The following is a 56,071-nucleotide window of genomic DNA, read 5'->3' on the forward strand; positions in this document are numbered from 1 at the left end:
GAGCCGGTCTATGCCCTGGCCAGCCGCGCCTGGCGGCGGCTTGGGCAGGGCCTGGAGCTGATTCCCGTGCAGGACGACGGCACTTGTCAGGTGGAGCTATGGCGCTATCCGCCGGAAGCGAGTGCGCGCGAGGGATGTGTGGACCCGCTCTCGCTGGATCTGAGCCTGCGTGACCGCACCGACGAGCGTGTAGAGCAGGCGGTCGAGGAAATGCTGGAAGCCTTGCCATGGTGAGAGGGCTGGAATGGTTCGCCAAGCGCTTTGCCGGCTTCGAAGATTGCTACGTGCTGATCGGCGGGGCAGCGGCTTATCTGGTGCAGGAGGAAGCCGGCCTGGATCCACGCGCTACCCGGGATCTCGACATCGTGCTGTGCGTGGAGTCGTTGACTGCCGAGTTCGGACAGCGCATGTGGGATTTCATCGAAGAAGGGGGCTACGAGGTGCGCCAGGCGGGAGAGGCGCCGCGCATGTTCTATCGCTTCAGCAAGCCGAGCGATCCGAATTTCCCGACGATGCTCGAATTTTTCGCCCGCGAGCCGGGGCACCTTCCGCTCGTCGAGGACAGCCACCTGACGCCGGTGCCGATTGACGAGGCGGTGGTCAGCCTTTCGGCCATCCTTCTGGACTCTGACTATTACACACTCATCCACGCCCAAAAGCGCATGCTTCGGGGCGTACCGGTGATCACCGAGTACGCACTGATCCCGCTGAAGGCGCGCGCCTGGCTGGACTTGAGCAAGCGCAAGGCCGAGGGTGAGCCCATCGATTCCAGGGACGTGAAGAAGCACCGTAGCGATATCCTCCGGCTGTACCGCATGCTCGTGCCGGGCCAGACGGTTGAACTGCCCGAGACCGCGCGGCGTGATCTGCACGAGTTTCTGGATGCGCAGCGAGGGCAACTGGATGCGGGTTACCTCAAATCCCTTGAGATCACCGATGAGAGCGGTGACGAGATCCTCGATCGACTGGGGCAGATGTTCGGAGTGCAGGTATGAGTGAGCAGCAGGCCGGCCAACAGTCGCAGACGGTGGCGGAAGCGCTGGTGGCTGCCGTGCGGCGCAGCGCCCGCTATAACCCGGATGTGGAGAGCGCGCCGCATTGCATCCTCTGGACGGATCGCGAGCAGCAATGGCAAAGCGTGATCCCGGCACTGCAGGGCGATATGCCGGAGTTGCTGGTCCTCGGTGAGTACGTTCCCGTTGGTCCGGGGCCTTTCGGTCGGATCAGGCGATGCTCGATCCCGTGGTCGGCACATAGCCGGTCGAACGGGTGGCGCCCGGTCGGCTCGCGTTCCTCCGTGGCTGCAAAGCGGTCCGTGAACTCCTTGCCGTTGTCGGTGACCACGTGCGTGACATGGAACGGCGCCCGTTCGATCAGCTTCTTCAGAAAACCGCGGGCGGCCTCGGCCGTCTTCGAGCGCCGCACCTCCAGATAAACCCAGCGCGAGGCGCGGTCGCTGGCCACGGACAGGTAACCGCGCGAGAACTCGTCGGCCATCCGGGGCAGGTACTTCACGTCCACCGTAAGACCACGTACGGCCGGGCCAGGATCCGTACCGATGGCCCGGCCCGCAACCCGTGGGATCCGGCGCTTTCGCCGGGCGGTTCCAGCGGAGGCGCGGCAGCGAACGGCCCTGGAGCTCGTGCTGCGGTCGAGGACGCTCCCGCTGTTGCGGGCCTCCGGGCTGATCGAGCGCCTGGTTCGTGACGAGCTGGGACGGGTCCCGTTCACCCAGCTGGCCAATCTGACCGGCGCGCCGGCGATGTCGGTACCCCTGCACTGGACCCCGCACAACCTGCCCGTGGGCGTGCAGTTCGTCGCCCCGGTGACCGGCGAGGCAAGGCTGTTCAGCCTTGCCGGTCAGCTCGAGACCGCGTCTCCCTGGTTCGACCGCGTGCCGTCCTTGCCCTGACCGTGCGGGTCGAACCCGCGGCGGCGCAGGATGGTTTTCTCGATCTCGACCAGCACGAACAGGATTACGCCGAAGGCGAGGATGCGCAGCCATTCCTCGAGGCCGATGGCCGCGGTGCCGAACAGGAACTGCAGCGGCGGGGCATAGGTGAACAGGCCCTGCAGCAGGATCAGCACGGCCACCGCGATCAGCACCGCGCGGCTGCCCAGCAGCCCGGCGCGGTTGAACACCGGCTCGAGGATGTAGCGGCTGTTGAACAGGAAGAACAGCTGCCCCATGACCAGGGTGTTGATTGCCACCGTGCGGGCGAAGTCGTCGGGGACGCCCTGATGCTCCAGCCACAGGAAGTGGCCGAAGGTACCGGCGACCAGCAGCACGGAGACGAAGGCCACCCGCCACAGCAGGAACCCGGACAGCAATGGCGTGCCCGGCGGTCGTGGCCGGCGCTGCATGACCCCCGGCTCGGTGGGCTCGAAGGCCAGCGCGAGGGCGAGGGTCACCGCGGTGACCATGTTGACCCACAGCACCTGCACCGGGGTCAGGGGTAGAGTCAGTCCGAGCAGGATGGCGGCGACGATGGTGAAGGCCTGGCCGCCGTTGGTGGGCAGCAGGAACAGGATGGCCTTCTTCAGGTTGTCGTAGACCGTGCGGCCTTCCTCCACCGCGTTGGCGATGGAGGCGAAGTTGTCGTCCGCCAGCACCATCTCGGAGGCCTCGCGCGAGGCCTCGGTGCCCTTGATCCCCATGGCCACGCCGACGTCGGCGCGCTTGAGCGCCGGGGCGTCGTTCACGCCGTCGCCGGTCATCGCGACCACCTGACCGTTGGCCTGGATGGCGGTGACCAGGCGCAGCTTGTGTTCGGGGGTGGCGCGCGAGAACACGTCCACGTCGCGCACCTGCCGGCGCAGTTCCTCGTCGGACGCGGCCTGGATCTGCTGCCCTTCCATCGCGCCGCCACGGGCACGGATGCCCAGCTCGGCGGCGATGGCCTTCGCCGTCACCGCGTGATCGCCGGTGATCATCTTGACCCGGATGCCGGCTTCACGGCACTTGCGCACCGCCTCGATCGCCTCGTCGCGGGGCGGGTCAATGATGCCGAAGATCCCCACCAGGGTCAGCCGCTGGTCTTCCAGATCCGAGTCCTGCAGTGCGGTCTGGCTGGCGTCGGTGGAACGGATCGCCACCGCCAGCAGGCGCTGTCCGCCGCGCGCGATGGCGTCGATGCGTTCCCGCCAGGCGCGTTCATCCAGCGGGCGTTCACCCTCCGGCCCCAGCTCCTTGCCGCACATGGTCAGCAGCCTTTCCGGGGCACCCTTGACGAAGATGCAGCCGTTGCCATGGTGATCATGGTGCAGGCTGGCCATGTACTTGTAGGCGGAGTCGAAGGGGATGACGTCGGCACGGGGGTGTTCGGCGCGATGGGACGCCGGGTCCAGTCCGGCCTTGGCCGCCAGGGTCACCAGCGCGCCCTCGGTGGGCGCTCCCTCCATGAACCACTCGCCGTCGCGCTGGTGCAGTTCGGCGTCATTGCACAGGAGCCCGGCATGGATCGCGCGCGACAGCACCGCATCCTCCTGCGGGTCGATCTCGGCTTCGTCGCGCGAGAACCCCCCGTCCGGGGCGTATCCGGTGCCGGAGACCGAGGTCACGCTGGTGGTGGTCACGATGGTGCGCACCGTCATCTCGTTGCGCGTGAGGGTCCCGGTCTTGTCCGAGCAGATGGTGGTGACCGATCCCAGGGTCTCCACCGCGGGCAGGCGGCGGATGATGGCGTTGCGCATGGCCATGCGCTGCACGCCGATGGCCAGGGTGATGGTCATGATCGCCGGCAGGCCTTCGGGGATCGCGGCCACCGCCAGGCTGACCGCCGCCAGGAAGGTCTCCACCAGGGCGTAGTCCCGCACCCAGTAGCCGAAGGCGAAGGTGGCCCCCGCCAGACCCACGATGCCGACCGACAGCCAGCGGCCGAACTGCGCGATCTGGGCCAGCAGCGGCGTGGTCAGCTTCTCGACCTCGCCCAGCATGGTGGTGATATGCCCGATCTCGGTGCGTTCGGCGGTGGCCACCACCACGCCGCGGCCCTGCCCGTAGGCGACCATCGTCCCGGAGAAGGCCATGTTGCGGCGATCGCCGAGGTCCGAGTTTTCCGGGCCGGGCTTGGTCTCCTTGTCTGCCGGCAGGGACTCGCCGGTCAGCACGGCCTCGTCGACGCGCAGGTTGTGCACGGAGAACAGGCGGAGGTCCGCCGGCACGCGATCGCCCGCGTTCAGCAGCACGATATCGCCCGGGACCAGCTCCTCGGCGGGGATGGTACGCCGCTGGCCGTCGCGCAGGACCACCGCCTGGGGCGAGAGCATGTCGCGGATGGCATCCAGCGCCTTTTCCGCCTTGCCCTCCTGCACGAAGCCGATGATGGCGTTGATCAGGACCACCCCGAGGATCACCCAGGTGTCCAGCCAGTGATCCAGCAGCGCAGTGCCCACGGCCGCCGCGATCAGGATATAGATCAGGACGTTGTGGAACTGGAGGAGTAAGCGCTTGAGCGGTCCGGTCTGCTCCGCTTCGGGCAGGCGATTGGGACCGTGGTCCTGCAGCCGCTCGCCGGCCTGATCCTGCGACAGCCCGTGGTCCGGGTGGCTCTTCAGCTCATCCGCGACGTCCCGCGCTTCGCGGGCATGCCAGTTCGAGGGCGACTGCTCCGGCTGGTCTTCCAATGCACTTCCCCTGTATGGCCCGTATCTGACCCGGCTCTCATCCTGCCGCGACGCGGGCGGGATGTCACCCGTGCCGGGCCGGCCGCGTCAGCGGAAGTGACGCACCAGTTCAAGCCCGAGGTAACCCCCGGAATCGCCACCGTCGCGAATCTGCTTGTGTCCGGTCTTCACGACCATGTCGAGGCCGGGGCGGACCTCACGCATCTGCAGGGCCAGTCCGCGATGGACGGCGTCGTAGTCGCGGTCCCCGTGGAACAGTACCTCCGGCCCGAGGTAGTAGCGGCTGTCGCCCAGCCGTCGCATCGCCCGGCCGCGGCTCCAGTAGGCACGGTCGGCCGGGGTGACGCTGACCCCGCCGGTCAGGATCCAGCGTTCGTCGATGATGCGCCCGGCATCCATGTCCAGGACCGCGCGCAGCCGTCCGCCGACCACGTCGCTGTCATCGGGCTCGGGGTCCAGTCGGGTGTGGTACCAGGCCGCCCCGACATAGGTACTGAGCCAGCCATCCTGTACCGGGAACTGGTAGCCCAGTGCCGCCGAGGCCCCGGTGGCCCGGCCTTTCACGGTGGTGTCGTTGTCGGGGTATTCGTACTGCGAATAGTCGACGCGGTAGCGCTGGGCCCAGCCGTGTCCGAGTTCGCCGTCGTTGGGGATGATGGCCGTGGTATAGGCGTAGCCGCCGTCGAACAGGCCCTCGACCCCGGCCAGACCCAGCCAGTCGGCATGGACCGGCACGGCCAGGGCGAGCAGCGGCACGCTCAGGGCAGCCGCCCGGATCAGGCCGAGGCGGCGATGGTGTCGGCGGGTTGCGGACATGATGTCGCTTCCTTTTGCAGGTGAAGTCGATAGAGGTGGACGGGGCCATCGGCGGTGGCCAGCAGACGGGAATCGCCGACGCTGGCGTGCAGTACACGGGTTCCCGACTGGTAGGGGCGTGTATGGATCTCGACATGGCCCCCCGCGATCAACGGCCGGTTGACCAGCAGGTAAGGCGGGATGTCTTCCGGGGTTTCCACGGTCACCACGCCATAGAAGATCTCGTCATCGTATTGCACCGGAAAGCGGCATTCACAGGCGCTCCAGTAGCGGATGGAAGCCAGATGCCGGCCGAAGGCGACGGCGGGCGAGATCTCGGCGTCCGGGTGTTCCTTGCCGCATTCGGCCAGTCGCATCAGGGGGGTGCGTGACTGTTCGCTGTAGCCCCGGACGTGCCACTGCAGGTCGTTGCCGTGCAGGAAGGTTTCCAGACGTTCTTCCACCGGGGACTCGAGTTCGGCGAACTGCAGTCCGTGAATCCGGCTGTAGTGTTCCCCGTCGGGCGCCGTCTCGTTGTGCGAAAAGCGGACGGTCGCGCGGATCGGGAGGGGGCCTCCGGGCAGATGCAGGGAGCATTCCAGGGGTGATTCGGGATCGCTGCCCGAAGGCAGTGCCCCGTAGGCGCGGCATCCGGTCGGGGACAGGTCGTCCACCGTCAGCAGGCGTGGCGCCTCTCCGGGTAGCGTCACGCTCATGGCCACCGGCACGGGAAAGCGGTATTCGGCGCGGCGGTAGCTTGCATTGCGCGCGGTGTAGCGGAACAGCGAGATCGCGATGGCGATCAGCAGCCCCGCCCACAGCACGTTGGCGATCAGGGCATCCCGCGGCAGATGCTCGTACTGGAAAAACAGCGCGATGCCGGCCGGGATCGCCAGGGCATTGAAGGCCAGAAGGAACCACTGCACCCGCAGGGGTTGCGGCCGTCCATCCTGTTCCGGGAGACGGCTCTTGTGGGTCACCCGGAAGGTGAGATGGCGCCGGAACAGACCCAGTGTGGCGCGGGCGAAGATCGCGAAGCGGGCAAAGTTGTACTGCTCGATGATGGTGGTGCGACCGTACCCGCGGGTCAGTTCCTCGAAGGCCCAGAAACTCAGCAACATGTACGGGATGAAGATGATCAGGAATTCGGTGACGGACACGCTGATCGGCAGGATCCCGGTTACCAGGACGACCGCGGGTATGGCGTAGAAGATCGCCCGTTGCCAGCCGTCGAAGTAGGTGAGCATGCTGGCGAAGTAGTTCAGGCGCTGAATCCAGGTCAGGCCCGGGTTGGTCAGTACCCGTTCCCGACGCCACACCTGCATCGCGCCCTGACCCCAGCGCAGGCGCTGCTTGAGAAAGCCTTCCGGGTCGATGGCGGCGATGCCGAAGGCCAGCGGTTCCGCGTGGTACACGGAACGATAGCCACGTTCATGCAGGCGGATGGAGGTATGCAGGTCCTCGGTCACCGTGCCGGTGGCGAAACCGCCGATGTCGTCCAGACAGCTGCGCCGGCTGATGGCGCAGCTGCCGCAGAAAAAGGCCGCGTTCCAGTGGTCCTTGCCACGCAGGATCACGCGGAAGAACAGCGACTGTTCGGTCCACAGCTGCTTGCGATCCGGGTCCAGCCGGTGCTGGTAGGAATCCAGGTTGTAGAAGTCCTGCGGAGTCTGGACGAAGGCGAGTTCGGGATCTTTGAAGTAGCCCAGGGTGTTGGTGAGGAAGTGGCGATGCGGTGCGTGGTCAGCGTCGAAGATCGCGACAAAGTCGCCCTGCGCGTGGGCCAGGGCGTTGTTCAGGTTGCCGGCCTTGGCATCCTCGCCATTCTCGCGCGCCAGGTAGTGACAGCCCAGGCGATCGGCCAGGGCCTTCATCGCCGGCCGGTTGCCGTCGTCCAGCAGCCAGGTCTCGTGGGGATAATCCATGCGCACGCAGGCCAGCAGCGTCCGCCGCACAACCGACTCGGGTTCGTTGTAGGTGGGGACGAACACGTCCACCCCGAGCCCTTCCGGCGCGGGTGGTGGCGTGCGCACGCTCAGGCGCCAGTTCATGATCACGTGCATGACCATGGTCAGTACGCCATAGATCTCGGCGCCGTAGACCAGCCAGGAGAAGGCCAGGGCTTCGGGGTTCAGGGTGGTGAAGCGCCAGACCAGGTAAAAGGCGGCAACCGCCAGGTAGAACAGGATCAGGCCCCGCTGAGGGAAGGTCAGCGGTTCAAAGTCCGGAGTTCGATGCACGATGTGTCTCGATGCTGTCGGAAGGCGTGCGATCGTTGACAGCGAACGACCACCCTGGTCGTTCGCGCAACCGGCGCCGGATGTCCAACAGCCCTGCATCGGCGCCGATTTCGCGGGAATATCCCGGGGGAACTCCTTTCTGGAGTATGTAAGTTTTTTCGACGGCGTCAATGTCCCGCGGGCGAAAACCCGAGGAATATTCGCGGCCCCCTCGGGGTCTCTCAAGAGAACGCCCCCGAACCGATTCCACCGCTGGAGAATGCCCTCATGCGCATTGCACCCCTGACCCTGACGGCCGTGGCCCTCGCTGCCAGCTTCAGCCTTTCCGCTGCGGCAGCCGAACGCATCACCCTGGAACACGATGGCGTCAACATGGTGGGCCATCTCGCCGAAGGCAGCGGTGCCGCCCCGGAAGACGGCGTGGTGCTGATGCTCCACGGCACCCTGGCGCACGGGCGTATGGAGGTGATGTCGGCCGTGCAGGATCTGCTGGCCGAGCAGCACGGCCTGAACACCCTGTCGGTGAACCTGAGCTTCGGGATCGACGAACGCGAGGGGATGTTCGACTGCGATGCCCCGGTGACCCACGGCCCCGAGGAACACCTGGACGAGCTGGCCGCCTGGCAGGGCTGGCTGGAAGACCAGGGCTACGGCCCGGTGACCCTGATGGGGCATTCCCGTGGCGGTAACCAGATCGCGCGCTATCTGACCGAACGCGAGCCGGACAACGTGGCCGGTCTCGCGCTGCTGGCGCCGGCCACCTTTGACGCGGAAGCAAACGCTGCCGAATTCTACGAACAGACGGGCACCTCGCTGGACGAGGCCCTGACGGCAGCGCGCGAACGGGCCGAAGCCGATGAAGGCATGCTGGAGGACCACCGCTTCCTCTACTGCGAGGCCCTGGAGGTCGCGCCGCAGGCATTCCTCGGGTATTACGAGCCGGGATTGCGGCACGACACCCCCAGCGTGCTCGACGGCATCATCACGCCCACCCAGGTGATCATTGGCGAGGCCGACGAGACGGTACCCGACCTGCCCGAGCGCATGGCGGCGCTGGAGGACGACAGCCATATCCGCGTGGATACCGTGCCCGGGGCCGGGCACTTCTTCCGCGACTTCTTCGCCGACGACGCGGCGGACTTGATCGCGGAATTCGTCCGCCGCTGATGCGTTCGCCATCCCGGGTGGTTCGGGTCAGGGCGTGAACGCCATGGCCGCGTACAGGCCCAGTAACGACAGGCCGAACAGAAACGCCAGACGTCCCCAGCGGGTCATGCGTCGTTCGGCCCATTCCAGCTCGTGCCGGGTGATCCTTTGCGCCCGGCGCAACCGGGCCCGCAGGCGCGGGTGCAGGCGGATCTCGCGCAATGGACTGACCCGGGCATGCAGGCCCTGCGCTGCATGGATCAGCGCATTCGCCAGGATCGCCACGTCCCCTTCCGGGACGTGACGGGCCATCCATTCGCGCAGAACGATGCCCCCCAGTGCGCCCAGGGCCAGCCCGGCCAGGACGGGCCAGAGCAGGGAAACAGTCGCGAGCTCGGGGAGCGGTACCTCGGGCGAGGCCAGGGCCGTCAATGCGGCCACTGCGGGGAGGATCAGGGACATTGCCGCAAGCAGCGACCAGGGCAGCCAGCGCCCCGTTGGCAGCGGGCGTGCCGTCAGCGCCAGATCCTGGCGCAGGCGCCACAGGAAACGCAGCACCAGCAGGGTAGTCCCGATGGCCGCCAGGGTCAGCAGGGTGTAGACCAGCCCTGTGCCGTTTGCGGCCAGCGGCGCTTTCAGCAGGTCCTTCGCCAGTGCCCCGCTGGTGAACGGCAGCCCGGCCAGGGAGAAGCCCGGCAGGGCGATCAGGCCGAGCACCGCGTAGCGGTACCGCTTCGAGCGGGGGAGCTGTCCGGCGATATCCACCGCGAGAAACAGCGAGCCCTTGGCCAGGCCGTGATGCAGGGCGTAGATAGCCACGGCGAACAGCAGCGGTTCGCGCATCGCGGGCAGCAGCAGCGCGAGCCCGACCCCGGTGGTCATCAGGCCCATCTGGCTGATCGACGAATAGGCCAGGATGGTCTTGGGCCGCGCCTGGAGCAGCCCCGCCAGTGCGCCCAGGAACGCCGCCGCCAGCCCCAGGGCGACCAGCACCTCGCCGAGCACGGCGTGGCCCGTGGCATCCAGCGGCAGCAGGCGCATCCAGCCCAGCAGCCCGGCCTTGATCATGGCTCCTGAAAGCACCGCGCTGGCGGGTATCGGTGCGGCAGGATGGGCCAGTGGCAGCCAGAAGTGCACCCCGAGCATGCCGGCCTTGATGCCCAGTCCCAGCACCAGCAGCACCATCGCCGCGCCCTCGGGCCGTGCCGCAGCGATGGCCGCCAGCGTGGTCTCGCCGCCCGCCTGGTGGATGGCGAGCATAAGACCGGCGAACAGTGCGACCTCGCCGAACACCGACAGCACCAGATACAGCCGCGCGGCCATCCACGCCTCGGCACTGCGCTTGTGCACCACCAGACCCCAGGCCGACAGGCTCATCAGCGAGAAGAACAGGTAGAACGACGCGGCGTCCTGCGCCAGGATCAGCCCCAGGTTGCCCGCCATCGACAGCAGGAAGAACACGAAGAATCGCCGCCGGGCGGGATCGTCCGCGCGTTCGTGCAGCGCGTGCAGCCCGGCGGCCAGCCACAGGCCGGCGGTCAGGACGAGGAAGATCCGGCCGAGCGGGTCCAGCCCGAGCTCGACTCCGGTCATCAGCCATGGCAGCGAGGCCTGCTTGCCCTCCGGGCCCAGCGCGGCCAGCAGCAGGGCAGGCAGCGCCGCCCAGGGCACCAGACGCAGCGGCGCGTGTCCCGGCCGCAGTGACAGCGCCGCGGCCAGCAGCAGCGGGAGCAGCGGAACACCGAGCAGGATGAACGCGTTCATGGGGCTACCCCCGTGCCGTTCTCCATGTCACTGCCCGGCACCAGGACATATCCGCGTTCGACGATCCGTTCCACCCAGCCCAGCGGGCTCAGTTCCAGCCCGGCCAGCAGGCCCGGCAGCAGCGCCAGCACGGCCACGAACAGGGTCGGGAACAGCAACATCCAGTGGCTCTCGAAGCGCGTCTTGTGCGCTGGTGGCCGGGTCACCTCCGGTTCGGCCATCCATCCGGCGATGATGGGCGGCAGGAAATACGCCGCGTTGAGGAGGCTGCTCAGCGCCAGCACGCCCAGGATCCAGACCGCATCCCCCTCCAGCGCGCCCAGCCCCAGGTACCACTTGGAGATGAACCCGGCCAGCGGCGGCAGCCCGATCATGCCCAGCCCGCCCACGGTGAACGCCGCCATGGTCAGCGGCATGCGCCGGCCGACCCCGCGCATCTCGCGGATCTCGTGGATGCCCAGGGTTTCGGCGAAGTTGCCGGCACAGAAGAACAGAGTGATCTTGGTCAGGCCCTGGTGCACCAGATGCACCAGTCCGCCGACCACCCCGAGTGGCCCGGCCAGTGCCAGGCCCAGGGCGATGTAAGACACCTGGCTGACGGTGGAGAAGGCCAGGCGCTGCTTGATGTCGTGGGCACGCAGGGCCTGGATGGAGCCGTAGAGGATAGTCAGCGCGGCCAGCACCAGCAGCACGTCGGTCAGATGCAGGGTCGCGGCCAGCTCCAGGCCGAACACGTCGTTGAACGTGCGCACGAGACCGAAGGCCCCGGCCTTGACCACCGCCACCGCGTGCAGCAGGGCGCTGACCGGGGCCGGCGCGACCATCGCCCGCGGCAGCCAGGAATGCAGCGGGATCAGCGCGGCCTTCACCGCAAAGCCGGCCATCAGGGCCAGACCGATGACCTGCAGAAGGCCATGCGTGTCCGGCGACAGATGCCGGAGGTACCCTCCCGACTCGAATGGCTGCGAACCCGCCAGCAGGTTCAGCGCGATCACCGCGACCAGCAGCACCAGCCCGCTGGTGATGGTGTAGGCGAGATACAGCCGTCCCGCGCGCAGCGCCTCCGGTGTGCCGCGGTGGACCACCAGTGGCCAGGTGGCCAGGGTCAGGATCTCGTAGAAGATCACGAAGGTGATCAGGTTGCCCGACAGGGCGATGCCGACCGTCGCGCTCACGCACAGCGAGAAAAAACCGAAGAAGCGGCTGCGCCGCGGCGACCCCTCCAGATAGCCGATCGCATACAGAGTGGTCACGAACCACAGGATCGAGGACAGGGTCGCGAACAGCAGTGACAGGGCATCGGCGGCGAGCACGAAGTCCACGCCCGGCAGCAGCGTCAGGCCGAACTCGAAGGTCTCGCCCCGCTGCACCCCGAGGAGCAGCACCCCCACCAGTACGAGCTTGATCCCCGCCGCGCTCAGGTTCAGCAGGGTGCGCAGCCCGTGGCGTTCTTCCGGCAGGAAGAAGATCAGCAGTCCCGGCACCAGCGAGCTGGCGAGGATCGCGAGCAGTAGCAGGCCGCCGTCGGCGTTCATGACACCCCCGCCGTGTGCTCCAGCAGGTGCATCAGCGGTGCCCCGGCCAGGCCCATGGCCGCCGCGCCCGCGGCCAGTGCCAGCGGCATCCATTCCATGCCGGCGGAGACCGGGACGCCGGGATCACGCTCACCGCGGGCGAAAGCCGGTGCCACCATGCGCAGGATGTACGCAGTGGCCAGCAGGGAACCCAGCGCGACCATGACCACCCACAGCGACGTCCAGGCCTGCATGGCCGGCGGGGCATCCGCCGCGCCCTGCATCCCCGCCTCCAGCAGCAGATATTTGGCCAGAAAGCCGCCGGTCAGTGGCAGTCCCATGAGCGAGATGCCGCCCAGGCCCAGGGCGAACACCGTGCGTCCGCGCGCCCGCAGCACCGGTCCCAGGGCATTCATGCGGTCGTGTCCCGCAGCCTTCTGGAGCGTGCCGGCGCCCATCAGCACCGCGGCCTTGGCCAGGCCGTGGGCGAAGGCGAAGAACACCACCACCGGCCAGGCCGCCGGCTGCAGGATCAGGATGGGGAAGGCCAGCGCGATGTAGCCCATCTGCGCCACCGTGGAGTAGGCCGCGACGATCTTGAGCCGGGGCGCGCGCAGCGCCTGGAGCGAGCCCCAGACGAGGGCCGCGCTGCCCAGCAGCCCCAGCAGCACGGCCAGCGCGGGGGTGCCCAGCGGCGCGAAGATCAGCAGCCACAGCCGCAGGATCAGGTAGAACATCGCCGCCACCACCATGCCCGACAGCATGCCGCTGACCGGCGCCGGCGCGCTGGCATGCGCGGTGGCCAGCCATACGTGCAGCGGGAATACTGCCGCCTTCATCAGCAGTCCGCCCAGCATCAGCGCGGCGGCCATGCGTTCGGTGGGGCCGTCGCCGGCCAGCTCGCCCAGCAGGGTCAGGTCCAGCACGCCGAACTCCCCGTACAGCAGCGCGGCACCCAGCAGGAACGACAGCGACCCGAGCAGGTTGATCAGCAGATAGCGCATCGCGCCGGTGACCGCGTCGGTATCGCCGGTGAGGGCCACCAGCGCCACCGCGGACAGGCTGGCGATCTCCAGGGTGATGTACAGGTTGAAGGCATCGCCCGATAGCACCAGCAGGTTGAGCCCGCCCCACAGCCACAGCCACAGCGGCCAGAACTGTCGCTGTTCGGCGCTCCCGCGGATATAGCCGCGGGCGTACAGGCTGCCCGCCAGCGCCACCAGCGCATTGAGCAGCAGCATCGCCAGTGTCAGGCCGTCGAGATGCAGGGTGACTCCCAGCGGTGCCTCCCAGCCACCCAGCCCCACCCGCACCGCGGGTGCGTCCATCCCCGGCGCGGCATCGAGGAACAGCCCGATGGTCGCCAGCAGCCCGAGGATCGACAGCGACAGGCCCAGCAGGCCGATGCGCCGGGCCTGCCACGGCCAGGCGGAAGCCAGCAGCGGCAGCCCCAGCGACACCGCGGCCAGGGCCCCGGTCGCGAACACCAGGGACTCGGGGATGGTGGCGCTCACGGGTCTTCGGGGCGATTGCCGCGGTGGGTTCTCAGCGGCCCGGGCAGCAGCACTGCATGGCCGGTCAGGCGTGCCAGATGCACCGTCAGCGCGAGGGCGAACGCGGTGGCGCTCACCGCCACCACGATGCCGGTCAGGGTCAGGGCCTGGGCTACCGGATCCGGCGGGGCATCGCCACGCGCGGCGATGCCCAGGAACACCATGAACACCCCGGAGCCCATTATGTTCACTGCCAGGATGCGCAGGATCAGGTGACGCCGGCGGATCAGTCCGTGCAGGCCCAGCGAGAACAGCGCGGCGCCGCCGAAGGGATACAGGGTTCCGGGATCCAGGGATTCGATCATGCATCCTCCCGCGGGGAGCGTCCGCCAACGAACAGGGCGACGAGCGTGAGGGCTATGGACAGCGTCGCGCCGGTCTCGATGATCAGGATCAGGGGGTAGGCCAGATTGCGCGGCCAGGTCAGCAGCGCAGGACCGGCGAACAGCCCCCACAAGCCGAGGGCGAGGAACAGCAGCGCCCCGGCCGTCACGCCGATGCGCAGCAGCCGCGGGTCCGGGTCGGGCAGCGAGTGCGGACGCGCGAGGCTCATCAGTATCCCCGCCGCGCCCAGCACCGCGCCGGCCTGAAAGGCGCCGCCCGGGGCATGGCTCCCGGCCCACAGCAGATATACCCCCGTGACGATGGCCACCGGCAGCAGCAGGCGTACCGCCCCCGGCAGGACCGGGCCCGGCGCCGGGCGGGCGGGCAGCGCGTCATGGCGCCCCAGCGACCAGGCCCCCAGCCCGGCCAGCAGGACCATGGCCAGTTCCAGCAGGGTGTCCCAGGCGCGGAAATTCAGCAGCACCGCAGTGATGCCGTGGTCCACCCCGGAGACGTCCATGTGTGCGGCCACCGCGGGCTGCAGGCCGGGGCCGTGGTCCTGCGTGGCCAGCGTTGCCATCAGCAGCAGGGCCAGTCCGCCACTCACCGCGACCGCGCTCCAGCGTCCGCGTGCCGGGGTCGGGGCACAGCTCAGCGCGACATTGCCGGCACCCGGGTCGCGGGCGTCGCGGGCCTCCGCATCCGCGTTGCCCGTGTCGGATGCCACCGGATCCGGGGGCGGGCTCGGGCCCGCGTCCCCGCGGTGCGGGTTCATGATGTGCTTCAGGCGTTCCAGCGTGACCAGCAGCAGCGCCCCGGTGATGCCGGCCCCGATGGCCGCCTCCGCCAGCGCGATGTCCGGGGCCTCGAGCCGGACCCAGGCGATGGCCAGCAGCAGGCCGAAGGTGATGAACAGAACCACCGCGCGGAACAGATCGGTGCTGGCCAGACAGCGCCAGGCCACCCCCAGCAGTCCGGCCAGCAGGACGACGTCGAAGGCCAGCAGCGCTGCGTTCATTCGCGCCGCTCGAACTCGCCGTGGGTCCAGGTCCGCTGGGCGACCATGTGCGCGGCCGTGGCCCCGGCGGCGAGCACCAGCACCCAGATCAGCGCCAGCTTGAGGATCATTGCCGGCCCGTCGGCCTGCAGCATCAGCCCCAGCACCACCAGGCCCAGGCCGAGGTTGTCGGCCTTGGTCAGTGCGTGCAGGCGGGTATAGACATCGGGAAAGCGCAGCAGCCCCAGGGTGCCGGCGGCGAAGAACACGAGCCCCGCGAGGACCAGCACGGCGGTCAGCAGATCAGCGATCATGCGTCTTCTCCGGCGGGTTATGCCCCGGGTCGTGCGGGTCTTCTTCTACCGGGTTTTCGTGCATCGGCGTGCCCGCCGGCTCCGGCAGCCCGTGCTGGCGCACGAACGCGACGGCCGCCACCACCGCCAGCAGGGCGAACACCAGCGCCACGTCCACCAGCGCCGGCTGGTCCAGGGCAAAGCCGAGCAGCAGCAGGATGCCGACCCCCGAGGTGCCGAACAGCTGGGCAGTGAGCATCCGATCACCTGAGCCCGGGCCACGCAGCACGCGGATCAGCCCGAACAGGATGGTCAGCAGCAGGAACCCGGCGGCGGTGACCAGCAGCAGGTTCATCGAGCGCTCCCCGGAGGGTCAGGGTCGAGCCCGTAGAGCCGTGCGATGCGCCGCTCGAGTTCCATCAGCGTGGCTGCATTGTCGCTGCGGCCGTCCAGCACGTGCAGGGTCATGCGGCGGCCCTCCAGGCGGACCGCCAGGGTGCCCGGCAGCAGGCTGAGCATGGCCATGAACAGGGTCAGCGGGGGTCCGTGCGGCAATTGCACGAAATATGCCTCGAAGCCCGGTTGCAGCGGCAGGCGCGGGTGTACCGCCCGCCAGGCGACATCGACCCCGCCCTGCACCGAGGTGCGCAGGAAGAAACCGAGCAGGCCGGGCAGGGCGGCCGGTGTCAGGCGCAGCGCGCGCCCCGCGGGCAGCGCGAGCACGGCACCCCCGGTCAGGGCGATGGCCAGCCAGGCGAACGGATGCGCCAGCGCCGTGCCCCCGGCCAGCACCGCCCACAGTGCGGCCGCGGCCAGCATCGCCAGCAGCGCACGCAGCCACCCGGGCCGGCGGGCGCGCCGTACGGGCGGGTTCGAACTGGACTGGCGCGTGTCGTTCACGCCGTCATTGTAACGGCGCAGGGCGGCACCGCCAGAAGGTCGTCTCAGAGCCGATTACTGGCCGCAGTGAAGCCCATCAGGGAGACGTCAAAGACCAGCACCTGTTCCGACTGCAGCGGGCGGAAGCCCACGTTGAGTTCGCGGCCTCCGCGCAGTTCACCCAGCATCTCGTCGGTCAGCTCGGTGGCCGCCACGCAGCCCTGCTGGATGCAGGTGACGAAGCCGGCATTGCGTTCTTCGCCCTCGTCGACCTGCATGACGATGCCCGGACGCAGATCCACGCCCAGCGGCAGCAGCAGTTCCATCACGTGTCGGTCACCTTCGCTCCGTACCGTGGTCTGCAGATAGGGCCCCTGCTGGCCCTGGTTTTCCACCTGGAGGGTCTGCTGCATCTGGCAGAACTCGCTGCCGTCATCCAGCTCCCAGCAAAGGCTTTCCCAGTCCTGGTGGGTCGTCACCTCCGGTTCCTGCTGTACCGGCTGCGGCGCCTGGGCCGGTGCCTGGCCCGGCGCCGGGGCCGGCTGCTGGGCCTGCTGCCCCGAGGCGATGGTCGGCGCCAGTGCTACCAGCGCGCCGAGCATCACCGCAGGGCGAAGAACGGCGAAGAACGAAGGAAGCGATGGATGGTTCATGCAGTGCTCCTGGTCCGTGTCGGTCGGCAACCCCATAGCATAGCGCCCCGACGCCCCGATCGCAGGTGGTTGCGTGAGTTCACCGTCAGATGCCGGCCCCGGATGCCCCTGACCGTCGGCAAAGGAAACGCGCGAGGGTGAACCAGATGATGGCCCCCGGCAGAAGGGCGAGCAGCACCCAGACGGCGGCGATGGGTCCGAACAGGTTGGGAGCCTGCATCATCATCGACATCAGGGAATCTTCGTAATAGAAAAACCAGGGGTTGTCGGCCGGGAATATCACCTCGTGCAGCCCGTAGAACACCCGCACCGGGCCGATCAGAAGGATCACCGCGGTGCCGGTGACGAGAACGCCCCCGGTGACGGCGGCGATGCGGATTCCGGAGGGCGGTCGGGCATGTCGCCACCCCGCATGGGCTGCCAGTAGCAGGAAAGTGACGGTGCCGGCCACCCCGGCGATATTCAGGGCGTTGACCAGCCGCGCGACGTCCTCCAGGTGGATGATCTCGGGGGGTGTCAGAAGAGGGGCAACGGTGCGGCCGTCGGGGAGGTGGTAGGTCAGTTCTTCAAGTCCCGCGCCATTGCGATGGATGGCATCGACGATGGCGCCGAACAGGCGCTCCCGTTCGGCGCGGTCGGTGTGGTGAAAGCCGGGCCTGTGGTGGTTCTCGGGTCCGTAAGTCGCGATGGTCTCGTCGATCTCGAGTACGTCGTACCAGACGCCGTAGCCAAAATCGACGGACGCGAGCGCGTGCCAGGACAAAAACAGCGCGGCGACCGCGAGGCCGACGAGCATGGCGGCCCATCGCAGCGCCTCGATGACGCCGGTGAGCCGGCCGGACCAGCGCCGGCTGGCGGGGGCCGGATCGTGCGGCTCTCGGGGGCGCTCCGGGCTCATTCCACGGCGAGGGTCATGGAGCCGGCCAGCACCAGGGCGACGAGCTCGGCCTGGCGATGGGTGTCGGTCTTCTGGAACAGGTTGCGCAGGTGGAAGGTGACGGTGGTATTCGACACGTCCATGCGCCGGGCGATGTCGGCGGTGCGCCAGCCGTCGGCCAGGGCCAGGGCGATGCGGGCCTCGGTGGGGGTCAGGTCGAACAGGCGGGCCAGGACGTCTTCCGGCAGGCGGGCGCGCCGTTCGGGGTCGGACAGGAGGATCACGGCCGCGGGTTCCTCCTCCCCGGCCTCCCACCCGGCCTGATCGCCGCTCCCGGGCAGGGGATAGATCATGGCCAGGAGCTCGCGCCGGTAGCCGTCGCGCGGCAGGCGCATGCACTCAATGGCGTCATCGGCGGCCGGTTCTTCGGCGAGGACCCGGCGCAGGGCCTCGCGCAGGCGCCGGTCGTCCTCGGAGTGTACCGGCTCCGGCGGGCGTCCTTCCTGCAAAGTCAGCGCGTCGCCGGCCATGCGCCGCGCCGCGCGATTGGCCAGCAGCACACGGTTGCCGCGGTCGAGCAGGACGACCCCGGGAGCGACCGGATCCAGGGCGCGCGCCGCGAACTCCAGGCTGCGGCGTCCCTGATCCCGGCTCTGGCCGAGTCCACCGAGGGTACGGCGCAGTTCGGCGAACTCGTCCTCTTTCTTCTGGCGCATGCGCCGCACCTGGCGCAGGCGGGCCTCCACGGTCGCCAGCAGGAGGTCGAAATCCACCGGCTTGACCAGATAGTCGTCGGCGCCCGCGCGCTTGCCATCGACCACCTCGCGCGGGTCGGACAGCGCGGTGAGGAACACGAACGGGGTGTCCGCCAGTTCCGGGCCGCGTTCGCGCACCGCGGCCAGCAGTTCGTAGCCGTTCATGCCCGGCATGTTGATGTCGCACAGGATCAGATCGGGGTGTACGGCGTCGATCTGCTCCAGGGCCTCGTCGCCGTGCGCCGCCTCGATGGCGACATGACCCGCCTCGCTCAGTTCTTCGCAGATGTCCCGGCGCAGCAGGGCTTCATCCTCGGCGCAGAGGATGCGTGCGCCCGGGACGGCGGCATCATTCGGTGTGCTGTGGTTCATCCGGATCCTGTCCTCGCGGGAGTTCCAGCGTGAATGTAGACCCTTCCCCTTCGCGGGAACGGACGGTCAGGTCGCCGCCTTGGGTGCGCGCGAGCTGGCGGGCGATGCCCAGGCCCAGACCGATGCCGGTATGGCGGGCGGCATTGCGGGCACGGAAGAAGCGGTCGAACAGCCGCGCCTGGTCTTCCTCGGGGATGCCGATCCCGTGGTCCGTGACGTGGCAGGTGATCTTCTCCGGTTCGGCGCGCAGCTCAACCTCGATGGACGCGGTCTCGGGCGAGTATTTTCCCGCATTCGACAGCAGGTTGGCGAGGATCTGCTCGACCAGCGCGCGATCACAGCGCGCCATCACCGGTCCATCCGGGGTGACGTTCAGATGTACCGGATTGTCCGGGGTGATCTGCCGCTGGGTTTCGATCGCCTGCTCCGCCAGCGGGCGCAGGTCGCAGGGCGTGGTTGTGGCGGCGACATGACCGCCCTCCAGACGCGCGGAGGTGAGGGCGTTCTCGATCAGCCGGGTCATGTGGGCGACAGTGTCGCGCAGCTGACGGTAGCGCGCCTCGCGGGTTTCGCGGTCCATGGACTCCCCGCGCCTCAGCAGGCGCTGCAGGCCCGAATCGATGATCGCCAGCGGGGTGCGGAACTGGTGCGAGGCCATCGCCGCAAAGCTGCGGTAGAACTCGCTGACGCCGCGTTCGCGCTCCAGCGAATGCTCGAGGCTGCGCGCGGCGTCCTTGTAGCTGGTGATGTCGGCCAGACGCAGCACCTGGCCACCGTCATCGGTGCGGCGCAGGGTCATCTGGACCCAGCCGCGACCGGGGACTTCCAGGTCGTACTGCGCACCGTCGTCCGCGGTGATGTCGGCCGGGTCGCCGTGTTCGGTGTCCGGCCGGGTGACGGCGCGGATGCTCTCGAGCAGGGTGTCCAGTGTCTGCCCCTCGTCCAGGGCCCCGTCCGGCAGCGGCAGCAGGCTGGCGAACTGCGGGTTGACCAGGATCAGGCGGTCATCGGGGTCGAACGCGGCAAAGCCGTCCGGCGCGGTGTCGATGGCGTCCACCACCCGGCGGCGTTCGGCCTCCAGGTCGCGGGTGCGGTTGCGCACCTCGATCTCCAGCCGGTCGCGGTGTGCGGCCAGCGCCTCCTGTGCATGGCGCCGCTGCCGCAGGGCGTTCATCAGGAGGGCGGTCAGCAGGATCCCGGTGACCAGGATGCCGATCATCATCACGATGGCCTGGATCAGGCTGGCGCGGTGTTGATCCAGGCGTTCCCCCGTGCTCTCCCATTCCTCGATCATCACCGCGTTGGCGATGCGGTTGAGTGCCGACATCAGGGGCTTGAGTTCGGCATGGATCGCGTGGGCCGCCTCGACGTTGTCGGGGGCGACGTCGTCGATCATCGGCTCGATGCGCTCCAGACGCTCAAAGGTACCGTCCAGTGTTTCTTCCAGCCCGATGTCCTTGACGTAGCGCCGCTGTGGCCCGGCATCCAGCAGGACCAGGCGGCTGGTGAGGACGTCGTAACGCAGGCCGGGGCGGGCATCCGCGTCCCCCAGGGTCCGTCGGTGGACTTCCTCGTCCAGACGGTGACTGGCGACCTGCGCCTGGGCGGTGACCCACAGCATGTTCTCGTCCACGTTGCTGCGCATGTCCTGCTCCACGTCGTGCAGGCGCATCAGCGACACCGTCAGGAAGATCGCGAAGGTAAGGACCGCGAGCACCGGCAGGACATACGTCGAGACACGGCGCAGGCTGGGGACGGCCGAGGGATCCGGGGCATGGCCCCGATCGGGTGCGGGCTCGCGGGCCGGGCGCGCGATCATCGCACCTCCAGGTGCTCCAGCTGCCAGACCCAGCGGTAGTCGTAGCGGATGTCGTCCAGCTCCGCGTGATCGTCGCGCGGGTAGACGATCCACAGCGGACCCTTGTCGCGCGGGGTCAGGGCCTCGCCATCCCGGGTATGCGCGACGATCACGTCATAATCGTGAAAGTCGTCCATGGGGATGTCGACGATGTAGTCGTTCAGGGCCGTGGCCACCACCTCGTCACCCTCCGCACCGAGAGCCTCCAGCAGGTCGCGCATCAAAAAGCCCTCGAAGTGGTTGACCCCGTCGGTGACCACCGTGGAGGTCTCCAGCTCCACATGCGGAAGACGGTCCAGCATCGTCCGGTCCAGCAGGGCCCGGTCTCCGTCGTTCGCATGTTCGATGGCCCCATCGACCCGCAGGATGACCTCGCCCTCGGGTTCGGCTCCCGGATCGAACCCTGGAGCGGAGTCCCCGCGATCCGCAGCAGTCGCACTGAAGGGCAGGGTCAGCAGCATGGCCACCAGGGCTGCAAGAAGGCCGGGCGCATGCGCGCCGGGCGGATGAATTCGGACGACGGACATGACAAACCTCCGGACGGATGGCAACCACCAGTTCGAAGGCAGTGTCGCGCGAAATCCTGCCCTATGGAAGAAGGGGGAAATCGCGCGCTGAAAACAGTGTGCCGGAACGTGATTCGGGACACCCCCTCCGGATGGAGGGGGGTGTCCGGGCCTGCATCGGACGGCCCAACGTCAGTAATCCGCGGTCTCGGCGTAACGCTCGCGGAAGGCGCAGCGGCCGTCGGGGAGCCAGGCGGGGATGTCGTAGTAGCGTTCGAGGGTCGGGCGCAGGACGTCCTCGTGGTAGGCGGCGTAGTCGAAGCCGTGGCCTTCGGCGACCTGCCAGGGGATGCCGCCGGCCTCGCCGGTGCGGATCTCGACGCGGTCGAAGAACGGTTCCAGGTCTTCGCGGTCGACCTCGCCACGGCGCGGGATGAACACGAAGTCCTCGCCGTCGAGGGCGCGGAAATCGGTGATCAGGTCGTCCTGGCGGCCGTAGTGCGAGCCTTCGCCGAAGACCCCGAAGTAGTGCCCGGAGTAATGGCTCAGCATGGCCGAACGCGAGTAACTTCGGGTGAAGAAATGCCAGTCCTCGTCGGCCCGATCCGCGTCGGAGTAGGGCTCGGTCAGCGCGGCGACTTCCTCGGGGGCGAGGTAGAACACGGCGCTGGCGTGGTCGCCGTGGCCGCGCAGCCAGTCCACCGGCAGAGTGGCGATGGCCAGCAGCAACAGGGCGTGCAGCAGGGCCAGCAGGCCGGAGAGCCAGACCGAGATCCGCAGGGCGCGGGTGGTGAGGAACAGCGCGGGCACCAGCAGCAGCGGGGCGAACACCGCCAGCCAGTGCAGCCCGATCCCGGTGAACGGCGACAGCAGGGCGAACAGGCCCAGCGGGATCAGCCCGGCGGAGACGAACACCCCGAGGCGGTGTTCGCGCACGCCCTGCACCACGGCCCGGCGCTGGCGCGCGAGGAACCACAGCAGCCAGGGCGTGAACAGGTACACCAGCAGGGCGGCATAGGTCAGGGTGCCGCCGGGGTCGAAGCCGTCGCCGCCGTGGCGGTTCACCACGTTGAACATCACGTTGTACCAGCAGTTGTCCCAGTTCCAGTACAGGTTGAGGGCCACCGCCGGCAGCACGCCGAGGATGATCAGCAGCAGGCCGCGCCAGTGCTCGCGGGCGAACAGCATGATGTGCAGGCCGATGGCCACGCCCAGCAGCACGGCGAAGTATTTCGACAGGAACGCCAGCCCCAGCGCGACCCCGCCGAGGAAAAAGGCCAGCGCCGCCACCCCCGGGCGCGGTTCCCGCAGCGCGTACCACACCAGCCCGGTGGCCAGCAGGCCGAACAGGATCAGCGGGGTGTCGGTGGCCACCAGCACGGCGATGAACAGCAGCGGCATGAACAGCGCCAGCAGCGAGACCAGGCGGGCGCGCACCGGGTCGTGCCGGTGCCACAGGGCGAGGATCAGCAGCGCCGGGGCCACGGAGACCAGGATGCCCGGGATGCGGATCACCAGCGGGTGTTCGGACACTGCGGTGACCGCGCTCAGCCACCAGCCGATCATCGGCGGATGGTCGTAGTAGCCGAGATCCGGATGGGCGGCCCAGATCAGGAAATAGGCCTCGTCGCCGGTGATCGGCAGCAGCGCGGCGATCAGCGCCTTCAGCGCGATCACCGCGAGCAGCACCGCCGGGTAGTGGCGGGCGGGCCAGGGGGCGTCGGCGGGCAGGCTCACAGCCGCAGATGCCGGAACAGCCAGTCGGGGAAGTTGCGGATGATCAGCATGATGATCCGCCAGAACCACGGCACATAGGCCACCGCATGGCCTCGGCGCAGTGCGCGAAGGATGCCACTGGCGACACGGTCGGGTTCCGCCCACAGGGCCCCGGCGCGATTGAAGCCCTCGGTCATTGGGGTGCGGACAAAGCCCGGCTTGATGGTCACCACATCCACGCCCGCCGGCGCGAGGCGATGCCGCAGGCCCTGCAGGAAGGTCGCGAGCATGCCCTTGGCGGTGCCGTAGACGTAGTTGCTCTGGCGGCCGCGGTCGCCGGCGACCGAGCCGATGGCGCCGATCACGCCATGGCCCTGCGCCTCGAAGTCGGGGGCGATGCGGGTGAGCAGGGCGACGGCGCTGGTGCCGTTGATGTGCAGCGCCTCTTGGGTGGCCTCCACCGAGTCGTGGCAGGTGGCGGGATCGGGCAGGCTGCCCCAGGCCAGCAGCGCGGCATCCACCTCGCCCAGGTGTTCGCGGGCGGCGGCCCAGGCGTCGGCGTGGGTGGCCGGGTCGGCGGGATCGGCGGCCAGCCCGCGGATGCGCTCGCCGGCGGCGTCGTCGCCGCGCACGCGCAGATCCGCCAGCAGGCTTTCCAGACGCTCCGGATTGCGGGCGACGCAGAACAGGCGGGCGCCGGAGCTGGCCAGACGGCGGGCGACGGCACTGGCGATGGCGGAGGTCGCGCCGAAGATCACGACGTTGTTCAGCGGATTCATGCGGTCACCCGGCGCCAGAAGCTGGAGGAGAATTGAGGGTCGGTCAACTTAGCGAACTCGATCCATTCAGGAAACCCGGCACGGAACATCGCGCCGGACATGCGGGCGTCCTTGGCCGGGTAGAGCGCCCCGTGCGCCTCGCGCACCACACGGTCGAGGCGCTCGAACAGCGCATGGGTCGCCGCCCCGCGATCAGGGAAATCCAGCGCCAGGGTGGTGCCCGGGCGCGGGAACGACAGCATCCCGGCCGGCGACTGGCGGCCGAAGGTCTTGAGCACCGCGAGGAACGAGCCCTGGCCGCTGCGCGCGATCTGGCGCAGCAGCTCGGCGACGGCGTCGCGCGCGGTGCGTTCGGGGAGCACGCACTGGTACTGGTAGAAGCCTCGGCGGCCGTAGATACGGTTCCAGTCGCGGATCCCGTCCAGCGGGAACAGCCAGCCGCGATGATGCGCCGGATGCGGGCTGCGGCGCAGCGGCTGGTGGAAATACAGCTCGTTGAACGCGCGCAGGCCGGGGCCGTTGACCAGCGAGAACGGCGGATCCACCGGCACGCGCCGCCGGGGTTCGCGGAAGCGGGCGCGCGGGGGCGGGGTGACTGCGTGGCGGCCTGCGGAATAGATCCCGCGGCCCGGGGGATGGCGCCGGCCATCGGCCAGACAGTCGATCCAGGCGACGGTGTAGGGCCATTCGCGGCGCGCGCGGGCATCCAGCGCCCAGAAATCGTCCAGGCTGTGGAAGCGTTCCGACCACACCGACATCCAGGCCGAGGATACCGGCATGAGCTGCAGGGTCACGGTCTCGATCAGCCCGGTCAGGCCCAGCCCGCCGATGGTGGCGGCGAACCAGCGCGGATTGTGCTCGGGGCTGACCTCGACCCGGCCGGCATCGCTGCGGTGCAGGGTCAGACGCTTTACGTGCGCGCCGAAGCTGCCGGCGACGTGATGGTTCTTGCCGTGTACGTCGTTGGCCACCGCGCCGCCCAGGGTCACGAAGCGGGTCCCGGGGACCACCGGCGGGAACCAGCCGCGCGGCACGCTCAGTTCCAGCAGTTCGTCCAGCGTGACCCCGGCCTCGGCGGTGATTACTCCAGTGTCGGTGTCGAACTCGACGAAGCGGTCCAGCCCGCGGGTATGCAGCAGATGGCCGCCGGCGTTGAGGCAGCAGTCGCCATAGGAACGCCCCATGCCGTGGGCCAGCAGCGGCCCGTCCGGCAGCCGGTCCGGGCGGAACGCCGGCGCGCTGTGCGCGGCGTGTTCCACCCGCGGGATGCGGTTCCAGCCACTGGTCGTCATGCCGGTCCCCCGTCGTGTCGGCGCTCCGGGGCCGTGTCGCCGCGTGCGTCGGGGTGGCTGCCGAGCGCGATCAGGCCCAGCAGCACCGCGAACCACAGGGTGGTCAGGCGGATCAGCGTGGTCGCCGCCACCGCGTCCGCCGCCGGCATGTCGTGCAGCAGGAGCAGGCCGATCATCACCGCCTCGGTGCCGCCCAGCCCGCCGGGCAGGAAGCTCAGCGCCCCGGCCAGCATGGCCAGGGCGAACACGAAGGCGGCGAACGCGAATCCGGCCTCGAAGCCCATCGCGTTGAGGATCCACCAGAAGGCCAGGGCCTCGGCGCTCCAGGCCACCACGCTGAGGGCCGTGGCGCCGGCGAGCAGGCCGGGTGCGTGGCAGCGCCGCGCCTGCAGCAGGATGGTGGCGGCGTGATGCAGGCCGCGCCACAGCCGCCGGCCGGGGCGGTCCGCATGGCGTTGCAGGGCCTCCAGCGGTCGGCGTTGCGAAAGCACCAGCAGGCCCGTGGCGACGGCCGCCACGCCGGCCAGGATCAGCGAGGTCCCTTGAGTCACCAGCGTGAGCCCCAGCAGCGACAGCAGCACGACCGCCACCAGATCCGACAGGCGCTCGCTGACGAACGCGGCGAAGCTGTCCGGATAGGGGACGTCCCGGCGCTTGAGCAGCACCCCGCGCAGGGCCTCGCCGGCCTTGCCCGGGGTGGTGGTCAGGGCAAAGCCGGCCAGGTAGATGTGCAGGCTGGCGGGCGCAGCGATGCGATGTGCCAGCGCCCGCAGATACAGCTGCCAGCGGGCGAATCGCAGGCTGTAGTTGACCAGCGACAACGACAGGGCCAGCAGCAGGCCGAACGGGCCGACCTGCACCAGCGCGTGCCAGACCTCTTCCGCACCGGCCCAGATGGCGATGCCCAGATACGCCGCGGCGGCAACGATCACCGACAGGATCAGCCCGCGCAGGCGCCAGCCGGTCAGGACCGGGTTCCCGCTCACGACAGCACCGCGAGGGTCACGCCCAGCCAGGCCACCACCGTCACCAGCAGATGGGCATCGGTGAACAGGTCGCGCGAGGTGTCGCCGCCGCGCCCGCGAAAATGCAGCAGGTACAGATAGCGGAAGATTCCGTAGATCACGAACGGCAGGGTATAGATCAGCTCATCGGTGCCGTGCAGGGCGATGACCTCCGGGCTGACGGTGTACAGCCCGTAGGCGATCACCGTGCAGGCCGCGCTGATCGCGATGAACTGGTCCAGCAGCGCGGTGGAATAGTCGTCGAGCACGCGCCGGGTGTCGCCCCGCGTGTCGCCCCGGGTGTCGTCTCGGGATTCGGGTGCCGGGTCCGCGGGAGCCGGGCCGGCGGTCACGGCGGTTTCCGCCAGCTCCGAGCGGCGCTTGGCGAAGCCCAGGAACAGGGTCAGCATCAGGCCGCACAGCAGCAGCCACTGCGAGGGTTCGATGCCCAGCCCCAGGGTTCCGGCCAGGATGCGCAGCATGAAGCCGCCGGCGATGCTGAACACATCCAGGATGACGACATGCTTGAGCGCCAGCGAATAGGCGATGTTCAGCACCAGATAGCCCGCCAGCAGCCCGGTGACCCAGGCGCTGACCAGCAGGCCGAGGGCCAGCGCCAGCACCACCAGCACGCTCAGGATGATCCGCGCGGCCGGGATGCCGATGGCCCCGCTGGCCAGCGGGCGGCGGCACTTGGTCGGGTGCCGGCGGTCGGCTTCGACGTCGAGAATGTCGTTGAGCACGTAAACCGCGCTCGCCATCGCGCAGAAGGCGAGGAAGGCGAGCGTGGCCGCCAGCAGGGTCTCGCCCTCCCAGGCATGCGCGAACACCGGTCCAAGGAACACGAACCCGTTCTTGATGTACTGGTGCGGACGCAGCAGTTTGAAAATCGGCTGGAGCATCGGTGCGTGCGGAAAGGCCGGCGGAACGGGCTGGCAGTGTAGGCAAATGCGCCGGCCGGTGCACCCGCGAACGATGGGCACGTGCCCGGTTTCGCAGTGTGCGCGGGTGCGATCGGTTACCATCCGGGACGTTTCTCCGATCAATCCGCTGTCACCGGGAGTCTGTCATGCAAGCACTGTCCGTCCTGAAGAAAACCGTCGTCCTGTCTGCCGGCCTGGGCCTGCTGCTGGCCGCCGCGCCGGCGTCCGCCGATCTGTCCGAGGGCGACCCCTTCCCCGACGTCACCCTCAACGACCAGCACGGGGAGCCGCTGGAGCTGCCCGGCGATGCGCGCGTGGTGCTGATGACCGTGGAGATGGCCCCGGCCGACATCACCAATGATGTCCTCGGGGACATGGGGCCCGAGGCGATCGAGGAGGCCGGCATCCGCTACGTGGCCGATACCCACGGCATGCCGCCGTTCGTGCTCGAGAACGTGGTCATGCCGCGCATGCAGGAGCGCCCCTATCGCACCGGGGTGACCGAAGGCCCCGGGGACATGGGCTTCATGCCGCATCAGCGCGATCATGTGAGCGTGGTGTTCCTGGATGGCGAGGGTACGGTGACCGGCACCGGCGCGGCCGCCAGCGAGGCCGCCCTGCGGCAGATGCTGGAGGGCGCCGGCGACTGAAATGGCCTTCCTGCTGGGCCTGCTGACCGCGCTGGGCTACGGCGCGGGGGATTTTCTCGGCGGCCTGGCCTCGCGGCGGGTTTCGGCGCTGGTGGTGGCCTGCTATTCGCAGCTGCTGGTCACCGCACCGCTGCTGATGCTGGCATTGCTGATGGCGGGGCTGCCCGGGGAGGCGGCCCTGCTGTGGGGCGGTGCCTCGGGCGTGGCGATGGCGCTGGGCCTGCTGGCCTACTACCGCGGGCTGGCCGAAGGCTACATGGGGCTGGTCGCGGCGGTGACCGGGGTGCTGTCGGCGCTGGTGCCGCTGGCGGCGGGGCTGGCTCTTGGCGAACGCCCGGGATGGTTCTCGCTGGCGGGGATCGTGGCCATCGTGGTGGCGATCGCGCTGGTCTCGGGCGGGGCCCGGGAGGTCAGTCCGCGTGACCCGGACGCGCCGGTGCGGGGGGCGGACGGCCACGGTCACCGCGGGCCGCATCCGCTGCTGGGGGTGTTCGACGGCGTGCTTGCCGGGGTCGCCTTCGGCCTGGTGTTCGTGTTCCTTGACCAGGCCAGCGAAGGCTCGGCCCTGTGGCCGGTGGTCATGGCCGGCGGCGTGGGCGGGCTGGTGCTGCTGGGCGTGATGCTGCTGCATCGCCCCGAGCGACACATGGCCCGCAGCACGCTGGTGCTGGTTGCGCTGGCGGGCCTGCTGCAGGGGCTCGCCACCCTGGCCTTCGTGGTGGCCGTGCGCATCGGGCTGTTGTCGGTGATCGCGGTGGCCGGGGCCCTGTCGCCGGCGCCCACCGCACTGCTGGCGCGGTTCTTTCAGGCCGAGCGCATGAGCCGGCTGCAGCTCGCGGGCTTCGGCTTTGCGCTGGTCGGCATCGTGCTGATCGTGCTGGGCGGGGCGGGGTGAGCCGGGAAGGCATGGGGGCTTCGGCAAGCGCCGTATTCGCGTGCAAGCACGCTCCCACAATCAGGCACCGGGATGACCCGTAGGAGCGCGCTCGCGCGCGAATGCAGCAATCGTAGAAGGAGAGAGGTATGGAAACGGAACTGGCGAATGAACCCCGCACCGAGCGCACGTTCGTGACGATCATCTACGTGCTGTACTTCGTTGGCTTCTTTGTCGCCATCACGGCCCTGGTCGGGGTGATCATGGCGCATGTGAAGCGCAGCGATGCGGATGCGATCAGCGAGACCCACCTGCAGTATCAGATCCGGACCTTCTGGATCGGTCTGCTGATGGCCGTGCTGGCGACCCTGACCGCGGCGATCGGGATCGGGCTGATCATCGGGCTGCTGTTCCTGGTGTGGGTGCTGGTGCGGTGCATCAAGGGCGTGATCCGCAACAGCGACGACCGGGCCATCGAGGACCCGGCCACCTGGCTCTGGTAAGCCCCGTAGTGCGGGGCTCCGGGCGGGGTCTCAGCGCTCCAGGTACTGCAGCTTGCCCTCGACGCCGTCCCACTCTTCCGCGTCTTCCGGCGGGTCCTTGCGCGCGGTGATCACCGGCCAGGTGCGCGCCAGTTCGGCATTGAGCTCGATCATGTGCACCTGATCCTCGGGCACGTCATCCTCGGGGACGATCGCCTCGGCCGGGCACTCCGGCTCGCACAGGGTGCAGTCGATGCATTCGTCGGGGTCGATGGTGAGGAAGTTGGGCCCCTCGTGGAAGCAGTCCACCGGGCAGACTTCGACGCAATCGGTGTACTTGCACCGGATGCAGTTCTCCAGAACGATGAAAGCCATTGCGCTTCTCCATTGGTCGTGTTGCGACGCCACGGCTCCTGTGTGCCGCCGCTCGGTCCGTTCGGCGTATTGTAACCGCTCCTCCCGAGCGGCCGGGAATCCCGGCTGCTGCGGCTGTTATTCCGCGACTCCCCGTTCCAGCGTGTCCTTGAGCCGGTAGAGCGCGTCCAGCGCCTCGCGCGGGGTCAGGCCGTCCGGATCGAGTTCCGCCAGGGCCCGCGCGACGTCCCGCGCCGGCTCGGGTACTTCGGGTGCCGGCGGGGCGGGTTCTTCCGGCGCCGCGGGTGCGGGCGGCTCCGGCGGGAACAGCCCCAGCTGGGGCGAGTCGCTGTCCCGGGCGCGGCTTTCCAGATCGGCCAGATGGGTGCGGGCGCGCTGCAGCACGTCGGCGGGTACTCCCGCCAGCGAGGCCACCTGCAGCCCGTAGCTCTGGTTGGCCGGCCCCTCACGAACCTGATGCAGGAACACGATGTCGTGGCCGTGTTCCACCGCGTCGGTGTGGATGTTGGCCACCGCCGGTTCGCGTTCGGCCAGCGCGGTCAGCTCGAAGTAATGCGTGGCGAACAGGGTCAGCGCGCGGTTCTCCCGCGCCAGGCGCTCGGCACAGGCCAGCGCCAGCGCCAGGCCGTCGAAGGTGGAGGTGCCGCGCCCGATCTCGTCCATCAGCACCAGGCTGCGCTCGCCGGCGTTGTGCAGGATGCTGGCGGCCTCGGTCATCTCCACCATGAAGGTCGAGCGCCCGGAGGTCAGGTCGTCGGAGGCGCCGATGCGGGTGAAGATGCGGTCCACCGGACCGATGCGGGCCACGTCCGCGGGCACGAAACTGCCCATGCAGGCCAGCAGCACGATCAGTGCGGTCTGGCGCATGTAGGTGGACTTGCCCCCCATGTTGGGGCCGGTGATGACCAGCAGCCGGCGGCTCTCGGGATCCAGCCGGGTGTCGTTGGCCACGAACGGGGTGTCCAGGCTGGCCTCCACCACCGGGTGACGACCCTGCTCGATGTGGACGCCGGTCTCGGGCACCAGTTCGGGGCGGCTCCAGTCGAGCCGCCGGGCGCGTTCGGCCAGGGTGGCCAGCACGTCCAGCCGGGCCACCGCGTCGGCGATCGCCCGCAGGCGGTCGGCGCGCCCCTGCAGGCCGGCGAGCAGGTCGTCGAACAGCTGGCGCTCGCGCGCCAGGGCCTGTTCCCGTGCGGACAGGATCTCGTCCTCGAAGCGCTTGAGTTCCTCGGTGGTGTAGCGTTCGGCATTCTTCAGGGTCTGGCGGCGCATGAAGCGCCCGGGCAGCTCCTCCGAGCGCGAGCGGCCCACCTCGACGTAGTAGCCGTGCACCCGGTTGTAGGCGACCTTGAGGGTGGCGATGCCGGTGGCCTCGCGTTCGCGCGCCTCCAGGTCGCGCAGGAAGCCGTCGGCGTTGTGTTCCAGATCGCGCAGGCGGTCGAGTTCGGGGTCGAAGCCGGGGCGGATCAGCCCGCCGTCGGTGACCCGGATCGGCGGTTCGTCGACCAGCGCGCGGGCCAGGGTTTCGCTCAGTTCCGTCTCCGGCGCGAGTTCGTCGCGCAGGGCGGCGAGGGTGTCGGCCTCGCCTGCGGCGGGCTCCAGTGCCGCGTGCAGGCCGGGCAGGCGTTCCAGCGCCGCCTGCAGCGCGACCAGATCGCGCGGCCGTGCGGAGCCCAGGCTGATGCGCGAGACGATGCGTTCGACGTCGGCCATGCCGGTCAGGGCCTCGCGCAGGCCTTGTTCGGCCGCGTGGTCCAGCAGCGTGGCGATGCCCTGCTGGCGTTCCCGCAGCAGGGCCCGGTCGGCCAGCGGCTGGTGCAGCCATTGCGACAGCAGCCGGGCCCCCATGGGTGTGCGGCTGGTGTCCAGCAGGTCGAACAGCGAGCCGCGGCGCTCCCCGCTCAGGGTGCGGGTCAGCTCCAGGTTGCGCCGGGTCGCCGGGTCCAGCATCAGCATCTGGCCGCGGTGTTCGCGCCCGAGCCCGGTGATATGGGCAAGGTTGCCGCGATGCTGCGCCTGCACGTAGGCCAGCAGCGCGCCCGCGGCGGCCAGGCCCAGCACCAGGTCGTCGCAGCCGAAGCCGGCCAGGTCGGTGGTGCCGAAATGCCGGGTCAGGGTGCGCTTCGCGGAGATCGCGTCGAAATGCCAGTCGGCATGATGTCGCGGGGCCCAGGCCTCGATCCCGGGGATCGCCGGGGCCGGGTCGGGGACCAGGCATTCCACCGGGTCGAGACGCGCCAGTTCGGCCTCCAGTTCGGTCGCGTCGGCGACCTCCAGCACCCGGAAACGGCCGCTGGCGAACTCCAGGCTGGCGATGCCGTAGCCTTCGTTGCGGCCGCGCACGGCAGCGCAGGCGGCCGGGCACACGGCGGCCATGCGATTGACCTGGCGCGCCTCCAGCAGGGCGTCCTCGGTGACCGTGCCCGGGGTCACGATGCGCACCACCTCGCGTTGCACCGGGCCCTTGTGCTCGCCCACCTGTCCGGTCTGCTCGCAGATCGCCGCGCTCTCGCCCAGCTTCAGCAGCCGCGCGAGGTAGCTCTCCAGGGTGTGCACCGGGATCCCGGCCATCGGGATCGGCTCGCCGGCCGACTCGCCGCGGCGGGTGAGGGTGATGTCCAGCAGCCCGGCGGCGCGCTCGGCGTCGTCGTAGAACAGCTCGTAGAAGTCCCCCATGCGGTAGAGCAGCAGGGTCTGCGGATACTCCGCCTTGATCCGCAGGTATTGCTGCATCATCGGGGTATGTTTTGACAGGGCGTCCGCGTCGCTCACTGGCCGTTCCTGCTGTTCGGGGGGCGTCGGTGGCCGGATTGTAACGGGTCCGGCGGGGGGTGCGGTGGGTTATGTGACGCAATCGCCGGAATGTCCGGGGGCCGCGGGACTTCCCTTGCTCAAGGATAAGAGGGTGCTTATATTAGAAAACACTAAATAACAGGAAAGGAGAGCCCGCATGATTCGGAAGAACCTCGGGGAAGAATACAGCCCGATGTATTTCCTGGGCGCACTGGGGGCCGGTGGCACGGCCGTTACGTTTTTCATGTTCCTGATGTTCATGACGCCCTATGACACCCCGATCCCCACGTACGAGGCCATGATGGCGCTGATGACCGGCGAGGGCCCGCTGATCGCCGTGCTGGTGGGCGCGGCCATGGCCGGCATCCTGTTCTTCGTGGCCCTGCATCTGCGCCTGCTGGTGTGGAACATCCGCGAATACCGGCAGTTTCGCCGGACCGAGGCCTTCGCCCGGCTGCGCCGCTCCAACCAGGAAGTGGCCCTGATGGCGATCCCGCTGACCCTGGCCATGACCATCAACGCCGGTTTCATCGTCGGCGCGGTGTTCGTGCCGGGGCTGTGGAACGTGGTCGAGTACCTGTTCCCGCTGGCCATGCTGGCCTTCCTGGCGGTTGGCGCCTTCGCGCTGGTGATCTATTCGCGCTTCCTGGCACGGCTGTTCACCGAGGGGGATTTCGATTTCACCGGCAACAACAACCTGAGCCAGCTGCTGGCGGTGTTCGCGTTCGCGATGATCGCCGTGGGTCTCGCGGCGCCGGGGGCGATGAGCGAGAATCTGGCGATCAACGCCGCGGGGATCTTCTTCTCGCTGACGTTTGCCGCGCTGGCGCTGGTGCTGGGGCTGGTGATGTTCGTGCTGGGCTTCAAGTCGACGCTGCGCTACGGGATCGCGGAGGCGGCCAGCCCGAGCCTGTGGATCGCGATCCCGATCCTGACCCTGCTGGGCATTGCCTTCATCCGTCATCAGATGGGGCTGCACCACGGTTTTGGCGCTCCGCTGAACGAAGCGATGCTGTTCGTGTTCACCTCGCTGGTGCTGGGCGCTCAGCTGGTGTTCGGCCTGATCGGCTACGTGGTGATGAAGAAGCTGGGCTACTTCCGTGACTACATCCACGGCGAGAAGAAGAGCCCGGTCAGCTACGCGCTGATCTGCCCGGGGGTGGCCCTGGTGGTCTTCTCCTGGTTCTTCATCAATCTGGGACTGGTGTCCAACGGGGTCGTCGAGCAGTTCAGCGTGGCGTATTTCGCCCTGCTGGCCCCGGTGGTCTACCTGCAGGTGGTGACGATCGCCACGCTGTTCCGGCTGAACCGCAAGCTGCTGCGGGCGGAACCGGCGACCGAGGGCGCCTCCCAGCAGGCGTGATCGCGCCGCTGGTTCGGTGCCAGACGGGCGGTGTTCGGGGGTTCCCGGACACCGCCTTTTTTTGTCCGGTCAGGCGGTGGCGGCGGGGCGTTCTTCGCGGCCCTCGCGCGACCCGGTGTAGCGCCAGGCCTTGCGGAAGGTGGTGCGCAGGGGCGATTCGAGATGCGCGCGGGCGCGTGCCGGGGCGATGCCGTGGTCGCGGCAGAACAGGGCCAGGGCCCAGGCGAGTTCGTCGCGGCCGAGGTCGGCGTCGCGATCGGCCGACGGGCCCTTGCAGGCCCCGCAGCCGTTGACCCGCACGCGGAACGCGGTGTTGGCCAGAAAGATGCCGAAGCCCATGCGCGTGGCCACCAGCTCGGCAATGGCGTCGGCATTGCCCTCGGCGGCCGGGGCGGGTTCGCGGATGCCCTCCACCCACCAGGCCGCCAGTTCCTGCGCGAAGGTGCCGACCAGGGCCTGACGATTCCCGATCAGCTGCGGGTCGTAATGGAAGATGCGCTCGCCGCCGGTGCTGGCCGCGCCCAGCGCGGTGACCGGCTGCGGTGCCAGTCCTCCGGGTTCCGCCAGGCGGGCCGCGCGCTGCTCCAGGCCCGCATGCCGGCGGACGCTGGCGAACACCTGCTCGGCCATGCCGTGCGGGCTGTCCGCCTCGCCCGGGAAATGCTCGCGGATGGGCTGCACCAGGGTCGGCGGGTCGAAGGGCCGGTCGGCGGCGGGCTGACGGTCCACCCACGCAAACACCGCGCGGATCCACTCGCGGGTGTCGACATCAAGGACCGGATCGGGCTGGAACAGGCGTGCAAGCATGGCGGGCGCGTTTCTGGAGGTGGTGGATCCATCGTATGCCATTCCGTCCCGTCGGGGCAGCCCCTGCTGCAAACGAACCGGAATGTGTCAGACTCGGAGTCCGAATCCCCAGGGGCAAGGATGGAGACATGTTTGGCGAGGAGGACCGGCGGCGGGATCGTCGCATCCCCGTGGGCGTGACCGGGGAGGTGTACTGGACCGGTTCGGGGCAGACCACGCGAGTGGAAATCCATGACCTGGCCGCCGGCGGCTGTGCATTGATCGCCGGCTTCGAGGTGGATGCCGGGGTGGTGGTGATGGTGACGGTGCCGAGCCCCGATCCGCGCATCGAGAACCTGCAGCGGCGGGGACGGGTGCTGCGCTGTGACAGCGCGGATCCCGACCGTGAGGGCCGGCGCCGATGGCGCCTCGCGGTGGCCTTTGAAGAAGAACCCACGGGAGACGCGACACCATGACCGAATTGCGCAAGGCGGATGTCACCGGGCTGTCGGCCCTGGTCTATGACCTGGGCGAGCGGATGACTGCGCGCGGGCTGGTCATGGCCACGGTGGAATCCTGCACCGGGGGCGGGATTGCCCAGGCACTGACCGATGTGCCCGGCAGTTCGGCCTGGTTCGAGTGTGGCTGGGTGACCTACAGCAACGCAGCCAAGACCCGCCTGGTGGGCGTGGCCCCGGCGTTGCTGGACGCCCATGGCGCCGTGAGCGAACAAGTGGCGGCCGCGATGGCCACGGGCGGCCTGACGCACAGCGGCGCCGACCTGTCCCTGTCGGTCACCGGCGTCGCCGGGCCGGGCGGCGGTTCGCCGGACAAGCCGGTGGGCATGGTGTGCTTCGGCTGGCAGGCGCGCGACGGAGCCGTGCGCACCGAGACGCGGCACTTCGACGGCGAGCGCCACGAGGTCCGTCGCCAGGCCATGCTGCATGCCCTGGCCTCGCTGCTGGAGCACGAACTGGGCTGAAGCACGCGCCCGGCGAGCGGACCGCGGTGCGCGGAGGCCTACTTCGGTCCGAGCAGCAGCCAGGCGATCAGCCCCAGCAGGGGCAGGAACAGCAGGATCAGGATCCACAGGACCTTCACCACCGGGCCGGCGGGACTCTGTGCGGTCCGGACAATCGCCCAGATGATGATCAGCAGCCAGACAAGGCCCAGAATGCCGGTGATTTCAATGCCCATGCGGTGCTCCGGTAGCGGCGTGAATCGCGTCGAACGCACGGATATCACGTGCAGGGCCGGAACACCAGCCCGCCGGGGCGATGGTCTATACGGAAAAGTTACTGAAGGGTGCCGGCGGCACGGGAGGTATGGTCATGCGGAGGATTCCCGCAACGTCGGGTTCGGGTGCTCCCCCGGATCCGGGGGCTCCGACGAGGCGAGCGGAAGAGCGCGACAGCGAGACCGGCGACGAGGGCACGCCGACGGCCGCCGTCCGGAGCCCGAGCATGCACGAAGGTGTGGAAGTCTGGTGCGACTGCTGTTCCTGCGAGGCCGAGCCCTACTGGCTTGCGGTGGCCGCGGACCCGGGAATCGATCCGGACTGAGACGTCCGAACTTGCGAGAGGGAACCATGAGAAAGGGGTCAGTGCCCGACCGCGGGTCCCGCGTGCCCGTCCATCGGATGTCGCGGCATGCGGGGGCATCGGCATGAAAATCTGGGTGGACGCGGATGCCTGTCCGGCGGTCATCAAGGAGATCCTGTTCCGGGCCGCGAAGCGCACCGGGGTGGCGATGACCCTGGTGGCCAATCAGCCGGTGCGTACGCCGCCGTCGAAGCTGATCGATGCGATCCGGGTGGGCAGTGGCTTCGACGTGGCGGATAACGAGATCGTGCGGCGGCTCGAGGCGGGTGATCTGGTGATCACCGCCGACATCCCGCTGGCCGCCGAGGTGATCGAAAAGGGCGGCGAGGCGCTCAACCCGCGGGGCGAGCTCTATACCCGCGACAATATCCGCGAGCGCCTGAGCATGCGCGACTTCATGGACACCCTGCGCTCCAGCGGGGTCGACACCGGCGGGCCGGCGGCACTGGGCCCGCGCGACCGTCAGGCCTTCGGCAATGCCCTGGACCGCTGGCTGGCGCGTAACACCTAGGGCAGTTCCAGCTGGGTGTATGGTCGGTGTTCGACGATCTTGTCGTCGTCGAACTCGAAGGGTTCTCCAGGGCGTCCTCGTTCCGGTGCAGAACCAGGGCATCGCGCCCCTCCACCTCCGGGAGTTTCGTTTCACCCGTGGGTTCGCCCTGCAGGGTGGAGCTGTCGATGCGCCTTCATTTGGAGGGGTGCCCGGCGCCGTACGGGCCTGTGGCATGATGGACCCCGAGTGTTGGAGGGCATGCGATGAAGTGGCAAGTACTGGCGGTGTTCGCGGGCCTGGCGCTGGTCTGCGCCCCGGTGGCGGCCTCGGACCGCGAGGATCCGGCGGCGCTCGACGGGGTCGCCATCGACGAGGTGGTGGAGGAGGATGACGGCGAGGAGGACGCGCTGTCGTTCGACCAGCGTCGGGCGGTGGAGTTGCTGGGCGAAGCGAGCCGGCACTTCGACGAGCTGACCGAGCTGCCGGAAAGCCGCTGGCTGCGGCGCGATCAGCAGAGCGCCCGGGAGGACATCGACGACCTGATCGATGACGCGCTGGAGGTCATGGACGTGCCCGAGATCGTGTCCATGCGTCGCCAGTACCGGGAGCTGGAAGACCGGATCATGACCGAGCAGGAACGCCGGGCCGATCTGCGCGAGGAGCGGATGTTCGCGCCGGATACCGACGCCAGTACCCTGGCCCGCTTCACGCCCACCGAGACCCTGCGCGAGATGACCGCCCGCACGCGCGGCGACTTCGACCGCCTGATCGAGGCACGCGAGCGCAACATCGCCGCCTACGAGGAGGAACTGGAGGCGCTCAAGGGCGAGATGGCCACGGCGCTGGAAGGCGTGGGGCTGTCCATGCCGCCGGACCAGCTGGAGCTGTGGATGAGCTCGGCGATCGGCGACGACGTGGTGTCCATGGCGGTGGTGTTCCGCAGCATCCGTACGCTGACGCAGCGCCTCGAGGAGCTCACCCGCGAGAGCGGAGAAAACCTCAATGTGGCCGGTCGTTACTACGGCATGGTGGTGATCCTGCATCGGCTGGTGGTGACCATGCAGGAGCGCTTCGTCGAGCGGGTGGACGAGGAGATCGTGCCGCGCCTGGAGGACTACCGCGATGAAGCTGACGAGATCATCGCCGAATCGCGGGAACTGATCCGCGAGGGCGGGCACCGGGACAGCCTGGAGTCCAACATCGCGGCCAACGAGCTGACCCGTCAGGCGATCGATTTGTACCTGGAGGTGGTGACCGGCCAGCGCGAACAGGTGGCCGAGGCGCTGGAGATCAGCCGTTACGAGAAGCAGGTAGCGGTCAACACCTACCGCACCGTGCAGCTCAGCGCCAACGTGGCGGATCTGATCCGCGATGGCCTGGACACCTTCGAGACCCTGTCCGAACTGCAGGTCCCGGAGACCGCGGAATTCCGCAACGACAAGATCCGCGAGGAATTCCGCCGTCTGACCGAACGGCTGGAACGGTGAACGGCAGGAAGACCTCCCCGGCGCGCAACGGGTCCTGACCCTGCCCCGTCCTCTCAGCCTCGCGACTGCTGGTGCGCCCACAGGTGGGTGGCGCCGATCACTGCCGCCGGGACCAGCAGCAGGTTGACCACGGGCACCATCGCCAGGAGGGTCGTTCCGGCGCCGAACGCGAGGGTCTCCGGACGCCGTCGGCCCAGACCCTTGCGGATTTCGGCGAAGGTCAGGCCGTCGTTGGCCAGCGGCGGCTCCTGGAACTCCACCGCCAGAACCCAGCTGCCGAAGACGAACCAGGCGAGCGAGGCCAGCAGGTTGAGGCCGGGAATGACGGTAATCAGCAACACCGGGATGAACAGCAGCGCGTAATAGCCGAACTTGCGCAGGGCGGTGGCCGTGGCGTGGCCCATCTCGCCCGCCAGCGAGCGCGCGGGCTGGCGCGGTTCGTGGCCGAGGTCCCGGGCGGTGCGGTAGGCCAGTGGCCCCGAGAACGGACTGGCGATGATGGCGGCCAGGGCCACCGCGGAGACCCCGAAGCCCACCAGCAGGGTCAGCACGAACAGCGGCCAGAGCAACCAGGCGAGCCAGTCCCAGCCGGCCGGCAGCCAGGTGTCCAGCAGGATCTCGAAACCGAATCCGGCGGCGATGCCGATCCCGACGATGACCGCGATGTTGATCAGCAGCGGACCGATCACCAGGCCGCGCAGGCCCGGGTCGAATACGCGCGCCAGCCCGCGAAACGGCGCGAGGAAGGCGAACAGGGCGTTCATCCCGCCTGCCACTGGGCCAGCCATCGGGGAATCTCTGCCGCGGGCATCGGGCGTGTCATGCCGTTCACCGGACGATCCCGTGATCGGGTGCGCGTCAGCATGAATCCAGCGTAACACTCTCCGGCGATGCCACCGCGAGGCAGGCGGCCCGGGCGCCGTGGCGTTCGAGCACGGTCCATTCGTCCAGCCGCAGACCGGCGGCGCGCAGCCGGGCGCGGAACTCGTCCTCGTAGGTGACGCGGCCGAAGTCGATGCTGGTGATCCGGCGCAGGGCGGGCTTGAGACGCTCCAGCACCGGTGACGGGCGCTGCTGGATGGTCTGGGTGAAGTAGATCCGACCGCCGGGGCGCAGCAGGCCGGCACAGTGGCGCAGGGCCGCCCCGGGATCCGGCAGCAGCATGAAACTGGCGGAGAAATACACCGCGTCGTAGGGGCCGCCGGCGTGCTCGTAGACCGATTGCCGGTGCACCGTGACCCGGGCGGACACAGGCGATGCCGCCAGCCGCTGCTGCGCGCGTTCGACGTAGTCGGGGTCGATGTCGATCCCCGTGATCGCGAGCTCCTTGCGTGTGACGGCATCGGCGTTCGCCAGCAGTGCGCCGGCGGTACCGATCCCGACGTCCAGCAGGGCCACCCGGGGCGGCAGGCGCTCCAGGACTTCGGCGTACCAGCGCGCGGTCATGCGCAGGATCAGGCTGTCGTAGATGCGGCTTCGGAGCATGTGCTGGGCGGTTCGCGGGGGGCGGCCGGGACGAACACGCAGGATACCGGATCGTGCCCGCGTGCGTGGATCCGTGCATGCCCGGGCGAGGGCACGCGCGGCATTGAGGTGGCGCAGGTTCGCCGCATGGGGTCCGGATTATCGGTCTGCAGGGTTGGTTGATGCCCGAGTGAAGGGCTCGGTCTTGGAAGACGCCGTTGTCAATGTGGTTTAAGTTTCGGGACTTTGTGGCGTTAAATAGTTCACAGATTTTTCAAAGGGGATCCCGATGCAATGGCTCGCTAACCTCAAGCTTCGCAGCAAGCTGGGGCTCGCCTTCGGCGTGGTCCTGCTCCTGATGGTGGCCATGGCGGTGACCAGCCTGACCGGGGACCGGTACACCACGGCGCAGTACGAGGCGGCGATGGAACGCATGGAGGACGTGCAGTTCCAGATCCAGATGGAGACCCAGCACGTCAAATGGGCGCTGGACCTGTCGCAGTCGCTGCTGACCGGCAATGAATTCACCGGCGAGCTGGACCATACCCAGTGCAATTTCGGGCGGTGGTATTACGATTTCCAGGAATCCGAAGCCTACGAAATGGCCAGCCCGGAATTTCGCCGGGCGTTCGACCGCCTGGAACAGCCGCATTACAACCTGCACGCCAGCGCACATGCCATTACGGGGGCCGTGCGGGACGGCAATGACGGCGAAGCGGAGGCGACCTACAGTCGGCAGACACTCGCGCATCTGGAAACCATGGAGCAGGGTCTGCAGCGCATGCAGGAATTGCTGACGGCCGAAAGCGAGGCCATGAGCGAAGCCGCGCGCGGCGCACAGTTCCGGGCGGCGGGGATTATGCTCGGTACCTCCGGCGTGGCGATCCTCGCCGGGGTGCTGATGGCGATACTGCTGGCCGGCTATCTGGTGCGCGCGATCGACGCCCTGCGTGCCCGGGCGGTGGAAATGGCGGACGGCGACCTGCGCGGAGAGCCGCTGCCGGTGCGTGGCTGCGACGAGATCGGCGTGGCGACCGACGCCTTCAACACCATGGAACAGGACATGCAGAGCCTGGTGCGCCAGGTGGTGGATTCCGGGGAGCAGGTCGCCTCGGCGACGGATCAGCTGGCGGCGGTGGCCGAGCAGACCCGCAATGGCGTGGCGCGCCAGAAGGATGAGACCGATCAGGTGGCCACCGCGATGAACGAGATGTCCGCGACCGTGGCCGAGGTGGCGAGCAACACCCAGTCCGCGGCGGACGCGGCCGGCGCCGGCGATCAGGCGGCCACCGAGGCCAACGCGACCACGCGCCAGACCGCCGAGGCGGTGGACCGGCTGTCTTCCGAGATCCACTCTTCGTCGGATGCGGTGCGCGAGGTGGCCGAGAAGAGCGAAGAGATCGGCCAGATCCTGAACATGATCCAGGAGATCACCGAGCAGACCAACCTGCTGGCCCTGAACGCGGCGATCGAGGCGGCGCGGGCCGGCGAGGCCGGCCGTGGCTTTGCGGTGGTGGCCGACGAGGTGCGGGTGCTGGCCGGGCGTACCCACGAGTCCACCGAGCGGATTGGTTCCATCATTACCGGCCTGCAGAAGGGCGTGAAGAACGCAGTGGGCGCGATGGAGACCAACGAGAACAGTGCCCGCAGCGTGGTCGAGGAAGTCCACGGTGTGCGCGATCGCCTGGAGCAGCTGAGCCAGTCCATCCGCACGATTGACGAGATGACCACCCAGATCGCCAGCGCGGCCGAGGAGCAGAGCACCGTCTCCGAGGAGATCAACCGCAACGTGCAGAACATCAGCACCGTGGCGGACGAGAGCTTCAGCGCCTCCAGCCAGGTGGCCACGGCCAGCGAGCAGCTTTCGCGACTGGCGTCCGAATTGCGCCAGCGCGTGGAGCGTTTTCGGGTGTAGGATAAGACGGGTCGAACGGTGGAAGGCCGGAGGCCCGCATGTCCACAGCAAGGAACGCCGTAGATCGGCTATGGCGAATGCCTGCGCCCACGCTGGTGGTCGCGGGCTTTTTTGTACTCGCCGGATGTGGTGGCGATACTTCGCGGGACGACCCGACGATGCTGCGGGTGGGGCTGTACGAGAACGAGCCCAAGATCTACACACGGGAAGACGGACGCCCGGCCGGGCTGTTCCCGGTCCTGCTGGAGGCCCTGGCCGAGCGGGAAGGGTGGCGCCTGGAGTACCGGGACTGCCAGTGGGCCGAATGCCTGGCGCAACTGGAGGGGGGCGAACTGGACCTGATGCCGGATGTGGCCCTGACCGGGGAGCGCGAGCATCGGTTTCGTTTCCACGAAATCCCGGTCGCGCAGTCATGGAGCCAGGTCTATGCCCCGCGCGAGGCGTCGGTGCGCTCGCTGGCGGACCTGACGGACCAGCGGATCGCGGTGCTGGAGGGTTCGGTGCACGAGGGCTGGCTGACCCGGGAGATGGAGCCGTCGGGGGATGGTGAGCCGCGCCTGGCAAGCCGCCAGTCTCTGGACCGGGTGCTGGAGGCGGTGGACGCGGGGGCTGCGGACGTCGCGGTGACCAACAATTTCCACGGCGGGCGTCACGCGGAGCGCTCCGGACTGTTCGAAACGCCGGTCTCCTCCGACCACACGGGGCTGTATTTCGCCGCCTCGCCCGCGCTGGACCCGGCCATCCTGGAGGCCGTGGATCGTCATCTGGCTTCGTGGAAGGGCACGCCCGATTCACCGTATCACCGGGCCATGGCCGAGACGCTGACCCCGGAAGTCCGGGGGGTGCTGCCCCGCTGGGCGGCGCCGGTCCTTGCGAGCGCGGGCGGGCTGGCGCTTCTGTTCGGCGTGCTGGCACTGGTCCTGCGCTGGCAGGTGCGGTGGCGCGCGCGGGAACTGAAACGGGCCAACCGCCGCTTTCGGCATCTGCTCGACAGCTCGCCGGTGGTGATCTACTCGCTGTCCTCCGCCGGGGACCCGCTGCACTGGGTCAGTGGCAACCTCCATCCGCTGTTCGGCTACTCCCCCGAGGAAGCGCTGCGACCCGGCTGGTGGCGTGAATGTCTGCATCCGGAAGACCGAACCCTGGCCCGGCGGGCGCGTGAACAGGCGCGGGAGCAGGGACATGCGGTGATCGAATACCGATTGTATGACGCCCGGGGCCGGGTGCGCCGCGTGCGGGACGAGATGCAGTGGAGTCCCGCGCCCACCCGTAGTGGAGTGGGCGAGATCATCGGCAGCTGGACCGACCTGACCCAGAGCTTTGAACAGCGTGAGCAGCTGCGCCTTCTGAGCCATTACGACAGCCGGACCGGGCTGCCCAATCGGACCCTGCTGCACGACCGGATCGGACATAGCATCGAGATGGCGATGGGGCAGGACGAGTCGCGACGGCTGATCGTCCTGCTGGATGTCGACCGCTTCAAGGGGCTGAACGAGACGCTGGGCACGGCGCTGGCGGACCAGGTCCTCCTCGGCGTCGCCCAGCGTCTGTCACAGTATGCCGGCCCGCAGGACACGGTGGCGCGCTCCGGCGCGGACGAGTTTGCCCTGCTGCTGGAACGGCCGCCAGCGGGGGAGGCCCGCGAGCAGTGGCTCGACGGACTCCTGGACGTGCTGCGCGAACCGTTCCGGCTGGCGGGACGGTCCCTGCGGGTTACCGTAAGCGCGGGCTATGCGGAATTCCCGGTGGACGGGGCCACCACCGAAGAACTGGTGACCGCGGCGGAACTGGCGCTGGACGAGGCGCGGCGCGGAGGAGGCAACCGCCGGGAAGCCTACGTCTCCGGTCTGGGGGAACGCACATCGCGGCGCACCCTGCTGGAAAGCGATCTTCGCGAGGCGCTGGTGCGCGAGGAGTTCGAGCTGTTTCTGCAGCCCCAATATGGCCTGGACCCGTTCGTCCTGACCGGGGTCGAGGCACTGGTACGCTGGAACCACCCGGAACGGGGCCGGGTGTCCCCGGGGGAATTCATCCCGCTGGCCGAGGAAACCGGGCTGGTCATGGCGATCGATCAGTGGGTGCTGGACCAGGCCTGCGCCCACCTGGCGGAGCGGGATGCGCAGGGGCTTCATGTCCCCCGCATGGCGGTGAACCTGTCGGTGATGGAGCTGGAAGACGGGCATCTGACCCGAATGGTGCAGTCGGTCCTGGACCGCTACGGCCTGCAACCGCATCGCCTGGAACTGGAAGTGACCGAGACCATGCTGATGCGTACTCCGGAGAACGCACTGGCCGAGCTGGGGCGGCTCAAGGAGCTGGGAGTCGAGCTGGCAATGGACGATTTCGGCACCGGCTATTCCAATCTGGCCCTGCTGCATCGCATGCCGCTGAACCGCCTCAAGCTGGACCAGTCGCTGGTGCAGGATATCGGGCGTTCCCGCTCCAACGAGGACATCATTCGTGCGATCCTCGCGCTTGCGCGGACCCTGGATCTTGAAGTGATTGGCGAGGGTATCGAGACCGAAGCGCAGCGTGATTTCCTGCTGCAGGTCGGGTGTCGCGAGGGGCAGGGGTATCTGTGGTCCCCTCCGGTGCCGGCCGAGCAGTGCCCCTGCCGTGATTGAGCCAGCCCGCGCTGGCTTGTAATGGGGCCGGGAAGGCCGTATGGTGGCGGATTACCGAACGCCTCGCCCGTCAGCGTCCGTTCACTTGATCGTTTCGATCCCCCCGATGTCGTCTTCCCCGATGGGTGCCCCTTGGCCGAGCGTTGAGCGGCGGGTTGCGCTGGAGCACTCATGTCTGACCAACCGACTTTTGCCGGCCTGAATCTGGCCGAGCCCCTGCTGCGCGCGCTTTCCGCCGCCGGCTACACCCATCCCACGCCGATCCAGGCCGGGGCCATCCCCGAAGTGCTGGCCGGTCGCGACCTGCTGGCCGCGGCCCAGACCGGAACCGGCAAGACCGCCGGCTTCACCCTGCCAATCCTGCAGAAGCTGGCGGAAAATCCGCCGGCGCGCGCCGGCAACGGCCGTCCGCGCGCCCTGGTGCTGACCCCGACGCGGGAGCTGGCTTCCCAGGTTCACGATTCGGTGAAGACTTACGGCCAGCATCTGGAGCAGCGCTCCATGACCATCTTCGGTGGGGTGGGCATGAATCCGCAGATCCGCGCGCTGCGCAGCCGCATGGACGTGGTGGTAGCCACGCCCGGGCGCCTGCTGGATCACGCGAACCAGAAGACGATCGACCTGTCCGGGGTGGAGATCCTGGTGCTGGACGAGGCGGATCGCATGCTCGACATGGGCTTCATCCGCGACATCCGCAAGCTGATCGCGATGCTGCCGAAGAAGCGGCAGAACCTGATGTTTTCGGCCACCTTCTCCAATGACATCCGCAAGCTGGCCGACGGCCTGCTGACCGACCCGGCCTGCGTGGAAGTGGCGGCACGCAACACCGCCTCGGAGAGCGTGGAGCAGAAGGTCCACCTGGTGGAAAGCCATCAGAAGCGGGATCTGCTGAGCCATCTGATCCGCAGCAACGACTGGGAGCAGGTGCTGGTGTTCACGCGGACCAAACACGGGGCCGATCGCCTTGCGGACAAGTTGACCAAGGACGGGGTGCAGTCCGCCGCGATCCACGGCAATAAGAGCCAGAACGCCCGCACCCGGGCACTGGAGCAGTTCAAGTCCGGCCGTGTGCCGGTTCTGGTCGCCACGGATATCGCCGCGCGCGGGCTGGACATCGACCAGCTGCCGCAGGTGGTCAACTTCGAGCTGCCCAACGTGCCCGAGGACTATGTGCATCGCATCGGCCGCACCGGCCGCGCGGGGTGTGAAGGCTCGGCGCTGTCGCTGGTTGGCGGCGACGAGCTGAAGCTGCTGGCCGGGATCGAAAAGCTGATCCAGCGTCCGATCGAGCGGATGGAGACCGACGGCTACGCGGCGCCGCAGCCGGTGGCGGATGACCGCCCCCGCCGTGGCCGTGGCAAGGGCAGTGGTGCTCCCCGTGGCAAGGGCAACGGAAATGGCGCCGGCAATCGTTCCGGACGCGGCGGAGGTGGCCCGCGGCAGGGGCAGGGCCGCGGCGCCGAAGGCCGGGGTCGCGGTCAGGCCGCCTCCGGGCGCCGCTGACACGGCTTCCCCGGTGTCGCGGCGCGGCACCGGGGAATGCGGGGCGAGCGTCTTCCGTCCGCTCCCGAAGAAATGTGAAGTAGTACACGAAACGCACCTCCCGGGGTGCGTTTTTTCGTGGGGCTCAAGGCGGCTGGAGATTGGCCGTCAAAGGGATCAGGAACCGGAGGATGACGATGAAGATACAGGGCCTGCGCCTCAAACTGATCCTGCTGGTGATCGCGGTCAGCACCATCCCGCTGTCCATCATGGGCGGGGTGACCTTCCACAGCATGAAGGGTCAGCTGAACGCCAGCCTGGAACAGACGCTGATCAACGTCGGCGAGCAGGTGCAGGCGGCAGTCGACCGGCGCGTGGTGGAACACGGTCAGGCTCTGCGCAGCGTGGCCCGGGCCGAGCTCGCCGATCCGCGGGATGCGGAAACGGCGCTGGAAGGGTTGCGTGCCGAGTACGAAGGGTTCCGCTGGGCCGGCCTGCTGGATGACGCCGCGGAAGTCGTGGCGGAGTCGGGGCGCATGGCCGAACGCGCCGGCGCGGGCCCGGGCGCCACCCGAGAAGGCAAGGTGCGCGCGGCGCAGGCCGGTGACCGCCTGCTGGATGTCGACGTCGGGGCGGACTCCGCCGACGGGCGCTTCATCACCTATCTGGAACCCCTGGATGACGGCCGGGTCCTGGCGGCACAGCTGCCGATGGACGCCGTCAAGTCGGTGTCTGACCGCGTGGCGATCGGAGAGACCGGTCGCGCCACACTGTTCAACGGCGACGGACGGCTGATCGGGCACCGGAACATGGACCGGTTCGGGTACGACATGAGCGAATACACCATCATGCAGGCCCCGCTGCGCCATCGCGAAGGGGACCCGGGCGGCGAATTCCTCAGCGGCGACGGTGACCGCAAATGGGGTCTGACCCGGATGCTCCCGGAAATGGCGCAGGAGTATGACGTCCACTGGGGCCTGATCGTCGACCAGACCCTGGGCGAGCTGTATGCCCCCGTGAACATGCTGTGGTGGCTGTTGTGGGGGCTCTGGGTGGTGGCCTTCCTGGTCGCCCTGGCCATTGGCTGGATCTACGCCGGGGTGCTGACCCGGCCGCTGGAGCGTCTGGCTACTGGCCTGGAAGCGGTGGGCAGCGGCTCGGCAGATCTGGGGTATCGCGTGGATATCGCCACGCGCGACGAGATCGGCCGCACCGGCAGTGCGTTCAACCAGGTGATGGAACGGCTGTCGGGACTGATAGGCCAGGTCGCGGACGCGGCCGACGGCATCGCCGCCTCGGCGCGTCAGCTGGAAGGACGCAGTGCGGAACTCAGCCGGGCGACCGGCGAGCAGCGCAGTGACGTGGAGCAGGTGGTGACGGCGATGAACGAGATGTCGGCCACCGTGCAGGAGGTTGCGAACAATACCCAGAGCACCGCGGAGCAGGCCGATCAGGCGACTCAGGCGGTGCATGGGGGGCGCGACGTGGTGTCCGCCACGCAGGAGACCATCAATGCCCTGGCCGGGGAGATTAACCGCTCGCGCGACGTGATCGACGAGCTCAAGGGCGACAGCGACAACATCGGTACGATCCTGCAGGTGATCGAGGAGATCGCCGACAAGACCAACCTGCTGGCGCTGAACGCGGCCATCGAGGCGGCACGTGCCGGGGAGGCCGGACGCGGCTTCGCGGTGGTGGCGGACGAGGTCCGGCACCTGGCGCAGCGCACCAACGACTCCACCGGGGAGATCCGCGGGATCATCGAGCGGCTGCAGGGCGCGGCCGGCCGTGCGGTGGAGGCCATGGATGCCAGTCAGCAGCAGGCCGAATCCAGCGTTGGCAAGGCGGAGGAGGCCCGCAGTTCACTGGACGCCATCGACCAGTCGGTCAGCACCATCGACGACATGACCCGGCAGGTGGCCAGCGCCACCGAGCAGCAGAGCCAGGTCGCCGAGGAGATCAACCGCAACGTGCACCATATCAACGATCTGGCGGCCCAGAGTGCCGACGGCGCGACCGATATGCAGCAGGCGGTGGAGGCCCTGGAGGGCCTCGCCCGACAGCTGCAGCAGGAGGTCGCCGGCTACCGCAAGTCCGGCGACTGAGGCGAACCCGGGCGCTTACTCGGCGCCCAGGGCCCGGGCGTTCTCCGGGCCCCAGCCCAGCCGCACGCGGCCGGCGTGTTCGATCACCGGACGGCGGATCAGGGTCGGCTTCTCCAGCATCAGGGCCAGTGCGCTGTCCTCGTCGAGGGCCTCGCGCTGTTCCTTCGGCAGCTGGCGCCAGGTTGCGCCGCGGCGGTTGATCAGGGCCTCCCAGCCCAGCTCCATCGCCCATTCCCGCAGGCGTTCGGCATCCAGCCCGTCCTTGCGGAAATCCACGAAGCGATATTCCACGCCGGCCGCTTCCAGCGCCCGGCGTGCCCGCCGCACGGTGTCGCAGTTGGCGATGCCGTGGAGGACGACCTCAGACATCGCGCAGCAGTTCGTTGATGCCGACCTTGGCCTTCGTCTGCTCGTCGACGCGCTTGACGATGACCGCGCAGTACAGCGAGTACTTCCCGTTCTCTGCCGGCAGGGTTCCGGGCACGACCACCGCGCCGGCGGGCACGCGGCCACGGATGATCTCGTCGTTCTCGCGGTCGTAGATGCGGGTCGACTGGCCGAGGTAGACGCCCATGGAGATCACTGCGCCTTCCTCGACGATCATGCCTTCGACTACCTCGGAGCGTGCGCCGATGAAGCAGTTGTCCTCGATGATGGTCGGGTTCGCCTGCAGTGGCTCCAGCACGCCGCCGATGCCGACGCCACCCGACAGGTGCACGTTCTTGCCGATCTGCGCGCAGGAGCCGACCGTGGCCCAGGTATCGACCATGGTGCCTTCGTCCACGTAGGCGCCGATGTTGACGTAGGAAGGCATCAGCACCACGTTGGGGCCGATGTAGCTGCCGTGGCGGGCGGTGGCCGGCGGCACCACGCGTACGCCGCCTTCACGGAAGTCGCGGCTGGAGGTGTCGGCGTACTTGGAGGCGACCTTGTCGTAGTAGTTGGTGAAGCCGCCCTTGATGAACTCGTTCTCCGAGATACGGAAGGACAGCAGCACGGCCTTCTTCAGCCATTCGTTGACCACCCACTCGCCGCCGTTCTTCTCGGCGACGCGGGCGCGGCCGCTGTCGAGCATGTCCAGCGCCTCGTTCACGGCGTCGCGCACGCTGGTCTCGACGTTGCGCGGGCTGATCTCGGTGCGGCGCTCGAAGGCGGTTTCGATGGTGTTCTGCAGGTCCGACATGGTGACGTTTCCTTGTGGTCGATCGTAGGACGGAAAAATGGTGGTGCGAAAAAGGGGCCGTGACGGGCTCAGCGATACAGCGCGACGATGCGCTCGGCGGCCTCGACACAGGCCTCGGGTTCGGCGACCAGCGCCATGCGCACATGGCCGGCGCCGGGGTTGTAGCCGCTGTCGGGGTGGCTGCGGCCGAGATAGCGCCCGGGCAGCACGGTGACCCCGGCCTCGGCATACAGCCGGCGGGCGAAGGCCTCGTCGTCGCCGTCCGGTACCCGCGGCCACAGGTAGAACCCGGCTTCCGGCGTGCTGACCTCCATCACCTCCTGGAGCTTCGGCACAACCCGGGCGAACTTCTCGGCGTAGAGGTCGCGATTGGCCTCGACGTGGGCCTCGTCCGCCCAGGCCGCGCGGCTGACCGCCTGGGTCGGGGTCGGCAGGGTGCAGCCGTGATAGGTGCGGTACAGCGCGAAGCGTTCGAGGATCCCGGCATCGCCCGCCACGAAGCCCGAGCGTAGCCCCGGCAGGTTGGAGCGCTTGGACAGGCTGTGGAACGCGATGCAGCGCCGGAAGGTGTCGTTGCCCATGCGCGCGGCGGCGCCCAGCAGCCCCGGCGGCGGATGGCCGCGCGGATGGTAGATCTCGGAATAGCACTCGTCGGCGGCGATCACGAAGTCGTGGCGCTCGGCCAGCTCGATCAGGGTCTGCAGCTGGTCCTCGGGGATCACCGTGCCTGCGGGATTGCCGGGGTTGCAGACATACACCAGCTGCACCGATTTCCACAGCGATTCCGGTACCTGCGAGAAGTCGGGAAGGCAGCCGCGCTCGGAATCCAGGTCGTAGAACGCCGGTTCGGCCCCGGCCAGCAGGGCCGCGCCCTCGTAGATCTGGTAGAACGGGTTGGGCATCAGCACGCGGGCCCCGGCATGCGGATCGACCACCGCCTGGGCGATGGCGAACAGCGCCTCGCGGGTGCCCGCCACCGGCAGGATCTGGCGCTCCGGGTCGATCCCGTCGGGCAGGGTGAAGCGCTGCTGCAGCCACAGGGCGATGGTCTCGCGCAGGGCCGGGGCGCCGCGCGTGGTCGGGTAGTGGTTGTAGCCGCTGACCGCCGCCTGCAGCGTGGGTTCGACGAAGTCCGGCAGCGGGTGCCGCGGTTCGCCGATGGACAGCGCGATCGGATCCACGCCCCCGGGCAGCTCCAGATCGGCGAACAGCGCCCGCAGGCGTTCGAACGGATAGGGCTGGAGCCGGTCGAGGTCAGGATTCATCGCTTGCTCGCAGTGGGCCGGAAAACCGGTCAGTATACGGAATGAGGCCGGCACGTCCCAGTATTCCCCGCACCGGCCGGGGCCGGGTCGGGCGGGATCAGTAGACGGGCATGTTCACGTCCACCTCGCGCGCCCAGGCGTCCACGCCGCCGCGCAGGTTGATGACGTGGCCGAAGCCGGCTCGTTCGAGAAATCCCGCCACCTGCTGGCTGCGCACGCCATGGTGGCAGATGACGACGATCTCGGCCTGCGGATCCAGTTCGTCCCGGTGCGACGGGATCTGGCCCATCGGCAGCAGGCGTGAGCCCTCGATATGGCAGTGCTCGAACTCCCAGGGTTCACGCACGTCCAGCAGCAGCGGCGGCGGGTCCGCCGTGGCGAGGTAGTCGTTCAGTTCCGGCGCGGTCATCTGGCGCATGCGGTCTCCGCTGTCGTGCCCGGCTTATCGGGGTGTCACGCGCAGGGTGTCCGCTCCCAGGGCCTGCATGCGACCGTCCACACGGATGGTCAGGGTGCTCTCGCCGGCTTCCAGGGCAGGGGCGCTGGCAACTCCTTCGGAGCGTGCCATCATCGGCTGCGGTCCGTGACTGCGCTGGCGGGTCAGTTCCATCTCCAGCGGCCGCAGATGCGAGGCGCCGATGCTGCGCGCCATCGCGCGGGCCTGATCCGTCAGGTCCTCCACCGCGTCGTCGATCATCTCGCGGCGTGCTTCTCGTTCGCGCTCGGCGGACACGCCGAAACGGATGCCGCTGACGGTGAGCTCGTGTTCCTGCTGCAGCTCGCCGACGCGCTCGGTGAGGCTGTCGAAGTCGCCGCCGCGCAGTTCCAGACTCTGGCGGACCTGCCAGGCGGTGATCCGGCTGCGGTCATTGCGGTCCTGGATCGCGCGGGTGCTGTAGTCGAGGGTCCGGGTGTCGATGTGTTCGAATGCCTCGAGGTGCGCCAGGGCACCCTCCATTCGCTGGTTGACCTCGGCGGCGGCATCAGGCGCTTCGGGCGCGCGGGCCTCGGCCACGAGGGTAGCGATCATGCGGTCGTTCTCGACCTGACGCTCGGCGGTGCCGGAGAGCTTGAACACCGTGGCCCCGTCGCCGCCCGCGGCGGCCGGCGTGGCGGTGGCGGCCCCGGCCAGGATCAGGCCGCAGAGCAGGGTGGTGATACGGGTCGGGACAGAGGTCGGGGCAGGCATGGCGGTTCCTTCTCGGACATTGATCAGTGTTTCCCTAGCGGTCGCGCACCAGGCGCAGTCCGGCGAACACGTGGCGCTTCTCCGGGGTGAAGAAATTGCGCAGGCTGGGCCGGCACAGGATCGGATCGCTCCATTCGCAGCCGCCGCGCAGGACCCGGTGTTCCCCGTCGAACCACGGCACCGAGAACCCTTCATAAGGATAGGCCCGGAATCCCGGATAGGGAAAGAACGCGTTGTCGCACCATTCCCAGACCTGGCCGGTGGCCTGCAACGCACCTTCCCGCGCGGCGCGTTCCCATTCATGTTCGTGCGGCAGGCGGGCGCCGGCCCAGCGGGCGTGGGCGCGCGCGGCGAACCAGCACAGGCCCATCGCCGGCGCATCCGGGTCCAGCGGGGCCTCGCCATCCGGACGGGTCTGCCACCAGTGCCCATCCCCTGCCCGCCACCATCCCAGCGGGCCGCGGGTACCCGATTGCCGGAGCCACTCCAGGCCGGCGCGATCCCAGAACTCGGGGCGCCGGTAGCCGCCCTGTTCGATGAACGCCGCATGATCGGCGTTGCTGACCGGGCGGGCGGCGATCTCGAAGGGTCCGGTGGTGGTTTCGTGGACGCCGCGTTCGTTGTCGAAGGCGTCGACGCCGGCGTAGCCGACGGTGTGGCGGGCGGCGTCGAACGGGATCCAGTCCCGGTCCGGCACCGGGGTGCCCGTGTCCGCGCCCGGCCGCGGCGGGGCGGGCGCCTGTCCGGGTTGCGCGCCGTGCAGCCGGGCGAACCAGCGAACCTGTTCCAGGGTTTCCAGATGCATTGCATGGTGCTGGGCAAGGAAGCCCGCGAGATAGTCGCCGACCATCAGCGGATGGTCCTGGATCGCGGGGTCCGCCAGCCATTCGCGGTGCAGGGTCTGGCGCTCGTTGCCCCAGGCCCGCAGCCGGTCCCGCGGGGGCAGGCGGCCGCCCCGGCGCCATTTGGGACTCAGTTCGGGGAAGTACAGGTCGTGCCAGTCGCGCTGCGCCTCGGGCGGTTGCTGCGGCAGGCGCTCGCCCAGCCAGACTGCCTCGATGAAATGGCAGTGGGCGTAGTGCCAGTCGACCGGGCTCAGATCGCGATGGTACTGATTGCGGCCCGCGGCGGGCGGGGTGCCGTCGAGGGCGTCGTTCAGGCGCGCATGCTGGGTGGCCAGGCAGTCACGCAGATTGAGGGGCGGGTTCGCGGACATGTCGGCAAGAGCACGTTACAGGGCCAGAAGTTCCGGCGGGCTCTCGGGCTCCACGCACAGCAGATGATGCGGCGGCACCGCCCGCCAGGCCTCGCGGTCGGTCAGGGGTTCCGAGGCGATCACCACGCTGCCGTCGGGGAACGCCTCGTCGTCGGTGGTGTAGTAAAGGCTGGGCGAGTCGGCATTCACCGCGTGGCGACTGGCCACGATGCGCCGACCGTCGCCGATGATCACGTTGAGCAGGGCGTGTTCGTCCCCCAGCCATTCGGCCACCAGCGAGAAGGCCTCGCCCAGTGCGCCTTCCAGGGTGGTTTCCGGGTCGTCGGCCAGCAGCTGGCGGATCAGGGCGAACAGGTATTCGGAATCCGTGGTTCCCTGGATGCCCTCCTCGATCGCCGGTTCCAGGCGCTGCTGGATGCAGCGGCGGATGCGCGGGAGGAAGCCCCGGATCAGGCCGTTATGGCTGTACAGCAATCCGTCGCGCGCGAACGGCTGGGCATTGGCGGTGTCGCCGCCGAAGCCGGGCGTCGCGCTGCGGATGGCCGCAATCCACTGGGGCTGGTGCAGGTGCCCGGCGAGGGTCTGCAGGTTGGGGTCCTGCCAGATGGGATCGGCGCGGCGATAGTTCAGCGGTTCGCCGCGCTCGTCAAACCAGCCGAAGCCGAAGCCGTCGGCGTTCACCCGGGCGTAGACCAGTTCCTGCGGTCCGATGGCCTGCTCGGTCAGCGAATGCGGCGGATCCATCAGCAGGGCCCGCAGGGGCAGGGGAGGACCGAGATAGGCGAGGTGGCGGCACATGGGAGTCGGCGGTTCGGGGTGGTTCGGAGAAAGTCCCGGCGAAGCACTCCGGTGCTGGGAGCCGTCGCGGTTTTCATGCTAGCGTGCCGGAAAACCCAGGACGACGGAACCCCCGATGGCCGCATCTCCCGCCGAGCGCATTCCCGAGCGCTATTCCCGCCGCACCGTCGAGGTTCGCGACGCGCACGCCGAACTGCTCGCCGACTTCCGCGCCGGGATGCTGGAACCCCCGCGCAGCCTGCCACCCAAGTATTTCTACGATGCCCGCGGCTCGGCGCTGTTCGACGCCATCTGCGATACCCCGGAATACTATCCCACCCGTCTGGAGGCCTCGCTGCTGGAGCGCAACGCCGAGGCGATCATTACGGCTGCCGGGGCATCCACGCTGGTGGAGCTGGGCAGCGGCACCTCGCGCAAGACCGAATACCTGCTGGCGCCACTGGAACGCGCGGCCGGCGAGCAGGCACATTACGTCGCCAACGACGTGTGCCCGGAGATCCTCGACGAGGCCGGTGTGCGGCTGGTGGAACGATTTCCGCAGCTGAGCATCCGGGCGCTGGCGGGTGATTACATCGCCGCCCTGGAGGCCCTGACCGACGACCAGGCGGAGAGCGGTCACGGCGAGGCCCGTCTGTTCACCTTTCTCGGCAGCAGCCTCGGGAACTTCGAGGATGCCGAGGCGATCGCGCTGCTGCAGGCGATCCGCCGGACCATGGGACCGGATGACCACCTGCTGCTGGGTCTGGATCGGGTCAAGCCGGTGGACGTAATGGAGGCGGCCTATGACGATTCGGCGGGGGTCACCGCCGCCTTCAATCTGAACCTGCTGTCGGTGCTCAACCGCGAACTGGGGGCCGATTTCGACCAGCGCGGTTTCGTACATCGCGCCCCGTTCAATCACGGGGGCTCGCGCATCGAGATGCTTCTGGTGGCGCAGGCCCCGCAGCAGGTGCGGGTGGACGCGTTCGACACCACCCTGGAACTGACCGCGGGCGAAGTGATCCGCACCGAGATCTCGCGCAAGTTCGACGCGACGATGATCGACCGGCTGCTGGCGGGCAGCGGTCTGCTGCGGGATCGCGAGTGGCTGGCCGGCGATGGCTGGTATTCGCTGCTGATGCTGCGCCCGGACCCGGAGGCCTGATCCCGTGAAACGGCCCGATCTGGTATTGCTGCGCCACGCCCAGTCCGAGGATCCGTCGGCATTCGACGGCCCCGACCGCGATCGTCCCCTGACCCGTGAAGGCGAAGCGAGCGCGGCGGCAATGGCCCGTGCACTGGTGCCGCTGCTGGCGGAGCCGGCGCGGGTCTGGGTCAGCCCCTGGCACCGCGCGGCGCAGACGGCCGCGCCGCTGGCGCGGGCGCTGGCCTGCGAGGCGGAAACCGTGGACTGCCTGCGGCCGGGGCAGCTGGTGGGCCCCGAGCTGCAGGAGCGGCTGCAGAAGGAGAAGAACGGCGGCAGTATCGTGCTGGTCGGGCACGAGCCGGATCTGTCGCGCCTCGCCGGCCGCCTTCTGGGGCTGTCCGGCGGCGCGGCGCCGGTGGCCATGGGCAAGGGCGATGCCTGCGGCCTGGGCGGCCATCTGCCCGGCCCGCTGCACCTGGTCTGGCACCTGCCGCGCGGGGTGCTGGAGCGCCTCGGCGGGGCCTGACCATGACGAACGAGGGACAGGCCGGCCAGCCCGGGCAGGTCGAGACCGTCGCGGCGGTGGACCTGGGTTCCAACAGTTTTCACATGATCGTGGCGCGGCGTCAGGGCAGCGAGGTCCTGATGCAGGACCGGCTGAAGGACATGGTGCGGCTCGCCAGCGGGCTGGATGCCCGTGGCGGGCTGGACCCGGCGGTGGCCGAACGCGCCATCGCCTGCCTCGAACGCTTCGGCCAGCGCCTGCGCGGGCTGCCGCCCGGCAGCGTGCGCGCGGTGGGTACCAATACCCTGCGCCAGCTGCGCAACGCCGATCGCTTTCTGCAGCGCGCCGAGGCGGCGCTGGGGCACCCGGTGGAGATCATCGGCGGGCGCGAGGAGGCCCGCCTGGTCTATCTGGGCGTCGCCCATACCCTCGCGGACGAGGGGGACCGGCGTCTGGTGATCGACATCGGCGGCGGCAGCACCGAGTTCATCATCGGGGCGCGTTTCGAGACCGAGCGGGCCGAGAGCCTGGAGATGGGCTGTGTCAGCTTTACCCGCCGGTTTTTCCCGCGCGGGCGCCTGACCCGGCGTGCGTTCGAGGCCGCGGAACTGCAGGCCGGGCGCGAGCTGCAGCCGCTGGTCGGCGCCTATCGCCGGCTCGGCTGGCAACAGGCGCTGGGTTCGTCGGGGACCATCCTGGCCCTCAGCCGGATGGTCGAGGGGCTGGAGCTGGACCCCGAGCCGGGGCTGACGCTGGCCTCGCTGGAGGCCCTGCGCGAGCGCATGATCCGCAAGAAACGCAGCGCGGATCTGGACGACCTCCCGGGGCTCAACGAGGACCGCCGACCGGTGATCGCCGGGGGGCTGGCGGTCCTGATCGGGGCCTTCCGCGCGCTGGGAATCGAGCGTCTGCATCCCTCGGACGGTGCGTTGCGCGAGGGCGTGGTGCATGACCTGCTGGGTCGCATCCGCCACGCCGACGTGCGCGGACGCACCATCCATCACCTGCGTGAGCGCTTCGCGGTGGACGCGGAACAGGCGCGGCGCGTGCAGGCCACCGCCGACTGGCTGGCGGAGCAGGTGGCCGACGAGCTGGGCCTGGTGGCGGATGATCGCGATCGCCTGAGCTGGGCGGCGGAGCTGCACGAGATCGGCCTGGCGCTGTCGCACGCGAAGTACCACAAGCACGGGGAATACATCCTCGACTGGGCCGACCTGCCCGGGTTCTCGCGGCCGGAACAGCAGGACCTGGCGCGCCTGGTGCGGCTGCATCGGCGCAAGCTCAAGCCCTCGCTGCTGAAGGACCCGCGTCCCGGGGACGACGAAGGTTTTCGGCATCTCGTGGTGCTGCTGCGGCTGGCAGTGCTGCTGCACCGCCCACGCACCGACGACCCGCTGCCGCTGGAAACGGTGCGCCCGCGCACGGCGGG

51 protein-coding genes and 3 pseudogenes (1 of these 54 cut by a window edge) are annotated in these 56,071 nt (G+C 68.9%); 19 read left to right on the forward strand and 35 right to left on the reverse strand.

What is annotated here, in order from left to right; translation table 11 throughout:
* Positions 1–234: pseudogene (locus D577_RS13460) on the forward strand (hypothetical protein); the annotation flags it as partial.
* Positions 228–995, forward strand: coding sequence for a hypothetical protein (locus D577_RS0100010; RefSeq protein ID WP_018945562.1), 768 nt, complete (start codon positions 228–230; stop codon positions 993–995). The pseudogene D577_RS13460 and the gene D577_RS0100010, both read left to right, overlap by 7 nt.
* A gap of 199 nt (positions 996–1,194) precedes the next feature.
* On the opposite strand, the pseudogene D577_RS13465 reads toward D577_RS0100010, so the two are convergent.
* Positions 1,195–1,521 (reverse strand): annotated as a pseudogene (locus D577_RS13465) (DDE-type integrase/transposase/recombinase); the annotation flags it as partial.
* Between the two features lie 100 nt (positions 1,522–1,621).
* On the opposite strand from D577_RS13465, the pseudogene D577_RS13470 reads away from it, so the two are divergent.
* Positions 1,622–1,912: pseudogene (locus D577_RS13470) on the forward strand (amidase family protein); the annotation flags it as partial.
* Here D577_RS13470 and D577_RS0100025 read toward each other — a convergent pair.
* The 3 genes from D577_RS0100025 to D577_RS0100035 all read right to left on the reverse strand — a co-directional run bounded on the left by D577_RS0100025 (position 1,861) and on the right by D577_RS0100035 (position 7,661).
* Positions 1,861–4,626 carry a cation-transporting P-type ATPase gene (locus tag D577_RS0100025; RefSeq protein WP_018945564.1) on the reverse strand — a complete coding sequence of 922 codons (2,766 nt, stop codon included), beginning with the start codon at positions 4,624–4,626 and terminating at the stop codon, positions 1,861–1,863. The pseudogene D577_RS13470 and the gene D577_RS0100025 overlap by 52 nt on opposite strands.
* 87 nt (positions 4,627–4,713) lie before the next feature.
* Positions 4,714–5,442, reverse strand: coding sequence for a cellulose biosynthesis protein BcsS (gene bcsS, locus D577_RS0100030; protein WP_018945565.1), 729 nt, complete (start codon positions 5,440–5,442; stop codon positions 4,714–4,716).
* Complete coding sequence (locus D577_RS0100035; protein ID WP_018945566.1) at positions 5,403–7,661, reverse strand: glycosyltransferase; 2,259 nt, start codon at positions 7,659–7,661, stop codon at positions 5,403–5,405. The genes bcsS and D577_RS0100035 overlap by 40 nt, the downstream gene beginning before the upstream one ends.
* A gap of 267 nt (positions 7,662–7,928) precedes the next feature.
* Between D577_RS0100035 and D577_RS0100040 the strand changes: the two genes are divergently transcribed.
* Complete coding sequence (locus tag D577_RS0100040; protein ID WP_018945567.1) at positions 7,929–8,828, forward strand: alpha/beta fold hydrolase; 900 nt, start codon at positions 7,929–7,931, stop codon at positions 8,826–8,828.
* A 27-nt stretch (positions 8,829–8,855) separates the two neighbouring features.
* On the opposite strand, the gene D577_RS0100045 is transcribed toward D577_RS0100040, so the two are convergent.
* From D577_RS0100045 to D577_RS0100130, 18 genes are all read right to left on the reverse strand, one after another.
* A complete protein-coding gene (locus D577_RS0100045) occupies positions 8,856–10,571 on the reverse strand; it encodes a complex I subunit 5 family protein (protein ID WP_018945568.1) in 1,716 nt (571 codons plus the stop codon).
* Positions 10,568–12,106, reverse strand: coding sequence for a complex I subunit 5 family protein (locus D577_RS0100050; RefSeq protein WP_018945569.1), 1,539 nt, complete (start codon positions 12,104–12,106; stop codon positions 10,568–10,570). Before D577_RS0100050 ends, D577_RS0100045 begins: the two co-directional genes overlap by 4 nt.
* A complete protein-coding gene (locus tag D577_RS0100055) occupies positions 12,103–13,599 on the reverse strand; it encodes a complex I subunit 5 family protein (RefSeq protein WP_018945570.1) in 1,497 nt (498 codons plus the stop codon). The genes D577_RS0100050 and D577_RS0100055 overlap by 4 nt, the downstream gene beginning before the upstream one ends.
* A complete protein-coding gene (locus tag D577_RS0100060) occupies positions 13,596–13,943 on the reverse strand; it encodes an NADH-quinone oxidoreductase subunit K (protein ID WP_018945571.1) in 348 nt (115 codons plus the stop codon). Before D577_RS0100060 ends, D577_RS0100055 begins: the two co-directional genes overlap by 4 nt.
* A complete protein-coding gene (locus tag D577_RS0100065; RefSeq protein WP_018945572.1) occupies positions 13,940–14,980 on the reverse strand; it encodes a hydrogenase subunit MbhD domain-containing protein in 1,041 nt (346 codons plus the stop codon). The genes D577_RS0100060 and D577_RS0100065 overlap by 4 nt, the downstream gene beginning before the upstream one ends.
* Entirely contained in the window at positions 14,977–15,273 is a 297-nt protein-coding gene (locus D577_RS0100070) for a monovalent cation/H(+) antiporter subunit G (protein WP_018945573.1), read from the reverse strand. The genes D577_RS0100065 and D577_RS0100070 overlap by 4 nt, the downstream gene beginning before the upstream one ends.
* The gene (locus D577_RS0100075) at positions 15,263–15,607 is read right to left on the reverse strand and encodes a monovalent cation/H+ antiporter complex subunit F (RefSeq protein ID WP_018945574.1); all 345 of its coding nucleotides are present in this window, start codon (positions 15,605–15,607) and stop codon (positions 15,263–15,265) included. Before D577_RS0100075 ends, D577_RS0100070 begins: the two co-directional genes overlap by 11 nt.
* A complete protein-coding gene (locus D577_RS0100080; protein ID WP_018945575.1) occupies positions 15,604–16,152 on the reverse strand; it encodes a Na+/H+ antiporter subunit E in 549 nt (182 codons plus the stop codon). Before D577_RS0100080 ends, D577_RS0100075 begins: the two co-directional genes overlap by 4 nt.
* Before the next feature lie 44 nt (positions 16,153–16,196).
* On the reverse strand, positions 16,197–16,784 hold the full coding sequence (locus tag D577_RS0100085; RefSeq protein WP_018945576.1) for an invasion associated locus B family protein: 588 nt from the start codon (positions 16,782–16,784) through the stop codon (positions 16,197–16,199).
* Between the two features lie 85 nt (positions 16,785–16,869).
* Positions 16,870–17,682 (reverse strand): DUF1461 domain-containing protein, encoded by an 813-nt coding sequence (locus tag D577_RS0100090; RefSeq protein ID WP_018945577.1) that lies wholly within the window; start codon positions 17,680–17,682, stop codon positions 16,870–16,872.
* Positions 17,679–18,788, reverse strand: coding sequence for a response regulator (locus D577_RS0100095; protein WP_018945578.1), 1,110 nt, complete (start codon positions 18,786–18,788; stop codon positions 17,679–17,681). The genes D577_RS0100090 and D577_RS0100095 overlap by 4 nt, the downstream gene beginning before the upstream one ends.
* On the reverse strand, positions 18,766–20,607 hold the full coding sequence (locus D577_RS0100100) for a PAS domain-containing sensor histidine kinase (RefSeq protein WP_018945579.1): 1,842 nt from the start codon (positions 20,605–20,607) through the stop codon (positions 18,766–18,768). The genes D577_RS0100095 and D577_RS0100100 overlap by 23 nt, the downstream gene beginning before the upstream one ends.
* Entirely contained in the window at positions 20,604–21,173 is a 570-nt protein-coding gene (locus D577_RS0100105) for a molybdopterin-dependent oxidoreductase (protein ID WP_018945580.1), read from the reverse strand. Before D577_RS0100105 ends, D577_RS0100100 begins: the two co-directional genes overlap by 4 nt.
* Before the next feature lie 171 nt (positions 21,174–21,344).
* Complete coding sequence (locus D577_RS0100110; protein WP_018945581.1) at positions 21,345–22,889, reverse strand: glycosyltransferase family 39 protein; 1,545 nt, start codon at positions 22,887–22,889, stop codon at positions 21,345–21,347.
* The gene (locus tag D577_RS0100115; RefSeq protein ID WP_018945582.1) at positions 22,886–23,647 is read right to left on the reverse strand and encodes an SDR family oxidoreductase; all 762 of its coding nucleotides are present in this window, start codon (positions 23,645–23,647) and stop codon (positions 22,886–22,888) included. The genes D577_RS0100110 and D577_RS0100115 overlap by 4 nt, the downstream gene beginning before the upstream one ends.
* Entirely contained in the window at positions 23,644–24,939 is a 1,296-nt protein-coding gene (locus D577_RS0100120) for an FAD-binding oxidoreductase (protein WP_018945583.1), read from the reverse strand. The genes D577_RS0100115 and D577_RS0100120 overlap by 4 nt, the downstream gene beginning before the upstream one ends.
* Positions 24,936–25,925, reverse strand: a complete 990-nt coding sequence (locus tag D577_RS0100125; protein ID WP_018945584.1) for a lysylphosphatidylglycerol synthase transmembrane domain-containing protein — start codon at positions 25,923–25,925, stop codon at positions 24,936–24,938. The genes D577_RS0100120 and D577_RS0100125 overlap by 4 nt, the downstream gene beginning before the upstream one ends.
* Positions 25,922–26,845: a UbiA prenyltransferase family protein gene (locus tag D577_RS0100130; protein WP_018945585.1), complete on the reverse strand. Its 924-nt coding sequence runs from the start codon at positions 26,843–26,845 to the stop codon at positions 25,922–25,924. Before D577_RS0100130 ends, D577_RS0100125 begins: the two co-directional genes overlap by 4 nt.
* 167 nt (positions 26,846–27,012) lie before the next feature.
* Here D577_RS0100130 and D577_RS0100135 point away from each other — a divergent pair, with 167 nt between their 5' ends.
* The 3 genes from D577_RS0100135 (at position 27,013) to D577_RS0100145 (ending at position 28,893) form a co-directional block, all read left to right on the forward strand.
* On the forward strand, positions 27,013–27,516 hold the full coding sequence (locus D577_RS0100135; RefSeq protein ID WP_018945586.1) for a hypothetical protein: 504 nt from the start codon (positions 27,013–27,015) through the stop codon (positions 27,514–27,516).
* A gap of 1 nt (position 27,517) precedes the next feature.
* Entirely contained in the window at positions 27,518–28,411 is an 894-nt protein-coding gene (locus tag D577_RS0100140) for a DMT family transporter (RefSeq protein ID WP_018945587.1), read from the forward strand.
* Between the two features lie 128 nt (positions 28,412–28,539).
* Complete coding sequence (locus D577_RS0100145) at positions 28,540–28,893, forward strand: DUF4870 domain-containing protein (protein WP_018945588.1); 354 nt, start codon at positions 28,540–28,542, stop codon at positions 28,891–28,893.
* A gap of 30 nt (positions 28,894–28,923) precedes the next feature.
* On the opposite strand, the gene fdxA is transcribed toward D577_RS0100145, so the two are convergent.
* Both fdxA and mutS read right to left on the reverse strand, forming a co-directional pair.
* Positions 28,924–29,247 (reverse strand): ferredoxin FdxA, encoded by a 324-nt coding sequence (gene fdxA, locus D577_RS0100150; RefSeq protein ID WP_018870469.1) that lies wholly within the window; start codon positions 29,245–29,247, stop codon positions 28,924–28,926.
* A gap of 117 nt (positions 29,248–29,364) precedes the next feature.
* Positions 29,365–32,019: a DNA mismatch repair protein MutS gene (gene mutS / locus D577_RS0100155; protein ID WP_018945589.1), complete on the reverse strand. Its 2,655-nt coding sequence runs from the start codon at positions 32,017–32,019 to the stop codon at positions 29,365–29,367.
* Between the two features lie 178 nt (positions 32,020–32,197).
* On the opposite strand from mutS, the gene D577_RS0100160 reads away from it, so the two are divergent.
* Complete coding sequence (locus D577_RS0100160; protein ID WP_018945590.1) at positions 32,198–33,403, forward strand: hypothetical protein; 1,206 nt, start codon at positions 32,198–32,200, stop codon at positions 33,401–33,403.
* A gap of 69 nt (positions 33,404–33,472) precedes the next feature.
* Here the strand turns inward: D577_RS0100160 and D577_RS0100165 are convergent, their stop codons facing one another.
* Positions 33,473–34,210, reverse strand: a complete 738-nt coding sequence (locus D577_RS0100165) for a hypothetical protein (protein ID WP_018945591.1) — start codon at positions 34,208–34,210, stop codon at positions 33,473–33,475.
* A 128-nt stretch (positions 34,211–34,338) separates the two neighbouring features.
* Between D577_RS0100165 and D577_RS0100170 the strand changes: the two genes are divergently transcribed.
* Complete coding sequence (locus D577_RS0100170) at positions 34,339–34,665, forward strand: PilZ domain-containing protein (RefSeq protein ID WP_018945592.1); 327 nt, start codon at positions 34,339–34,341, stop codon at positions 34,663–34,665.
* Entirely contained in the window at positions 34,662–35,171 is a 510-nt protein-coding gene (locus tag D577_RS0100175) for a CinA family protein (RefSeq protein ID WP_018945593.1), read from the forward strand. The genes D577_RS0100170 and D577_RS0100175 overlap by 4 nt, the downstream gene beginning before the upstream one ends.
* A 38-nt stretch (positions 35,172–35,209) precedes the next feature.
* Here the strand turns inward: D577_RS0100175 and D577_RS13845 are convergent, their stop codons facing one another.
* Positions 35,210–35,386, reverse strand: coding sequence for a PLDc N-terminal domain-containing protein (locus D577_RS13845; protein ID WP_018870463.1), 177 nt, complete (start codon positions 35,384–35,386; stop codon positions 35,210–35,212).
* A gap of 468 nt (positions 35,387–35,854) precedes the next feature.
* On the opposite strand from D577_RS13845, the gene D577_RS0100190 reads away from it, so the two are divergent.
* Together D577_RS0100190 and D577_RS0100195 are read left to right on the forward strand one after the other, a co-directional pair.
* Positions 35,855–36,301: a YaiI/YqxD family protein gene (locus D577_RS0100190; RefSeq protein ID WP_018945595.1), complete on the forward strand. Its 447-nt coding sequence runs from the start codon at positions 35,855–35,857 to the stop codon at positions 36,299–36,301.
* A gap of 245 nt (positions 36,302–36,546) precedes the next feature.
* Positions 36,547–37,770, forward strand: a complete 1,224-nt coding sequence (locus D577_RS0100195) for a hypothetical protein (RefSeq protein ID WP_018945596.1) — start codon at positions 36,547–36,549, stop codon at positions 37,768–37,770.
* 53 nt (positions 37,771–37,823) lie between these two features.
* On the opposite strand, the gene cysZ is transcribed toward D577_RS0100195, so the two are convergent.
* Both cysZ and D577_RS0100205 read right to left on the reverse strand, forming a co-directional pair.
* Positions 37,824–38,534 (reverse strand): sulfate transporter CysZ, encoded by a 711-nt coding sequence (cysZ, locus tag D577_RS0100200; protein WP_018945597.1) that lies wholly within the window; start codon positions 38,532–38,534, stop codon positions 37,824–37,826.
* 94 nt (positions 38,535–38,628) lie between these two features.
* Positions 38,629–39,255 carry a bifunctional 2-polyprenyl-6-hydroxyphenol methylase/3-demethylubiquinol 3-O-methyltransferase UbiG gene (locus tag D577_RS0100205; protein WP_018945598.1) on the reverse strand — a complete coding sequence of 209 codons (627 nt, stop codon included), beginning with the start codon at positions 39,253–39,255 and terminating at the stop codon, positions 38,629–38,631.
* A 268-nt stretch (positions 39,256–39,523) separates the two neighbouring features.
* On the opposite strand from D577_RS0100205, the gene D577_RS0100210 reads away from it, so the two are divergent.
* The 4 genes from D577_RS0100210 (at position 39,524) to D577_RS14515 (ending at position 47,360) form a co-directional block, all read left to right on the forward strand.
* Positions 39,524–41,149: a methyl-accepting chemotaxis protein gene (locus D577_RS0100210; RefSeq protein WP_018945599.1), complete on the forward strand. Its 1,626-nt coding sequence runs from the start codon at positions 39,524–39,526 to the stop codon at positions 41,147–41,149.
* Positions 41,150–41,226: 77 nt separating this feature from the next.
* Positions 41,227–43,773, forward strand: a complete 2,547-nt coding sequence (locus D577_RS0100215; RefSeq protein WP_208854531.1) for an EAL domain-containing protein — start codon at positions 41,227–41,229, stop codon at positions 43,771–43,773.
* 171 nt (positions 43,774–43,944) lie between these two features.
* Complete coding sequence (locus D577_RS0100220) at positions 43,945–45,276, forward strand: DEAD/DEAH box helicase (protein WP_018945601.1); 1,332 nt, start codon at positions 43,945–43,947, stop codon at positions 45,274–45,276.
* Positions 45,277–45,446: 170 nt separating this feature from the next.
* A complete protein-coding gene (locus D577_RS14515; RefSeq protein WP_018945602.1) occupies positions 45,447–47,360 on the forward strand; it encodes a methyl-accepting chemotaxis protein in 1,914 nt (637 codons plus the stop codon).
* Between the two features lie 15 nt (positions 47,361–47,375).
* Here the strand turns inward: D577_RS14515 and D577_RS0100230 are convergent, their stop codons facing one another.
* From D577_RS0100230 to egtC, 7 genes are all read right to left on the reverse strand, one after another.
* The gene (locus D577_RS0100230; RefSeq protein ID WP_018945603.1) at positions 47,376–47,729 is read right to left on the reverse strand and encodes an ArsC family reductase; all 354 of its coding nucleotides are present in this window, start codon (positions 47,727–47,729) and stop codon (positions 47,376–47,378) included.
* Positions 47,722–48,543, reverse strand: coding sequence for a 2,3,4,5-tetrahydropyridine-2,6-dicarboxylate N-succinyltransferase (gene dapD, locus D577_RS0100235; protein ID WP_018945604.1), 822 nt, complete (start codon positions 48,541–48,543; stop codon positions 47,722–47,724). The genes D577_RS0100230 and dapD overlap by 8 nt, the downstream gene beginning before the upstream one ends.
* A 68-nt stretch (positions 48,544–48,611) precedes the next feature.
* Positions 48,612–49,808, reverse strand: coding sequence for a succinyldiaminopimelate transaminase (gene dapC, locus D577_RS0100240; RefSeq protein WP_018945605.1), 1,197 nt, complete (start codon positions 49,806–49,808; stop codon positions 48,612–48,614).
* Between the two features lie 97 nt (positions 49,809–49,905).
* Complete coding sequence (locus D577_RS0100245) at positions 49,906–50,226, reverse strand: rhodanese-like domain-containing protein (RefSeq protein ID WP_018945606.1); 321 nt, start codon at positions 50,224–50,226, stop codon at positions 49,906–49,908.
* A gap of 24 nt (positions 50,227–50,250) precedes the next feature.
* The gene (locus D577_RS0100250) at positions 50,251–50,997 is read right to left on the reverse strand and encodes an SIMPL domain-containing protein (protein WP_018945607.1); all 747 of its coding nucleotides are present in this window, start codon (positions 50,995–50,997) and stop codon (positions 50,251–50,253) included.
* Positions 50,998–51,031: 34 nt separating this feature from the next.
* On the reverse strand, positions 51,032–52,213 hold the full coding sequence (locus D577_RS0100255; protein ID WP_018945608.1) for an SUMF1/EgtB/PvdO family nonheme iron enzyme: 1,182 nt from the start codon (positions 52,211–52,213) through the stop codon (positions 51,032–51,034).
* 15 nt (positions 52,214–52,228) lie between these two features.
* Positions 52,229–53,011: an ergothioneine biosynthesis protein EgtC gene (gene egtC / locus D577_RS0100260; protein WP_018945609.1), complete on the reverse strand. Its 783-nt coding sequence runs from the start codon at positions 53,009–53,011 to the stop codon at positions 52,229–52,231.
* Between the two features lie 115 nt (positions 53,012–53,126).
* On the opposite strand from egtC, the gene egtD reads away from it, so the two are divergent.
* The 3 genes in view from egtD to D577_RS0100275 are tightly spaced (at most 4 nt apart) and all read left to right on the forward strand, a layout consistent with a single transcriptional unit that may run on beyond the window.
* Positions 53,127–54,155: an L-histidine N(alpha)-methyltransferase gene (gene egtD, locus D577_RS0100265; protein ID WP_018945610.1), complete on the forward strand. Its 1,029-nt coding sequence runs from the start codon at positions 53,127–53,129 to the stop codon at positions 54,153–54,155.
* 4 nt (positions 54,156–54,159) lie between these two features.
* Entirely contained in the window at positions 54,160–54,663 is a 504-nt protein-coding gene (locus D577_RS0100270; RefSeq protein ID WP_018945611.1) for a histidine phosphatase family protein, read from the forward strand.
* 2 nt (positions 54,664–54,665) lie between these two features.
* Positions 54,666–56,071, forward strand: partial view of a Ppx/GppA phosphatase family protein gene (locus tag D577_RS0100275; protein WP_018945612.1) — the 5' portion only. The gene runs 115 nt beyond the window's last position; only the first 1,406 of its 1,521 coding nucleotides appear in the window; its start codon is at positions 54,666–54,668; the stop codon falls past the right edge of the window.

The sequence above is a fragment of the Thioalkalivibrio sp. AKL17 genome, assembly GCF_000377885.1.
GTDB lineage: Bacteria > Pseudomonadota > Gammaproteobacteria > Ectothiorhodospirales > Ectothiorhodospiraceae > Thioalkalivibrio > Thioalkalivibrio halophilus.

What these genes read in the sequence shown, in the direction of transcription:
- D577_RS0100010 (WP_018945562.1), top strand. Translation starts at nt 228, where the DNA reads ATGGTGAGAGGGCTGGAATGGTTCGCCAAGCGCTTTGCCGGCTTCGAA.
- bcsS (WP_018945565.1), bottom strand. Translation starts at nt 5,442, where the DNA reads ATGTCCGCAACCCGCCGACACCATCGCCGCCTCGGCCTGATCCGGGCG.
- D577_RS0100040 (WP_018945567.1), top strand. Translation starts at nt 7,929, where the DNA reads ATGCGCATTGCACCCCTGACCCTGACGGCCGTGGCCCTCGCTGCCAGC.
- D577_RS0100045 (WP_018945568.1), bottom strand. Translation starts at nt 10,571, where the DNA reads ATGAACGCGTTCATCCTGCTCGGTGTTCCGCTGCTCCCGCTGCTGCTG.
- D577_RS0100050 (WP_018945569.1), bottom strand. Translation starts at nt 12,106, where the DNA reads ATGAACGCCGACGGCGGCCTGCTACTGCTCGCGATCCTCGCCAGCTCG.
- D577_RS0100060 (WP_018945571.1), bottom strand. Translation starts at nt 13,943, where the DNA reads ATGATCGAATCCCTGGATCCCGGAACCCTGTATCCCTTCGGCGGCGCC.
- D577_RS0100065 (WP_018945572.1), bottom strand. Translation starts at nt 14,980, where the DNA reads ATGAACGCAGCGCTGCTGGCCTTCGACGTCGTCCTGCTGGCCGGACTG.
- D577_RS0100070 (WP_018945573.1), bottom strand. Translation starts at nt 15,273, where the DNA reads ATGATCGCTGATCTGCTGACCGCCGTGCTGGTCCTCGCGGGGCTCGTG.
- D577_RS0100075 (WP_018945574.1), bottom strand. Translation starts at nt 15,607, where the DNA reads ATGAACCTGCTGCTGGTCACCGCCGCCGGGTTCCTGCTGCTGACCATC.
- D577_RS0100085 (WP_018945576.1), bottom strand. Translation starts at nt 16,784, where the DNA reads ATGAACCATCCATCGCTTCCTTCGTTCTTCGCCGTTCTTCGCCCTGCG.
- D577_RS0100090 (WP_018945577.1), bottom strand. Translation starts at nt 17,682, where the DNA reads ATGAGCCCGGAGCGCCCCCGAGAGCCGCACGATCCGGCCCCCGCCAGC.
- D577_RS0100095 (WP_018945578.1), bottom strand. Translation starts at nt 18,788, where the DNA reads ATGAACCACAGCACACCGAATGATGCCGCCGTCCCGGGCGCACGCATC.
- D577_RS0100100 (WP_018945579.1), bottom strand. Translation starts at nt 20,607, where the DNA reads ATGATCGCGCGCCCGGCCCGCGAGCCCGCACCCGATCGGGGCCATGCC.
- D577_RS0100105 (WP_018945580.1), bottom strand. Translation starts at nt 21,173, where the DNA reads ATGTCCGTCGTCCGAATTCATCCGCCCGGCGCGCATGCGCCCGGCCTT.
- D577_RS0100115 (WP_018945582.1), bottom strand. Translation starts at nt 23,647, where the DNA reads ATGAATCCGCTGAACAACGTCGTGATCTTCGGCGCGACCTCCGCCATC.
- D577_RS0100120 (WP_018945583.1), bottom strand. Translation starts at nt 24,939, where the DNA reads ATGACGACCAGTGGCTGGAACCGCATCCCGCGGGTGGAACACGCCGCG.
- D577_RS0100130 (WP_018945585.1), bottom strand. Translation starts at nt 26,845, where the DNA reads ATGCTCCAGCCGATTTTCAAACTGCTGCGTCCGCACCAGTACATCAAG.
- D577_RS0100135 (WP_018945586.1), top strand. Translation starts at nt 27,013, where the DNA reads ATGCAAGCACTGTCCGTCCTGAAGAAAACCGTCGTCCTGTCTGCCGGC.
- D577_RS0100140 (WP_018945587.1), top strand. Translation starts at nt 27,518, where the DNA reads ATGGCCTTCCTGCTGGGCCTGCTGACCGCGCTGGGCTACGGCGCGGGG.
- D577_RS0100145 (WP_018945588.1), top strand. Translation starts at nt 28,540, where the DNA reads ATGGAAACGGAACTGGCGAATGAACCCCGCACCGAGCGCACGTTCGTG.
- fdxA (WP_018870469.1), bottom strand. Translation starts at nt 29,247, where the DNA reads ATGGCTTTCATCGTTCTGGAGAACTGCATCCGGTGCAAGTACACCGAT.
- D577_RS0100160 (WP_018945590.1), top strand. Translation starts at nt 32,198, where the DNA reads ATGATTCGGAAGAACCTCGGGGAAGAATACAGCCCGATGTATTTCCTG.
- D577_RS0100165 (WP_018945591.1), bottom strand. Translation starts at nt 34,210, where the DNA reads ATGCTTGCACGCCTGTTCCAGCCCGATCCGGTCCTTGATGTCGACACC.
- D577_RS0100170 (WP_018945592.1), top strand. Translation starts at nt 34,339, where the DNA reads ATGTTTGGCGAGGAGGACCGGCGGCGGGATCGTCGCATCCCCGTGGGC.
- D577_RS0100175 (WP_018945593.1), top strand. Translation starts at nt 34,662, where the DNA reads ATGACCGAATTGCGCAAGGCGGATGTCACCGGGCTGTCGGCCCTGGTC.
- D577_RS13845 (WP_018870463.1), bottom strand. Translation starts at nt 35,386, where the DNA reads ATGGGCATTGAAATCACCGGCATTCTGGGCCTTGTCTGGCTGCTGATC.
- D577_RS0100190 (WP_018945595.1), top strand. Translation starts at nt 35,855, where the DNA reads ATGAAAATCTGGGTGGACGCGGATGCCTGTCCGGCGGTCATCAAGGAG.
- D577_RS0100195 (WP_018945596.1), top strand. Translation starts at nt 36,547, where the DNA reads ATGAAGTGGCAAGTACTGGCGGTGTTCGCGGGCCTGGCGCTGGTCTGC.
- cysZ (WP_018945597.1), bottom strand. Translation starts at nt 38,534, where the DNA reads ATGAACGCCCTGTTCGCCTTCCTCGCGCCGTTTCGCGGGCTGGCGCGC.
- D577_RS0100205 (WP_018945598.1), bottom strand. Translation starts at nt 39,255, where the DNA reads ATGCTCCGAAGCCGCATCTACGACAGCCTGATCCTGCGCATGACCGCG.
- D577_RS0100210 (WP_018945599.1), top strand. Translation starts at nt 39,524, where the DNA reads ATGCAATGGCTCGCTAACCTCAAGCTTCGCAGCAAGCTGGGGCTCGCC.
- D577_RS0100215 (WP_208854531.1), top strand. Translation starts at nt 41,227, where the DNA reads ATGCCTGCGCCCACGCTGGTGGTCGCGGGCTTTTTTGTACTCGCCGGA.
- D577_RS0100220 (WP_018945601.1), top strand. Translation starts at nt 43,945, where the DNA reads ATGTCTGACCAACCGACTTTTGCCGGCCTGAATCTGGCCGAGCCCCTG.
- D577_RS14515 (WP_018945602.1), top strand. Translation starts at nt 45,447, where the DNA reads ATGACGATGAAGATACAGGGCCTGCGCCTCAAACTGATCCTGCTGGTG.
- D577_RS0100230 (WP_018945603.1), bottom strand. Translation starts at nt 47,729, where the DNA reads ATGTCTGAGGTCGTCCTCCACGGCATCGCCAACTGCGACACCGTGCGG.
- dapD (WP_018945604.1), bottom strand. Translation starts at nt 48,543, where the DNA reads ATGTCGGACCTGCAGAACACCATCGAAACCGCCTTCGAGCGCCGCACC.
- dapC (WP_018945605.1), bottom strand. Translation starts at nt 49,808, where the DNA reads ATGAATCCTGACCTCGACCGGCTCCAGCCCTATCCGTTCGAACGCCTG.
- D577_RS0100245 (WP_018945606.1), bottom strand. Translation starts at nt 50,226, where the DNA reads ATGCGCCAGATGACCGCGCCGGAACTGAACGACTACCTCGCCACGGCG.
- D577_RS0100250 (WP_018945607.1), bottom strand. Translation starts at nt 50,997, where the DNA reads ATGCCTGCCCCGACCTCTGTCCCGACCCGTATCACCACCCTGCTCTGC.
- D577_RS0100255 (WP_018945608.1), bottom strand. Translation starts at nt 52,213, where the DNA reads ATGTCCGCGAACCCGCCCCTCAATCTGCGTGACTGCCTGGCCACCCAG.
- egtC (WP_018945609.1), bottom strand. Translation starts at nt 53,011, where the DNA reads ATGTGCCGCCACCTCGCCTATCTCGGTCCTCCCCTGCCCCTGCGGGCC.
- egtD (WP_018945610.1), top strand. Translation starts at nt 53,127, where the DNA reads ATGGCCGCATCTCCCGCCGAGCGCATTCCCGAGCGCTATTCCCGCCGC.